Annotated in this window: 47 protein-coding genes and 3 tRNA genes; 30 read left to right on the top strand and 20 right to left on the bottom strand. The window is 41.1% G+C overall.

The genetic code is table 11. The annotated features are described in order from the left end of the window. Positions 1-112: 112 nt before the first annotated feature. The 12 genes from rlmM to hemA all read right to left on the bottom strand — a co-directional run bounded on the left by rlmM (position 113) and on the right by hemA (position 11,541). Positions 113-1,198, bottom strand: a complete 1,086-nt coding sequence (gene rlmM, locus QL984_RS13190) for a 23S rRNA (cytidine(2498)-2'-O)-methyltransferase RlmM (protein WP_128583208.1) — start codon at positions 1,196-1,198, stop codon at positions 113-115. A gap of 17 nt (positions 1,199-1,215) precedes the next feature. Then, the gene (locus tag QL984_RS13185; RefSeq protein WP_016900429.1) at positions 1,216-1,584 is read right to left on the bottom strand and encodes a DUF423 domain-containing protein; all 369 of its coding nucleotides are present in this window, start codon (positions 1,582-1,584) and stop codon (positions 1,216-1,218) included. Continuing rightward, positions 1,577-2,233 carry an alpha/beta family hydrolase gene (locus QL984_RS13180; protein WP_013465320.1) on the bottom strand — a complete coding sequence of 219 codons (657 nt, stop codon included), beginning with the start codon at positions 2,231-2,233 and terminating at the stop codon, positions 1,577-1,579. Before QL984_RS13180 ends, QL984_RS13185 begins: the two co-directional genes overlap by 8 nt. Continuing rightward, positions 2,233-3,129, bottom strand: coding sequence for a transcriptional regulator GcvA (locus QL984_RS13175; RefSeq protein WP_013465321.1), 897 nt, complete (start codon positions 3,127-3,129; stop codon positions 2,233-2,235). Before QL984_RS13175 ends, QL984_RS13180 begins: the two co-directional genes overlap by 1 nt. Positions 3,130-3,248: 119 nt before the next feature. Further along, the gene (kdsA, locus tag QL984_RS13170) at positions 3,249-4,103 is read right to left on the bottom strand and encodes a 3-deoxy-8-phosphooctulonate synthase (RefSeq protein ID WP_013465322.1); all 855 of its coding nucleotides are present in this window, start codon (positions 4,101-4,103) and stop codon (positions 3,249-3,251) included. Between the two features lie 9 nt (positions 4,104-4,112). Beyond that, positions 4,113-5,366 (bottom strand): DUF819 family protein, encoded by a 1,254-nt coding sequence (locus QL984_RS13165; protein WP_013465323.1) that lies wholly within the window; start codon positions 5,364-5,366, stop codon positions 4,113-4,115. A gap of 22 nt (positions 5,367-5,388) precedes the next feature. Further along, positions 5,389-6,216 carry a tetratricopeptide repeat protein gene (locus QL984_RS13160; protein ID WP_013465324.1) on the bottom strand — a complete coding sequence of 276 codons (828 nt, stop codon included), beginning with the start codon at positions 6,214-6,216 and terminating at the stop codon, positions 5,389-5,391. Between the two features lie 131 nt (positions 6,217-6,347). Then, positions 6,348-6,722 (bottom strand): SirB2 family protein, encoded by a 375-nt coding sequence (locus QL984_RS13155; protein ID WP_013465325.1) that lies wholly within the window; start codon positions 6,720-6,722, stop codon positions 6,348-6,350. Between the two features lie 18 nt (positions 6,723-6,740). Further along, positions 6,741-8,294: a DUF3369 domain-containing protein gene (locus QL984_RS13150; protein ID WP_013465326.1), complete on the bottom strand. Its 1,554-nt coding sequence runs from the start codon at positions 8,292-8,294 to the stop codon at positions 6,741-6,743. A gap of 55 nt (positions 8,295-8,349) precedes the next feature. Beyond that, positions 8,350-9,189 carry a peptide chain release factor N(5)-glutamine methyltransferase gene (gene prmC / locus QL984_RS13145; RefSeq protein WP_036953989.1) on the bottom strand — a complete coding sequence of 280 codons (840 nt, stop codon included), beginning with the start codon at positions 9,187-9,189 and terminating at the stop codon, positions 8,350-8,352. 2 nt (positions 9,190-9,191) lie between these two features. Then, a complete protein-coding gene (prfA, locus tag QL984_RS13140) occupies positions 9,192-10,277 on the bottom strand; it encodes a peptide chain release factor 1 (protein ID WP_008115176.1) in 1,086 nt (361 codons plus the stop codon). A gap of 7 nt (positions 10,278-10,284) precedes the next feature. After that, positions 10,285-11,541 (bottom strand): glutamyl-tRNA reductase, encoded by a 1,257-nt coding sequence (gene hemA / locus QL984_RS13135; RefSeq protein ID WP_024602657.1) that lies wholly within the window; start codon positions 11,539-11,541, stop codon positions 10,285-10,287. A gap of 83 nt (positions 11,542-11,624) precedes the next feature. On the opposite strand from hemA, the gene lolB reads away from it, so the two are divergent. From lolB to QL984_RS13090, 9 genes are all read left to right on the top strand, one after another. Continuing rightward, positions 11,625-12,212, top strand: coding sequence for a lipoprotein insertase outer membrane protein LolB (gene lolB / locus QL984_RS13130; protein WP_013465329.1), 588 nt, complete (start codon positions 11,625-11,627; stop codon positions 12,210-12,212). Positions 12,213-12,214: 2 nt separating this feature from the next. Then, positions 12,215-13,072: a 4-(cytidine 5'-diphospho)-2-C-methyl-D-erythritol kinase gene (gene ispE, locus QL984_RS13125; protein ID WP_013465330.1), complete on the top strand. Its 858-nt coding sequence runs from the start codon at positions 12,215-12,217 to the stop codon at positions 13,070-13,072. Between the two features lie 86 nt (positions 13,073-13,158). Further along, complete coding sequence (locus tag QL984_RS13120; protein WP_008115168.1) at positions 13,159-14,106, top strand: ribose-phosphate pyrophosphokinase; 948 nt, start codon at positions 13,159-13,161, stop codon at positions 14,104-14,106. A 149-nt stretch (positions 14,107-14,255) separates the two neighbouring features. After that, positions 14,256-14,870 (top strand): 50S ribosomal protein L25/general stress protein Ctc, encoded by a 615-nt coding sequence (locus tag QL984_RS13115; RefSeq protein WP_013465331.1) that lies wholly within the window; start codon positions 14,256-14,258, stop codon positions 14,868-14,870. A gap of 18 nt (positions 14,871-14,888) precedes the next feature. Next, positions 14,889-15,473, top strand: coding sequence for an aminoacyl-tRNA hydrolase (gene pth, locus QL984_RS13110; RefSeq protein WP_008467968.1), 585 nt, complete (start codon positions 14,889-14,891; stop codon positions 15,471-15,473). 53 nt (positions 15,474-15,526) lie between these two features. Continuing rightward, positions 15,527-16,618 carry a redox-regulated ATPase YchF gene (ychF, locus tag QL984_RS13105; RefSeq protein WP_008467970.1) on the top strand — a complete coding sequence of 364 codons (1,092 nt, stop codon included), beginning with the start codon at positions 15,527-15,529 and terminating at the stop codon, positions 16,616-16,618. Positions 16,619-16,940: 322 nt separating this feature from the next. Next, a tRNA-Met gene (locus QL984_RS13100) sits at positions 16,941-17,017 on the top strand. 69 nt (positions 17,018-17,086) lie between these two features. After that, positions 17,087-17,171, top strand: a tRNA-Leu gene (locus QL984_RS13095). A gap of 40 nt (positions 17,172-17,211) precedes the next feature. Further along, a tRNA-Gln gene (locus tag QL984_RS13090) sits at positions 17,212-17,286 on the top strand. Positions 17,287-17,410: 124 nt separating this feature from the next. Here QL984_RS13090 and QL984_RS13085 read toward each other — a convergent pair. Further along, entirely contained in the window at positions 17,411-18,592 is a 1,182-nt protein-coding gene (locus QL984_RS13085) for an FAD-dependent monooxygenase (protein ID WP_036953941.1), read from the bottom strand. Positions 18,593-18,848: 256 nt separating this feature from the next. Between QL984_RS13085 and miaB the strand changes: the two genes are divergently transcribed. The 5 genes from miaB to lnt are packed head-to-tail and all read left to right on the top strand — an operon-like array spanning position 18,849 to position 24,308. Next, positions 18,849-20,294, top strand: a complete 1,446-nt coding sequence (gene miaB, locus QL984_RS13080) for a tRNA (N6-isopentenyl adenosine(37)-C2)-methylthiotransferase MiaB (RefSeq protein ID WP_008467975.1) — start codon at positions 18,849-18,851, stop codon at positions 20,292-20,294. 54 nt (positions 20,295-20,348) lie between these two features. Next, positions 20,349-21,407, top strand: a complete 1,059-nt coding sequence (locus QL984_RS13075; protein WP_008115160.1) for a PhoH family protein — start codon at positions 20,349-20,351, stop codon at positions 21,405-21,407. Between the two features lie 4 nt (positions 21,408-21,411). Next, positions 21,412-21,870, top strand: a complete 459-nt coding sequence (gene ybeY / locus QL984_RS13070; protein ID WP_008115159.1) for an rRNA maturation RNase YbeY — start codon at positions 21,412-21,414, stop codon at positions 21,868-21,870. Positions 21,871-21,892: 22 nt separating this feature from the next. After that, the gene (gene corC / locus QL984_RS13065) at positions 21,893-22,777 is read left to right on the top strand and encodes a CNNM family magnesium/cobalt transport protein CorC (protein WP_013465334.1); all 885 of its coding nucleotides are present in this window, start codon (positions 21,893-21,895) and stop codon (positions 22,775-22,777) included. Continuing rightward, positions 22,758-24,308 carry an apolipoprotein N-acyltransferase gene (gene lnt, locus QL984_RS13060; RefSeq protein ID WP_171046544.1) on the top strand — a complete coding sequence of 517 codons (1,551 nt, stop codon included), beginning with the start codon at positions 22,758-22,760 and terminating at the stop codon, positions 24,306-24,308. The genes corC and lnt overlap by 20 nt, the downstream gene beginning before the upstream one ends. 67 nt (positions 24,309-24,375) lie before the next feature. Here the strand turns inward: lnt and QL984_RS13055 are convergent, their stop codons facing one another. Genes QL984_RS13055 through QL984_RS13045 form a run of 3 tightly spaced genes read right to left on the bottom strand, consistent with a single transcriptional unit; the run spans position 24,376 to position 26,807 of the window. Then, complete coding sequence (locus tag QL984_RS13055) at positions 24,376-24,867, bottom strand: hypothetical protein (protein WP_096038582.1); 492 nt, start codon at positions 24,865-24,867, stop codon at positions 24,376-24,378. Positions 24,868-24,919: 52 nt separating this feature from the next. Beyond that, entirely contained in the window at positions 24,920-25,771 is an 852-nt protein-coding gene (locus QL984_RS13050) for an alpha/beta hydrolase-fold protein (protein WP_128583210.1), read from the bottom strand. A gap of 25 nt (positions 25,772-25,796) precedes the next feature. Further along, positions 25,797-26,807: an RDD family protein gene (locus tag QL984_RS13045; RefSeq protein WP_138764488.1), complete on the bottom strand. Its 1,011-nt coding sequence runs from the start codon at positions 26,805-26,807 to the stop codon at positions 25,797-25,799. A 186-nt stretch (positions 26,808-26,993) separates the two neighbouring features. On the opposite strand from QL984_RS13045, the gene QL984_RS13040 reads away from it, so the two are divergent. Beyond that, positions 26,994-27,518, top strand: coding sequence for a CIA30 family protein (locus tag QL984_RS13040; RefSeq protein ID WP_036953930.1), 525 nt, complete (start codon positions 26,994-26,996; stop codon positions 27,516-27,518). 56 nt (positions 27,519-27,574) lie between these two features. Here QL984_RS13040 and QL984_RS13035 read toward each other — a convergent pair whose 3' ends face one another. From QL984_RS13035 to QL984_RS13020, 4 genes are all read right to left on the bottom strand, one after another. Then, the gene (locus QL984_RS13035) at positions 27,575-28,087 is read right to left on the bottom strand and encodes a hypothetical protein (protein ID WP_036953927.1); all 513 of its coding nucleotides are present in this window, start codon (positions 28,085-28,087) and stop codon (positions 27,575-27,577) included. A 140-nt stretch (positions 28,088-28,227) separates the two neighbouring features. Beyond that, entirely contained in the window at positions 28,228-28,704 is a 477-nt protein-coding gene (locus tag QL984_RS13030) for an FKBP-type peptidyl-prolyl cis-trans isomerase (RefSeq protein ID WP_128583211.1), read from the bottom strand. Continuing rightward, a complete protein-coding gene (locus QL984_RS13025) occupies positions 28,701-31,127 on the bottom strand; it encodes an AAA family ATPase (RefSeq protein ID WP_235190255.1) in 2,427 nt (808 codons plus the stop codon). The genes QL984_RS13030 and QL984_RS13025 overlap by 4 nt, the downstream gene beginning before the upstream one ends. Positions 31,128-31,206: 79 nt before the next feature. Next, a complete protein-coding gene (locus tag QL984_RS13020; protein ID WP_016898941.1) occupies positions 31,207-31,665 on the bottom strand; it encodes a hypothetical protein in 459 nt (152 codons plus the stop codon). A gap of 574 nt (positions 31,666-32,239) precedes the next feature. On the opposite strand from QL984_RS13020, the gene leuS reads away from it, so the two are divergent. The 15 genes from leuS to QL984_RS18485 all read left to right on the top strand — a co-directional run bounded on the left by leuS (position 32,240) and on the right by QL984_RS18485 (position 47,247). Further along, positions 32,240-34,828, top strand: coding sequence for a leucine--tRNA ligase (gene leuS, locus QL984_RS13010; RefSeq protein WP_064662912.1), 2,589 nt, complete (start codon positions 32,240-32,242; stop codon positions 34,826-34,828). A 1-nt stretch (position 34,829) separates the two neighbouring features. After that, positions 34,830-35,321, top strand: a complete 492-nt coding sequence (lptE, locus tag QL984_RS13005; protein ID WP_016898943.1) for an LPS assembly lipoprotein LptE — start codon at positions 34,830-34,832, stop codon at positions 35,319-35,321. Continuing rightward, complete coding sequence (holA, locus tag QL984_RS13000) at positions 35,321-36,361, top strand: DNA polymerase III subunit delta (RefSeq protein WP_058154959.1); 1,041 nt, start codon at positions 35,321-35,323, stop codon at positions 36,359-36,361. Before lptE ends, holA begins: the two co-directional genes overlap by 1 nt. Before the next feature lie 10 nt (positions 36,362-36,371). Further along, entirely contained in the window at positions 36,372-37,001 is a 630-nt protein-coding gene (gene nadD, locus QL984_RS12995) for a nicotinate-nucleotide adenylyltransferase (RefSeq protein WP_128583213.1), read from the top strand. Positions 37,002-37,063: 62 nt separating this feature from the next. Continuing rightward, a complete protein-coding gene (gene rsfS / locus QL984_RS12990) occupies positions 37,064-37,381 on the top strand; it encodes a ribosome silencing factor (protein WP_013465348.1) in 318 nt (105 codons plus the stop codon). Positions 37,382-37,418: 37 nt separating this feature from the next. After that, positions 37,419-37,889 carry a 23S rRNA (pseudouridine(1915)-N(3))-methyltransferase RlmH gene (gene rlmH, locus QL984_RS12985; RefSeq protein WP_002958522.1) on the top strand — a complete coding sequence of 157 codons (471 nt, stop codon included), beginning with the start codon at positions 37,419-37,421 and terminating at the stop codon, positions 37,887-37,889. A 9-nt stretch (positions 37,890-37,898) separates the two neighbouring features. Beyond that, on the top strand, positions 37,899-39,779 hold the full coding sequence (gene mrdA, locus QL984_RS12980; RefSeq protein WP_028834085.1) for a penicillin-binding protein 2: 1,881 nt from the start codon (positions 37,899-37,901) through the stop codon (positions 39,777-39,779). Continuing rightward, positions 39,776-40,882, top strand: a complete 1,107-nt coding sequence (gene rodA / locus QL984_RS12975; protein ID WP_016898947.1) for a rod shape-determining protein RodA — start codon at positions 39,776-39,778, stop codon at positions 40,880-40,882. Before mrdA ends, rodA begins: the two co-directional genes overlap by 4 nt. Continuing rightward, on the top strand, positions 40,882-41,643 hold the full coding sequence (locus QL984_RS12970; protein ID WP_128583214.1) for a septal ring lytic transglycosylase RlpA family protein: 762 nt from the start codon (positions 40,882-40,884) through the stop codon (positions 41,641-41,643). The genes rodA and QL984_RS12970 overlap by 1 nt, the downstream gene beginning before the upstream one ends. 53 nt (positions 41,644-41,696) lie before the next feature. Continuing rightward, entirely contained in the window at positions 41,697-42,857 is a 1,161-nt protein-coding gene (locus tag QL984_RS12965; RefSeq protein WP_029609897.1) for a serine hydrolase, read from the top strand. Positions 42,858-43,067: 210 nt separating this feature from the next. After that, positions 43,068-43,346, top strand: a complete 279-nt coding sequence (gene ybeD, locus QL984_RS12960) for a DUF493 family protein YbeD (RefSeq protein WP_016898950.1) — start codon at positions 43,068-43,070, stop codon at positions 43,344-43,346. Positions 43,347-43,365: 19 nt separating this feature from the next. After that, on the top strand, positions 43,366-44,019 hold the full coding sequence (lipB, locus tag QL984_RS12955; protein WP_128583215.1) for a lipoyl(octanoyl) transferase LipB: 654 nt from the start codon (positions 43,366-43,368) through the stop codon (positions 44,017-44,019). Beyond that, positions 44,016-45,005, top strand: coding sequence for a lipoyl synthase (gene lipA, locus QL984_RS12950; protein ID WP_290172853.1), 990 nt, complete (start codon positions 44,016-44,018; stop codon positions 45,003-45,005). The genes lipB and lipA overlap by 4 nt, the downstream gene beginning before the upstream one ends. A gap of 52 nt (positions 45,006-45,057) precedes the next feature. After that, positions 45,058-46,767, top strand: a complete 1,710-nt coding sequence (locus QL984_RS12945; RefSeq protein ID WP_290172852.1) for a hypothetical protein — start codon at positions 45,058-45,060, stop codon at positions 46,765-46,767. 318 nt (positions 46,768-47,085) lie between these two features. Next, positions 47,086-47,247: an NUDIX domain-containing protein gene (locus QL984_RS18485; protein ID WP_356947849.1), complete on the top strand. Its 162-nt coding sequence runs from the start codon at positions 47,086-47,088 to the stop codon at positions 47,245-47,247. The last annotated feature ends 73 nt before the right edge of the window (positions 47,248-47,320 follow it).

Raw genomic sequence — 47,320 nt, 5'->3', positions numbered from 1 at the left:
ATTTCTAATATCGGATTTTGAAGCCATGGAAAGATCAGTCAAGTGATCATAAAAATATTCTTAACTGATCTGCATTAGGCCACTTGGCCCATTTTTTATACTCGCTAATAGATTAACTATATAAGCTCTGTGGCACTTTAGTGACATTTAAGTGCACCGTTATTTCTTCACGATCATGGTATAAATGCTTAGCTTGAAGTTCATAGCTTATGCCGTACTTCGCCATTTCTTCTCTGATCATTTTTAAACATTCATACACACTATCAAAGCGTTTTTTCATCGGTAATTTCAGATTAAAAATAAGCTCTTTTGCATAAGCATTTACTGCCCAGTCAATCATCAAGTTAGTCACTTTAGTCGGCTTTTCTACCATATCGCAAACCAACCAAGTGATGTTTCTTTTTTCTGGACGGTATTTAAAACCATCTTCTCTAAAATGCTTTACCTGACCCGTTTCCATTAAACTTTCGTTCATTGGGCCGTTATCTATCGCGCTAACAAACATACCACGGCGAACTAACTGATAAGTCCAGCCACCTGGGCATGCACCTAAATCAACGCTGCGCATCCCAGCTTGTACGCGTGAATCACGCTGTTGCTCAGGAATAAACACATTAAACGCTTCATCTAACTTAAGCGTTGAACGACTTGGGCCATCGCTTGGCATACGTAAACGTAAGATCCCCATAAAAAAAGGAGAGTTGTTATAACTATATGAGTAACCCACATACGCAGTATTATTAGCTAAAAACAGCACATGCATTACTGGGCGATTTGCTTTTGGCTCACGCAATACAGTGTTTTGTTTCTCGAGGGCTTTTTTAAGCGGAGTTGATATTTTTTTACAAAAAGTCAGTAACTCTTTGCCCTCGTTGGTATCGGGTGTTTCGACACGAAGCTCAGAACACAAAGTAAAATCTTTTGCGGCATCTACAATAGCGCCTACTCTATCTTCTACGGGCATATTTTCAATTAGGTTACCGGCAAACCATTGGCGTGCAAACACCATATTTTTAAAATCAACTTTTTTGATTATTTCGTCGCTGTGCTGCGCTTCAAAACATTCATAAATAACATAACCGGTATTTGGTTTTGCTTTTACATACCCAGCAAATCCTTGTTCGGCAGCGTGAAACGTTATTTCAGCAGCGGCATCGTTTTCAAAACCACTACGACAGTAAATCACAACACTAGACATATTAACCCTTAAACTCTTTAAAACTTAAATCGTGCAACTTGCACTAAAATAACTATCCAACCAATAATAAAGCACAGCCCACCCAATGGGGTAATTGGGCCCAGCCACTTCAACCCTGTTAAAGCCAATAAGTATAAGCTGCCACTAAATAACAACGTACCGGCAATAAAAAAACCACCCGCCATACTGAGGTGCATACCCCACTTAATTAAAATAGCCACTGCAATTAACGCCAGCCCATGCACCATTTGATACTCAGCGGCGGTTTTAAAAATACCAATGGAGTACTCTGATAAACGACTTTTCAGACCATGAGCAGCAAATGCGCCCAGTATCACTGAAAGCATGCAAAAAAAGCTGCCTGCTAATAAAAATAGTTTAATCATGTTTATCCTCTTTTAAATTTTCAAGCGTATTCTTTATAAAGCTTGCTGCCTGTATTGCCGCAGCATTCAGGTTTTGTTGCTCAGTCACGCCACTTTTTTTACGCGGTTTTAGTGAGTGGTCACCATCCGTTAACCATACATACTTTGGCTGCTTTGGCATGGCCATTGTGGCAAGCTCTTCGCGGGTGCCAAAGGTATCCCTTTCCCCCTGTAATACTAAAAAAGGACACGGTATGTCTGCAAAATGATCTGTACGCAGTTTTTCTGGCTTGCCCGGAGGATGAAACGGATAACCAAACGCAAGCACACCTAAAACAGGATGAGAGGTCGAACAGGCAAGCATCGATGCCATGCGCCCGCCCATTGATTTACCCCCTATAAATAGCGGTAAATTTGCATCAGCTTGAGTCACTATATGTTCAAAATAAGTAAGTAGTTTAGGCGCTCGCTCTGGTGGGCGACGTTTGTTAGTTTGTTTAGCAATTTGCATATATTCAAAATCAAACAAGCCAACGTCAATACCGTACTCACTGAGTTGTTTAGCCATGATTTGCATAAACTCAGAATCACTGCCAGCCCCTGCGCCATGAGCAAATATAAACTGTGCGATTGCCGGTTGCTGACTACTTCTAACCCATTCGATGCTCATTAATATTCTTGCTCCTGCTCAACTAAACTTAACATCCAGTCTTTAAACGATACAATTTTGCCTAACTCATTTTGTGACTCACGGATCACTAAGTAATAGGCATTTTTACTCTCTAAACTGTGATTGAACGGGATCACTAAACGTCCTGCATCAATATCTGGTTTTGCTAGTACGCTGTTACCAATTGCAACACCTTGGCCATGTACCGCAGCTTGTAACACCATAGAAGAATGACTAAATATAGGTCCTTGGTTAACTTGTACATTACGTACGCCGGCGGTTTTCATCCAGGTTTTCCAGTTTTTACGGGTGGTGTCATGTAGCAAGGTATGGTTTGCTAAATCACTGGGTTGGTTAAGCGCTCTGGGGCCATTTAACAGTAACGGGCTACATAACGGCACTAAATACTCAGTGTGCAGTTTATAGGCTTGCACCCCACTCCAATGACCGCGACCATAATAAATTGAGATATCAACATCGTCTGTTAACGAGTTTTCATCCTGATCTTGGGCTTTAATTCGCACATCAATTTCTGGGTGTAATTCGTTAAATAAGCTCAATCGAGGAATGAGCCATTGAATCGCAAAACTGGGGGTTAAACTTACGGTTAACGAGCCTTTGGCACCACGAGCTAATAGCTTTTCAGTTGCATCTATTAGCTGAGTAAAAATCTCTTTAATATCTAAAAAGTAACCTTGGCCTTCTTCGGTTAATAATAACGAGCGATTTTTACGTAAAAACAGCTTTAAGCCTAAATGCTCTTCAAGCGTTTTTATTTGATGACTCACCGCAGCTTGCGTGACATACAACTCTTCTGCGGCTTTAGTAAAGCTTAAATGACGTGCTGCAGCTTCAAAAGCTTTCAGCGCGTTTAATGGAGGAACTCGTCTTGACATGGCAACCAAGCTTAGAATTAGTTTTTCTTATGCGGTGAATTATATACCTATGCTAGGAAAGAGTATATTCAAGCCATAAAAAAAGCGACCTAAGTCGCTTTTTAAAGTGCTAATCAACTTTATAAATCGCTAGCACTGGTATCAAGAGGGGCAAAGCTCTTGATTAAATCATCCACCGCTTTCATTTGCGATAAGTACCCTTCTAACTTGCTCAATGCTAATGCACAGGGGCCATCACATTTTGCTTCATTTGGATTGGGGTGCGCTTCAATAAATAAGCCTGCGATACCAAGAGCCATGCCGCTACGAGCAAGTTCGGCAGCTTGGGCACGACGACCATCGGCTGAGTCTGCTCGACCGCCAGGACGCTGCAGTGCATGAGTTGCATCAAATATAACGGGAGCCATGGTTTTCATATCATCCATACCTAGCATATCAACCACTAGGTTATTATAGCCAAAGCTTGAACCACGTTCACATAAGGCCACATTATTATTTCCGGCTTCATTAAATTTAGTAATGATATGACGCATTTCATGCGGAGCTAAAAACTGTGGCTTTTTCACATTAATAATCGCGCCTGTTTTAGCCATTGCAACCACCAAGTCTGTTTGACGAGCCAAAAACGCCGGTAGCTGAATAACATCAACAACCTCTGCAACCGGTGCTGCTTGATGAGGTTCATGCACATCGGTGATAAGCGGAATATTAAAGGTATTTTTAATCTCTTCAAATATCTTTAAGCCTTCTTCCATGCCTGGACCACGGTAAGAATTGATGGACGAGCGATTGGCTTTATCAAATGACGCCTTAAATACATAAGGAATATTTAATTTAGTGGTCACTTCAACATAATGCTCGGCAATACGCATCGCTAAGTCGCGTGATTCAAGCACATTCATGCCACCAAATAAAACAAAAGGTTTATTATTTGCCAGTTCTATTTCATTGATATTAATAACTTGGTTGTTCATTTTAATTCCTTATGGTGCAACTGCTTGCATCATTAATCCACAAATATACGCCATATATGTACCTACACCATAGCCAAGTACAGCTAATAATACGCCGACCGGTGCCAGTGACGGATGAAACGCAGCGGCCACAACAGGGGCAGACGCTGCGCCACCTACATTGGCCTGTGAGCCAACAGCCATATAAAATAATGGCGCTTTAATTAATTTAGCCACAATGAGCATTAAGCTTGCGTGAGTTAACATCCAAATTGCACCAATAACAAAATACATCGGTGAATCAAAAATCGCCATTACATTCATATGCAGGCCAATCGATGCCACTAAAATATACAAAAAGGCTGACGCCACTTTCGATGAACCAAACGCCTCAATATGGCGTACTTTGGTAAACGATAAGCAAATACCTATCGTCGTTGATATAACAATAAGCCAAAAGAACTTACTGTTTAAACTGTATTCTTTTGCCCACGCATAATTATTGGCAAAGAAGGGCCCTAAAATATCTGCACAAAAGTGCGCTAAACCGGTAATACCAAAGGCAATAGCAATAATCATCATGTAATCATTTAGCGTTGGCATACGCGCATGCTCTGCATGGTATTTTTCAACACGTTGCTTTAAGTCTTCAATCGCGGTGGTATCTGCACCGGCTTTAGCGTCAATCGCTTTATGATTAGCTGCCATTAATAATAATACTGCCATCCATAAATTAGCCACTATCACATCCACGGTGACCATGGCTGAGAAAATATCGCCACCCACTTCAAACATTTCTTTCATAGATGCTTGGTTTGCACCGCCACCAATCCAGCTACCTGCAATGGTTGTCATACCACGCCAAACAGCGTCAGGGCCATGTCCCCCTACCGCTTCTGGATAAACAGCACTCATTATTAAAATAGCTAATGGGCCACCAATCACAATACCTACGGTGCCGGTTAAAAACATAATTAATGCTTTAGGACCTAAATTAATAATCGCTTTTAAATCAATACTGATGGTAAGCAAAATTAAACACGCTGGCAGTAAATATCGCGAAGCGACGTAATACACGTTAGATTGAGAACCATCAACAATACCAAAGGTATTTAACAATGACGGCAAAAAATAACACAGCAATAATGCCGGTACATATTTATAAAATGCCACAAGACCTGGGCGTTGACTATTTGAGGTTTTGAAAATAAACCCTAAAATAATCGCCAATAAACCAAGTACAACGGCATCATTGGTAATTAATGCAGTTTGGGGATCAGCCATAACATTTCCTATTTTTTTATTCTTAGTGGTGAGTTTTATGATTGTCTTCAAGTTCTTCAATTTGATGTAGAATGATTTCAATAGCAGGATCATCAGGACATTCATCAACAAAAAACTGTAAATCATCTCGTGCCATTTTAGGGCAGCCAAGCTGATTTAGTAAATAACCTCTGTCGCGTCGCTCATAGGGATCATCACCTAACATTTCCATTAATAAATCGACGCAAGTTAAGGCATGACCAAATTTATTTTCACTAATGAAAGACCATTTTTGCTGCGCTAAAAATAATTTATACACTTCGTCTTCAAAAATAAGCTCTAAAGGCTCTTGTTCTTGAGGATTTTCTTCATCAATATTTTCAGGAATGATGTACCAACTTTGTTGGCCACTGCTAGGGTCAACAAGATAACCCTCTTCATCACTCATTGCGACGTGAATGCCCACTTCGCCTTGAGTTATGCTTACACTGGCATCGAGTTTAGCATGCTGTAAAAAGTGGCATAACAAAATAGCTAAGGTTGTCGGTGTGCCACTGCGCATAGACAAGGTGTAGCTGATGCTATTTAACTTATACTCAGGAACTTTCAAGCTTGATGCACTAAATAGCCACTCACTATAAAAGCTATCAAGTAGTTTATCTAGGCGATCGTGTTCGTCCGGCATCTGCTGACAAATAGACTCTATTTGCTGCTCAAACGCAGTGAGTATTTCAAGACTTGGTGTTAAGTCTATTTGAGGGTCCCATTTAGCTTCCGCTTTGATACAACGATATATAGCCGGCGGCAAAAAATCATCGTAAGCATCTTCTATATAAGATTCATCGTGTTCATCAAACCCGAGGGTGGTCATTCATACTACAACATTCTAGAAAACGAGGACGTAGTTTACCTAATTTTAAAGCTAGATACCAATAATCAGAAATGAATTGAAGAGGTAAGCTTTACACCTTTGGTGTGCAAAGCTTAAATAGGCATTGTTAATTATAACAACAGCGGGGCTTTAGCTGTTGCTAAGTAACCAATAGCTAAAATAACAGCGGTGTTAAGTACTAAAAATACGATTTTTGGAACGGTTGTCGTTTGTTTAGCGCTAATAATACCCACAACAATATAAACGATAACTAGAATAATTTTTTCTAATAACCAAAGCTGCTCTAATGGGTTTATTTTAGCCATTGCCATTAAACCGATGGCTGAGACAATTAATAAAGTGTCTATACTGTGGCTACCAATAAAAACCAATTTATTTTTGGCAAGGCTGCCACTGCCCATACGAGAAAAAGAACGTACGTAAAATAAAATAATACTCACTAGCGCAATGGCCATGTGTGAGTGTTTTAATGCTAAATAATCCATATGTATTGTTACTTCTGTTTAGTTATGTGTTTTGTCAGGAAAGCGTAAAAGTACCGCTTCGAGATCTTCAAGTTTATCATTAAATACATCAACAAGTTTAGGATCAAAATGCGTTCCTTTATTTGCGTTGATCTCCGCAACCGCTTCTTCAAGTGTCCACGCACCTTTATAACAACGTTTATGGCGCAGTGCATCATACACATCAGCCAATGCCACTATTCTGGCAAAAATATCAATACGCTCCCCCTTTAATCCACTAGGGTAACCAGAACCATCCCACTTTTCGTGGTGCTGCTGTGCGATTAATGCCCCTGCGCTGACTATTTTACGCGGTGAATCTTTCAAAATAGCATAGCCTTTTCCAGCATGAGTTTTCATAACTTCCCACTCTTCGCTATTTAACTTGCCAGGCTTATTTAAAATTGCATCCGGAATACCTATTTTACCCACATCATGTAAAGGCGATGCAAAGCGAATTAAATTCGCTTGCTCTTCAGATAACCCGTAGGCTAATGCTAATTCATAGCAAATATAAGCAACCCGTTTTACATGATTACCCGTTTCGCACGAGCGCTGTTCAACGGCTTCACTTAAACGATAAACAAGCTCTTGTTGTGTGGCTTCAACTTCAGTATGTAACTGCACATTTTCAAATGCCAACTGCACATTTTGAGAAAAGATTTCAATTAGGTTTCGTTGTGTATCCGTCAACTTTGACGGCACACCTGATACAAACAACATTGAATTATGGTTAAATTTACTGCTGCAATAAGCAAACAAATAATCATCTCTGTACACAATTGCTTTGTTAGCAAGGGCCTCTTGGCACGCTAACAGTTGGTCTTCTGCTAGTACGGTTTCTAGCTCTTCTCCCTCGCGCTTAGCAAAATCGCCGGTACCAGAGCAAACAATCAGTTTTTTATTCATCTCCTCTGACGGATTTTGTGCAACTAAGGTGGTGGCATACATGGCTTCATCAGCAACGTTTAGTAAAGAAGTAAGCTGCTGCATCACGCCTTCAATAAAGTTATCCATTGAATGGGTTGCAAAAATATTGCGCGAAGCGGTGATTATTTTTTCTAGCCCTTCACGCGATTGCTCAATCGAAATAATATCGCGATACGAGCGAAGACTTGCCATCATAACGGTGAATAATTTTTGTGCGGTAAGTTCTGTTTTAGATTTATAGTCATTAATATCGTAATTTACGATTACTTGGCGCTCGGGTGCTTGGCCTGGCTGCCCGGTTCGTAGAATAATGCGAATATAATTATTTTTAACGGTATCACGAATGTATTTTGCTACTTGCAAACCCGCATCGTCTGTTTCCATAACAACATCGAGTAGGATGATGGCCGCATCAGGATGATCATCAATCAACTTTTTCGCTTCTGCGCCGGAATAAGCACTAATAAACTCCAAGCGTCTATCTTGAAACTTAAAATCACTCAACGCTAAACGCGTAACAGCATGAACCTCGGGTTCATCATCAACAATTAGAACTTTCCATGTTCCTTGCTCTTCACTTACTACTTCAGGTGGTTGTTCATTTGAAAATAAAAAATCTTCCATCACAAAGAGTTCCTTAAAACATATGCAAACAAACAACGGGGCTATTTTTAATAAGTTAAGGCCATTGTCCGAAAGTTACGCGGTCGTTATTACCAAGATCTTTCACTGTGCTTACATTTATAAACGCCATTTGGTTGAATATATGGCGAACAGCTGCACTTTGCTCAAATCCGTGTTCAATTAAAAGATAGCCATTAGAATGTAAATAGTCACGTGATTGTGTAATTATTTGTTTAATATCAGCTAATCCAGCATCATCTGCAACCAATGCAGACAAAGGCTCAAAGCGCACATCACCTTGGTGCAAGTGTTTATCGTTATATTCTATATAGGGAGGGTTGGTTACAATTAGATCAAATTTTTTATTATTTAACGCGCTAAACCAATTGCTTTGTTCAACACACACATTATTTATCGCTAATCGTTTTTGATTACGTTTGGCCAGTGCCACCGCATCATCAATACGATCAACGGCAATAATATCCCATGTAGGCATTTCACTACCAAGCGCAAGTGCAATTGCTCCAGTGCCTGTGCCTAAATCGAGCACTTTGGCGTCATTTGGTACATTACATGCAAGCGCAAGCTCAACTAAGGTTTCTGTATCAGGGCGAGGAATGAGTGTTGTTGGATTTACTTCAAGCTGTAAACTCCAAAACTCACGATACCCTGTAATGTGCGAAACAGGTTCGCCGTTTAAACGACGCTCACATGCACGCTCAAACGCTTGTGATTGTTCATCCGTTAATTGTTTTTCTGGCCAAGTAAATAAATAACTACGTGGCTTTTGTAAAATATTAAGCAGTAGTACTTGAGCATCTAACTTTGCGCTATCACTACTTGATGCTAATAAATTAGCACCGGTAGTAATAGCGTTTTCAACAGTGAGGTTCACGATTAATCGTCGCCCATCGCTGCTAATAAGTCGGCCTGATGCTCTTGCATTAGCGGCTCAACCACAGCGCCTAAATCACCGGCTACCACTTCGTTTAAACGATAAAGCGTTAAGTTAATACGGTGATCGGTAATACGCCCCTGCGGGTAGTTGTATGTGCGAATACGCTCAGAACGATCGCCACTGCCCACTAAATTACGACGTTCAGACGCTTCAGCAGCATGACGTTTTTCATCTTCAGCCTGTTGCAAACGCGCCGCCAATACCGACATCGCTTTTGCACGGTTTTTATGTTGAGAACGCTCATCTTGACACTCAACCACAACACCGGTTGGTAAATGAGTAATACGAATGGCAGAGTCGGTTTTATTAACGTGCTGACCACCCGCGCCCGATGCTCTAAAGGTATCAACTTTAATATCGGCGGTATTAATTTCTATGGCCTCTGCTTCTGGCACTTCAGCCATTACAGCAACAGTACAGGCTGAGGTATGTACGCGCCCTTGGGATTCAGTTTCTGGGACGCGCTGTACACGGTGCACGCCTGATTCAAATTTTAATTGCCCATACACACCTTCACCGCTGATGTTAGCAATTACTTCTTTGTAGCCGCCATGTTCACCTTCGTTGGTCGTCACAACTTCTACTTTCCATTTTTTTGTTTCTGCGTAGCGGCTGTACATTCTAAACAAGTCGCCAGCAAAAATAGCGGCCTCGTCGCCCCCTGTTCCGGCGCGAACTTCTAAAAACACGTTGTTATTGTCTTTCGGATCTTTAGGCAACATAAGCACTTGAATGTCGTCTTCTAAAGTCGAAATTTGTGCTTTTGCTTCTTTATATTCTTCTTGTGCCATTTCGCGCATTTCAGGATCTGAATCTTTTAGCATTTCTTCAGCGCTACTCAAGTCTTCTTGTGCTTGCTGGTATGCTAAAAACGTTTTCACCACTTCTTCAAGCTCAGAGTATTCTTTTGAAAGAGTACGAAAGCGGTTTTGATCACTAATGACCGATGGGTCACTTAGTAGCGCTTGAACTTCTTCATAGCGCTCAACTAAGGTTTCTAATTTACGATAAACGGACTCTTTCATTTAACTGTTATTCCTGATCTATACCTAACATTTTTTTCAATTGGTTTAACTGAGCCACTTCACCTTTTTTCGCTGCATCTTGGATGGCACGGGTAGGCGCGTGCATTAAGCGATTGGTTAATTTATTGGCCAGCTCTAAAATTACTTTTTCTGCGTCTTTACCTGTATTTAGCTGACTAAGCGCCCTATCTACAAGTTCTGCTTTTGTTGTTTGTACATCATTACGGTAGTGGCGAATTAAATCCACTGAATCAAGCGAGCGCAACCACATAAAAAACTCTTTGGTGCGCTCACTAATAATAATTTGTGCTTGCTCTGCCGCTTGCTCACGAGCAGCCATGTTTTCACTAACAATGGCTTGTAAGTCATCGACCGAGTACAAGTAGGCGTCGTCGAGTTCACCGACTTGGCTTTCAATATCGCGTGGTACAGCTATATCAATAAACAGCATCGGCTTATAGCGGCGTTGTTTCAGTGCTTGCTCAACTACACCTTTACCAATAATGGGCAAAGTGCTGGCGGTGGAGCTAATCACAATATCAGCTTGATGCAAACGTTCAGGCAATTGTGCCAACGCAATAACATCGGCTGATACTTCATCGGCTAAACTGCGCGCTCTTTCTATTGTTCTGTTGGCAACTGTAATTTTTTGCGGCTCATTTTGGTATAAATGTTTTGCTACCAGCTCTATGGTTTCACCGGCACCAATGAGTAACACCTTGGTTTTATCCAGCTTTCCATAAATATGCTTTGCTAAATTAACTGCCGCAAAGGCGACAGATACTGCACTGGCACCAATGTTGGTTTCGGTACGGACTTCTTTTGCCACCGAAAACGTTTTTTGAAACAAACGGTCAAACGTAACGCCCACCGCATCATGGGTTTTGGCACTATTATAGGCTTGTTTTATTTGCCCTAAAATTTGTGGTTCGCCTAACACCAGCGAGTCAAGCCCACAGGCTACACGCATCAAATGATTTATTGCAGCGCTGTCTTCATGACAGTAGATATTTTTACTCAGTTCATGTTCATCTAAACCATGGAAACTGGCCAACCATTGCAACAATGTTTGGGAATTTTGCTGTGCAAGGCTACAATACACCTCAGTGCGATTACAGGTAGAGACAATAACCGCTTCATTAAAGTCGGCATGGCCACTTAATTGTTGTAGCGCCTCTGAAATTTGCTCAGGCGAAAAGGCCACTTTTTCTCGTAATTCTACGGATGCGGTTTTGTGATTAATACCAAGTGCTATTATGGTCATATCTGCCAAATATTGCTGAGCCCTACTACATAGGCGGCAATTTTATCAAAAATCTCAGGAATATGGAAAGTAAGGAACAACATTTGACTCGACAATATTTGATTTTAACACTGCTATTTGTATTTTTAACCGGCTGCGTGAGTAAAAACAATTACAAAACAGAGCTTTACGAAGACTGGAAGTTACGCCTTGGCGAGCAAAAAACTTGGCAAGTAGACGGTAAACTTGCGTTTATTAGCCCAGATGAGCGCCAATCTGCCAACTTAAATTGGCAACAAACACAAAATAGTAATCATTTAGTGTTAACCACGTTTATTGGCACACGGATTTTATCGCTTAAACAAACCGCAGTCGGCGCCGAATTAATCTTTGATAACCAACCGTATTTTGATAGTAACGCCAGTGCACTTTTACAACGTTTAACAGGGTTTACTTTACCGGTTAATAACGCAGGCCCATGGTTAAAAGCTACCATTGACGATCACACCCTAGAAATTGATCAGTTAGGGCGTGCTAAAAGCGTGTTATGGTTTGATGATAATGGCAAAAAGTGGCAAATAAGTTACACAAGTTACGTCCAAAAATACGGTTTTTGGTTACCGAATGCTTTAACCTTAACCCATGAAAAGATTAAAATTAAAATCAAACTCTATGACTGGCAGTTTAACTAACTATGTATACTCACTCTGAATTTTCGCTGATTGCCCCAGCCAAGCTTAATTTATTTTTACACATTAATGGCCGCCGTGATGATGGCTACCATGAATTAGAAACTTTATTTACGTTTTTAAATTATGGTGACGAGCTCCATTTTAAACTAAGCACGGATACTCTTATAAGTATTAGCGGCGACACCAATGGCATTGCGCTAACCGACAATTTGATTTACAAAGCGGCGTTATTATTACAAACCCACTGTAAAGTGGATATGGGTGCAAAAATAAATTTAACTAAACGCTTACCCATGGGGGGAGGTGTTGGAGGCGGTTCATCCGATGCTGCATCAACGCTTTTAGCTCTTAATACGCTTTGGAATACAGCCCTATCTTTAGATGAACTGGCTGATTTAGGCCTGAAACTCGGTGCTGATGTGCCTGTGTTCATTAAAGGTAAAAGTGCCATAGCACATGGCATTGGCGAGCAATTAGAGTACCTAGAACTGCCGCCGAAGTGGTATTGTGTTGTCTTCCCAAATCAACATGTCAGCACAGCACAAATATTTACTCACCCAGATTTAAAACGTGATACACCAAAACTTTCTGGCGACTGGCAACAGCAAATTTTAACCAACGATTGTGAGCCTTTAGTGAAAAAGCTGTGCCCCGAGGTTGAAAAAACCCTGCAGTGGTTGCTAAAATACGCTCCATCAAAGATGACCGGAACAGGTTCATGTTGTTTTGTTGAATTTGCTAGCCAAGTTCAAGCACAAGATGTACTTGCTAACCTCCCCCATACTTGGCAGGGTTTTATCGCATCCAGCGTTAGTACCTCTCCTGCTCATACGGAGTTAGCCGCCATCATTGATAAATGAAGTAACGTACAAGTAATCATAAGTTAACCTACTTTGTTCACTCAATGTAAGTTAGTCCAAAAATTCAGTGCCTGAGGAACCCTACCGTGCCTGACATGAAGCTCTTCGCTGGTAACGCAACACCTGACCTAGCTCAAAAAGTTGCAAAACGTTTATATATTGAATTAGGCGATGCTGTTGTTGGCCGTTTTAGTGACGGTGAGATCAGTGTTCAAATTAATGAAAATGTTCGTGGCTCGGATGTTTTTATCTTGCAATCAACCTGTGCCCCTACTAACGATAACCTGATGGAACTTATCGTTATGGTTGATGCGTTACGCCGTGCATCTGCCGGTCGTATCACTGCTGTTATCCCTTATTTTGGTTATGCTCGTCAAGATCGTCGCGTACGTTCTGCCCGTGTACCAATTACAGCTAAAGTGGTTGCGGATTTCTTATCAAGTGTAGGTGTTGACCGCGTTCTTACGGTTGATTTACACGCTGAGCAAATCCAAGGCTTCTTTGATGTACCAGTGGATAACGTATTTGGTAGCCCTGTACTATTAGAAGATATGAAGAACCGCGACTTTGATGACGTGGTTGTTGTATCACCTGATATTGGTGGCGTGGTGCGTGCCCGTGCAATTGCAAAACTATTAAACGATACCGACTTAGCAATTATCGATAAACGTCGCCCTCAAGCTAACGTTTCTCAAGTAATGCACATTATTGGTGACGTTGAAGGCCGCGATTGTATTATTGTTGATGACATGATTGATACCGGTGGTACATTGTGTAAAGCCGCTGAAGCTCTTAAAGAGCATGGTGCTAAACGTGTATTTGCTTACGCTACTCACCCTATTCTTTCTGGTACAGCTGCAGAAAACTTACGTAACTCTGTGATTGACGAAGTGATTGTAACTGACTCAATTCCACTGTCTGACGAACTAAAAGCGCTTGATATTGTAAAAGTATTAACGCTTGCAGATATGTTAGCAGAGACTATTCGTCGCATTAGCAACGAAGAATCTATCTCGGCAATGTTTGAACACTAAAGTTAAACATTAATGAGTATAAAAGCGCCTTTTGGCGCTTTTTTTGTAAGCGATGTTTATTTTATAAACCCGCAGTGGTATGATAGCGCGCCTTTTGGCTAGGGACCTTGGTCGCAAAGGCCCTAACACTTTTAATTATTGGAGACATCATGTCTAACACAACTTATACTTATGACGCTGAACTTCGCGTAGAAACTGGTACTGGTGCGAGCCGCCGCCTACGTCGCGAAGACAAAGTGCCGGCAATCCTTTATGGAGCTGATAAAGAAGCGGTATCGCTTACTTTTGCTCATAAAGATATGATCAAAGCACAAGAAGACGAAGGCTTTTACACTCACATCCTTACATTAAATGTAGGTGGCGAGAAAGTTGAAGCAATCTTAAAAGATATCCAACGTCACCCTTTCAAGCCTAAGCTTACTCACCTTGATTTCCAACGTGTAGACGCAACTCATAAACTAGTAACTAAGGTTCCTTTACACTTCATCGGTGAAGAGAAAGTAACTAAGTTAGGTGCAACTGTTGTTCACCAGTTAACTGAAGTTGAGATTTCTTGTCTTCCTAAGTCACTTCCAGAATTCATCGAAGTAGACGTATCTGATCTTGTTGCTGGTGATTCAATCCACCTTACAGATCTTGCGTTCCCTAAAGGTGTTCAATCTGTTGAGCTTGGTAAAGGCGAAGGCCACGATCAGTCTATCGTTACTATCAAAGCTAACAAAGCAGCTCCAACTGAAGACGACGCTTCAGACGCTGCAGAATAATATTTAAGGTCTCGCACCTTGAATTCTATTCAAATGCTTGTGGGCCTGGCTAATCCAGGCCCCGAATACGCAAATACACGCCACAACGCAGGTGCTTGGTTCATTCAAGAACTCGCTGCACGCTACAACTGCACGCTAAAACACGACCCTAAATATCACGGCCTTACTGGCAAAGTGATTATTCAAGGCAAAGAATTCAAATTACTGATCCCCACCACTTACATGAACTTAAGTGGCAAAGCGGTGAGTAGTTTAGCCAATTTTTTTAAAATCCCCGTGGAAGACATACTTGTTGCCCATGATGAATTGGATTTAGACCCGGGCGTTGCTAAATTAAAAAAAGGCGGCGGACATGGCGGTCATAATGGCTTAAAAGACATTATTGCAAAAATGGCAAATCAAAAAGACTTTATGCGCTTGCGCATAGGTGTAGGTCATCCAGGACATCGCGAAATGGTCACCGGTTGGGTGCTTGGTAAAGCAGCCAAGGACGATCAAGAAAAAATGGATGCCGCAGTTGATGAAGCAGTTCGTTGTATGGAAATACTTGCTAAAGACGGTGTGTTAAAAGCACAAAACAGACTACATTCGTTTAAACCCTAATTTTTGGGTATACGGTCGCACGTATTAAACGAATCTAAACAAGGTATCTTACTATGGGTTTTAAATGTGGCATCGTTGGCTTGCCTAATGTTGGTAAATCAACACTTTTCAATGCATTGACTAAAGCGGGTATTGAAGCCGCTAACTTTCCTTTTTGTACCATTGAACCTAATACAGGTGTGGTACCGGTGCCAGATCCTCGCCTAGACGAACTTGCTAAAATTGTTAACCCACAACGTATTCTTACAACCAGTATGGAATTTGTGGATATTGCAGGTTTAGTTAAAGGTGCATCGAAAGGTGAAGGCCTAGGCAATCAGTTTTTAGCAAATATCCGTGAAACAGATGCGATTGGTCATGTAGTTCGTTGTTTTGAAGATGAAAACGTTATTCACGTTGCTGGTACTATCGACCCTGCTGACGATATTGACGTGATCAACACCGAGCTAGTACTTGCTGATATGGACAGTGCCGATAAAGCAATGTTCCGTAATGCAAAAAAAGCAAAAGGTGGCGATAAAGACGCTAAAGAGCAAAATGCGGTACTTGAAAAAGTAAAAGTACATCTTGATGAAGGCTTAACTTTACGTTCTTTAGCGCTAACAAAAGAAGAAAAAGCAGCCATTGCGCCTATTAACTTCTTAACTATTAAGCCAACTATGTATATTGCTAACGTGGCTGAAGACGGATTTGAAAATAACCCATTGCTAGATCGTGTCCGTGAAATAGCGGCTGCTGAAGATGCGGTTGTTGTGCCTGTGTGTGCAGCTATCGAATCTGAGCTATCTGAGCTTGACGAAGAAGACAAATTAGAGTTTATGGCTGACCTTGGTCTTGAAGAGCCAGGACTTAACCTTGTTATTCGTGGTGGCTATGAGCTACTACATTTGCAAACTTACTTTACTGCGGGTGTAAAAGAAGTACGTGCATGGACTATCCCAGTGGGTGCAACAGCGCCACAAGCAGCGGGTAAAATTCATACCGACTTTGAACGTGGCTTTATCCGCGCACAAACAATTGCTTTTGATGACTTTATTGCATTTAAAGGTGAAAGCGGTGCAAAAGAAGCAGGTAAAATGCGCCAAGAAGGGAAAGAGTACATTGTTAAAGATGGCGATGTAATGAACTTCTTGTTCAACGTATAATTAAACATTGCACCACGTTAAGTGGCTCATTGTTTTTTAAAGGCTCGTTTTTACGAGCCTTTTTATTTTTCAGCCGAATAAAAGTAATAATTAGTCTACCCTTACTATAGGCTTAGAATTGTAAGGCAAAGCCAAAATTACAATACAAAGCCCACAAAGAGTGTTAAAAAAGCAACGTTTTAATTAAAAAGTAGCCGGTTAGCCTATTTTTCCTGCAAACAAACCAACTTAAGTGTTTTTTTGCAAAAAAGGTGTTGACGAATTTGGGGCATATCAGCATAATACGCCCCGCACTCAGCGATGAAGTGCTAACAAAAAAGATGGCTAAGTAGCTCAGCTGGTTAGAGCACATCACTCATAATGATGGGGTCACAGGTTCAAATCCCGTCTTAGCCACCATTTATTTTTTGTTGCTCAATGAAGAGTTTAAAATAACTACCATTTCTTTGATTAATTCAAAGTGATAATGCGGGAGTGGCGGAATTGGTAGACGCGCTGGATTTAGGTTCCAGTATCTTAGGATGTGAGAGTTCAAGTCTCTCCTTCCGCACCATATTCTTGATAAGAATTAAAATTATCAGCAATTTCTTAGTTGGGATATCGCCAAGCGGTAAGGCACCAGGTTTTGATCCTGGCATTCCCAGGTTCAAATCCTGGTATCCCAGCCAATTTGCACACTTTTTTGATTGCCCCCCACACTAGCTTCAAAATCACTAATATTTTTACTTTTATAATCCAATACCACATTTTTTCAGATATAAAAAAAGACCCAAATTTGAGCCTTTTCATCAACTAACTAAGCTCACCACTTATTGCGTATTTTAATACCCAGTTTTTTACCGGCCCTGTATTATTAGCTAACTTTAAAAATGTGCTGCGCGCCCATTTTAATGGGGCTATTTGGTTTGAGAAACCAAAGTAGCAAGCATCCATCATACTCATCATTAATAAATTAGCGTTACGACGACTACGTTCGTACTCTTTAAGCATTAGCGGGCAACCTACATCATCAGCTGTACGCAACACTTCAGCTAATGCAGCCACATCTTGAAAGCCTAAATTAACGCCCTGTCCTGCCAGAGGATTAATGGTGTGCGCCGCATCACCCACTAAAACGAGTCGCCCTTGTGAATAATTATTAGCATGCTGCCTTGCTAGAGGAAATATAGCATGGCTTTGTACTTCAAAATCACCAGCGAGCTTGGGAAACTTTTCAATAATATGAGCTTTTAATGCGCTAGGTTGTAGGGCTTTAAATGCTTTGAGGGTATTTGCATCGTCATACCAAATTAAATTTGCATAAGGTGCTTGCATAGGTAAAAACGCAACAGGCCCTGTAGGTGTAAACTGCTGCCATGTTTTAACTTGTTGTGGTGCATCGAGCTTTATTAGCACGCCCATACAATGCTGCTGATATTGCCACCCAGTTATACCAATATTGGCTTTGCTACGTAATTGTGATTGCCCACCATCGGCTGCAATGACTAAATCAGCAGTATAGCTTTGTTCGTTATAGTGCAAGGTAATGCTATCAGGGTTTTGCTCTATTGCAGTTAAAGCCGATGAAGGATTAATCATTTCAATATTATGCTGCTCAAATTGCTGCCATAAGCTTGCTTGAATTAACTTATTCTCGATTAAATGACCTAAATGCGTGGTATTGATGGCATGGCAATCAAACAATAAATGATCGTTACCACGCTCAAAAGCTTCTAATTGCTCATAGGGAGCGAGTCTATTTTCGCGCAGCAATGGCATAGCACCAAGCTGATCAAGCAGTTTTTCCGAAAAGCGGTTAATAGCTGATACACGTATATCAACTGCATCACTACTAAGCACTAGTGATGCATCTATTGGGTGTTTTTCAATAACACGTACGGCTTTACCTTGTTGCGCTAATTTAATAGCCATAGCGGCACCAACCATGCCGCCGCCTACTACAATTACATTATTTTTAGCCATGTTTTTCATCATTTTACTTCTGACTTAACTCTACTTTGATTGTATCGTAATTAGTTTGCTCTGTGTGAGCGCTTCGCTTAATTCTCTTATTAAACCCATACTATATTGATTTCAGATCACAAACATGAAATCTATACTTGGTTTTGAGCGTGTATCCAGCTAAAATACGCGTCCTTTAAGTCGAGCAAAATTTAATAATTGCGCCACTTATACCTGTTTCTAGCACATGTTTGTGCCACTATCGAATTGAACACGAGGCTATATTTCAATGAGCAAAAAGCTGCATATTAAAACCTGGGGTTGTCAGATGAACGAATACGACTCTCAGAAAATGGCTGATCTTCTAGATGCGACCAACGGCTATCAGCTAACTGAAGAAGCTGCTGATGCTGATGTTATATTACTTAACACCTGTTCAATTCGTGAAAAAGCGCAAGAAAAAGTATTCCACCAATTAGGTCGTTGGAAGTTATTAAAAGATGACAAACCAGACCTAATTATTGGTGTTGGCGGCTGTGTAGCATCGCAAGAAGGCGATTCAATTCGTCAACGCGCGCCGTTTGTCGATGTTATTTTTGGCCCACAAACATTGCACCGTTTACCTGAAATGATCAAACAAGTGCAAGGTAACAAAGGGTCATCAGTGGTTGATATTTCATTCCCAGAGATTGAAAAATTTGACCGTCTTCCTGAGCCAAAAGCAGAAGGTCCTTCTGCGTTTGTATCAATTATGGAAGGGTGTTCTAAATACTGTACTTTTTGTGTTGTACCTTACACGCGTGGTGAAGAAGTAAGTCGCCCTGTTGATGACGTGTTATTAGAGGTTGCACAGTTAGCCGAGCAAGGCGTACGTGAAGTTAACTTACTAGGTCAAAACGTAAATGCGTACCGTGGTGATACACACGATGGTGAAATTTGCTATTTCTCAGACCTTATCCGTTTAGTAGCCGCAATTGACGGGATTGACCGTATTCGTTACACCACTTCACACCCCGTTGAGTTTACGCCTGACATAATTGATGCGTATGCCGATGTGCCTGAGCTGGTTGATCACTTACACCTTCCAGTACAAAGTGGCTCAGATCGTGTTTTAAACTTAATGAAACGCGGCCATACTGCACTTGAGTACAAATCAACTATTCGTAAGCTACGTAAAATTCGCCCTAACTTAAGTATGTCGTCAGATTTCATCATAGGTTTCCCAGGTGAAAGCAAGGCCGATTTTGAAGCGACCATGAACCTTATCAACGATATTGGTTTTGATATGAGCTTTAGCTTTATTTACAGTGCACGCCCAGGTACGCCAGCGGCCGATTTGCCAGATGACGTAACCGAGCAAGAGAAAAAAGAGCGCCTGTACTTATTACAAAACCGTATTACACAAATGGCACAGCAAATTAGCCGCCAAATGTTTGATACCGAACAACGTATTTTAGTTGAAGGTCCTTCTAAGAAGAACCCAATGGAATTACGTGGCCGAACTGAAAACAACCGTGTAGTTAACTTTGTTGGCCCACACACAGTGATCGGTCAGTTTGTCGATGTACGTATTACCGAGGCACTACCAAACTCTTTACGTGGCGATTTAATTCGTACAGAATCAGAAATGAACTTACGCCGCGAAATTGCCCCTTCTGCTATTTTAACCAAAGCAGCGAGTGAGCAGAAAACCGAGACAGCTAACGAAATTGGCGTTGCTACTTTCGTACCTTAGTTGCAAAAATTCATTGCGCCAGTTAACGCTGGCGCACTGTAATAGGAAGTAATTTTGAGTAATCAGTTAAAAACATTAGAGATTTATTTAGAACCTGCCGACAACAAACGCCTTTCTTCATTATGTGGCCCGTTTGACGAAAACATCAAACAAATTGAACGCCGTCTAGGTGTTGAAATTATTCATCGTGATAACTTTTTTAAAGTAACCGGTAAACTACACAGTAGCGCCGGCGCGGTAGAGATCTTAAAAAACCTTTATATTGATACTCAGCCTGTACGTGGGGAAATTGGCGAAATTGAGCCTGACAATGTCCATTTAGCCATCACTGAGTCTAAAGCGCTTGAGCAAGATACCTCAAGTAGCGCCTACGGCAAAGAAATGATGATTAAAACCCGTCGTGGCGTTATTAAACCGCGTAACGATAACCAAGGCTTGTATGTTGCTAATATTTTGCACCACGACATTACCTTTGGTATTGGCCCTGCGGGTACAGGTAAAACCTATCTTGCCGTTGCGGCGGCAGTTGATGCACTAGAGCGCCAAGAAATACGTCGTATATTGCTCACTCGCCCTGCGGTTGAAGCGGGTGAAAAACTTGGCTTTTTACCCGGTGATTTAAGCCAAAAAATAGACCCTTACTTACGCCCACTTTACGATGCCTTATTTGAAATGCTTGGCTTTGAGCGTGTTGAAAAGCTGATTGAAAAAAATATCATCGAAATTGCTCCACTGGCTTATATGCGCGGACGCACACTTAATGATGCGTTTATTATTTTAGATGAAAGTCAAAATACCACTACAGAGCAAATGAAAATGTTCTTAACCCGTATTGGCTTTAATTCTAAAGCGGTGATCACCGGCGACATAACCCAAGTTGATTTACCTCGTGGCGCGCGCTCTGGTCTTCGTCATGCTATTGAAGTGTTAGATGGCGTTGATGAAATTAGCTTTAACTTTTTCAAATCGCATGATGTAGTACGCCACCCTGTGGTAGCGCGTATTGTTGAAGCCTATGAGCGCAACGACGAACGTGAGCGCCTTAAGCGATTAGAAAAACAACAAGCCAAAGAAGCGCTTGCCGCTCATGAGCAACCTGCGACTAAAGAGTAATACCGTGAAAACAGAACTTGATTTACAAATAGCGTGTGAGTTTGACAACTTACCCAGCCTTGAGCAGTTTGCAATGTGGGCCGATAAAGTACTTAGCCAATACCGCGATGAGTCTGAGCTGACCATTGTCATTAGCGATGAAGCACAGTCGCAACAGCTCAATAATGACTACCGTGGTAAAAATAAGCCTACCAACGTATTATCGTTTGAATTTGAAGCGCCACCGGGTATTGATATCCCACTTGTGGGTGACTTAATTATTTGTCCAGCCATCGTTTTGGCTGAGGCGCAAGAGCAAGAAAAGTCATTTCATGACCACTTTGCCCATATGGTTATTCATGGATGCTTGCATTTACTTGGATTTGACCATATAAAGAGTGAAGATGCGTTAGAGATGGAAAGTATAGAAAAGCAATTACTTGCTGAACTAAACATAGCAGACCCATACCGGGACGATATTTAAATAAACGGAGCAATTAGACGTAATGAGCGACGATAACTCGCAATCTAGCCAGGGTTCTTCTGGCAGGACTTGGCTGGGCCGTATAACCCACATGTTGCAAGGGGAACCCCAGAATAGAGAAGAGCTGGTTGAGGTGATTGCCGATGCCCAAGAGCGGGATGTAATCGATCCTGAAACCAAAGAAATGATTGAAGGTGTGCTTGGTGTGTCTGAGCTTAAAGTGCGAGATATTATGATACCGCGCTCACAAATGGTCACTTTGGAAATTGATAGCCCGCTTGAAGAGCATATACCTATGATGGTTGACTCTACCCACTCTCGTTTTCCGGTTGTGTGTGAAGATAAAGACCATGTAGAAGGGATTTTACTCGCAAAAGACTTATTACCTCTCATTTTAAACAAAGATGAGCATTTACCATCGCTACGTGACTATTTACGTCCAGCTATGGTGGTGCCTGAAAGTAAACGGGTTGATACCCTGCTTAACGAATTTCGTCAGCAACGCTACCATATGGCGATTGTGATTGATGAATACGGCGGCGTATCTGGTTTGGTCACCATTGAAGATATTCTTGAGATCATTGTTGGCGAAATCGAAGATGAGCACGATGAAGAAGAAGAACAACAAGATATTCGTCAACTAGCTAAACATGTTTACGTTGTGCAAGCACTAACCCCTGTAGATGACTTTAACGAGCATTTTAAATCAGGCTATAGTTCGCAAGACGCCGATACTATTGGTGGTACCGTATTACATGCCTTTGGCCATATGCCGAGTCGTGGCGAAACCATTGATATAGACGGATTTCAGTTTAAAGTAACTAATTCTGATAACCGTCGTATATTACAACTGCAAGTCACCATTCCTAAGGCTGATGATAACGACAGTGAAGAAACTGCTAACTAGCCTCACCCTACTAGCAAAAGATAAAAAAGCATGGCTCGCACTGGTTGCGGGCCTTGTTTTGACTTTTAGCTACGCGCCTTTTGGTATTTGGCCAATTGTATTTTTTAGCTTGGCCGCATTATTTTATTGTATCCCTGCAAACCTCACCGGAAAAAACCACGCTAAAACGGCGGCTAAATATGGCTTTATATTTGGTCTGGGCTGGTTTGGTGCAGGCATTAGCTGGGTGCATGTATCTATTGCCACCTTTGGTGGTATGCCACTTATCGCTTCCATTTCGTTAATGGTATTACTGTGCAGCTACCTTGCATTATTTCCTGCGTTGGCGCTGTGGGCAACCACTCGTTTTTCAAACGGCTCTATAAGTTTTGCAGCGCTACTACTCCCTTGTTTTGCGATTAGTGAGTATTTGCGAGCCAAGCTGTTAACCGGTTTTCCTTGGTTAAGCTTTGGTTATACACAAACCGACAGTCCACTGAATGCCCTTGCTCCTTTTATTGGTGAATTTGGACTCACGCTATTATGTATTGCCATTGGTTTTGCATTGTACAGCTTAACCCAAAAACAATATAAAGTGCCTGCTATTACCGCTGCTGTGGTTGTTTTAGCTTTTGCAGGTGCACATTTTACAAAGGCACCCCATTACTCCAATAAAGACCTTTCTGTGCTGCTTGTACAAGGTAATATAAAACAACACTTGCGCTTTGACCCCAGTGAGTTTTGGACCACCATGAGTAAGTATCAGGATATGACGCGCCGTCACTGGGATGCTGATTTAATTGTGTGGCCTGAAGCCGCAGTCCCTGAAATAGAAGCCCTCGCTGATTCATATTTAGCAGGCTTAGACAGTGCCGCCTCATTTAATAAAACCGCGCTAGTAACGGGTATTGTCGATTACCAACGCGATACAAGAACCATTTTTAATACACTTATTGTGGTCGGTAACAAAGAGCAAAATGATGAACACGGCCACTATCGTTACTTAGATAGTAACCGCTATCAAAAGCATCAGTTATTGCCTATTGGAGAATTTGTTCCTTTTGAAGACATACTCCGCCCCATAGCGCCGTTATTTGATTTGCCTATGTCGTCGTTCTCTCGCGGTGATAGAGTGCAAAATAACTTACGCGCGAATGGCTTTAATCTACTGCCCGCTATTTGCTATGAAATAGTCTTTGCCGATTTAGTGCGGGGTAACTACAAAAGCGACTCTGATTTACTATTTACCGTAAGCAACGATGCCTGGTTTGGTGATTCAATCGGCCCCCACCAGCATATGCAAATTGCCCGCATGCGCGCCCTTGAACTACAGCGCCCATTGGTACGTGTTACCAACAACGGCATAAGCGGTGCATATGACCCCATAAGCCAAACACGCCAAACTATGCCACAGTTTGAAGCTACTACTCTCAAAGCCAATATAAAGCTCATACAAGGGGATAGCGTGTATAGCCAATACGGCAATATGGTTGTGTGGGGAGTAATGGTGTTGTTGGGTATGATTGGATTTGGGGTTAGGTTTAGCAAGTGAATGGAGTTGATAGCTGTCGGTTGTCAGCTATCAGTATATAAATACAACCCCAATAATTTAGTAAGATTTAAACATCAGGGTAATTTTTTATCCATTGATCAGTACACCCTCTTTCAAGATAAATTGAGATTGTTTTCTTTAAAAGACGACTTGTCATGTCCATTAATGCAGTTGTTCCCCCAGTAATTGCATTTTTCTCATAAATATAGCGACTTTCAATAAAGGTATGTCGATATCTTTCAATCAGTATCAATGAAAGGTCGCTTGAAAATTTATGCTTAATTGAAGTTGGTAACGCATTAAATAGATACACCAAATCATGTGCATTTTCTTTTTTATTAAGAACCTTAGCGTTAAATTGATATTTTTCGTTTATTAATCCATCACTGCTTACTACTTTGCAGTTAAAGCTTTTAAGTAATATCTCCAAAGCTAATGCTGCATTAGCTATCGAAATACTAATTGAATGACTCCACATAAGCTCTGATGCCTTCAAATATAGATATGATGTTTCAATCATATGAGGAGCTAAAACCCAATCATAGCTGTCATCGTTCATAGCCTTTCCTTAAAAATAATCTAAATATTTTTATTCTTATAAAACTAGGTTTCTAGTTACTTAATAATTCTTTAATCCCATAATACCAACTAAGTGCGGCGACTGTGCCATGGGTTTCATCTTCAAAATAACGTTGATTTATAACTAAATTATCGCTCGGGTGCGCTTTTAACTTTTTAGCAAACGCTAAACCCCATTGGTAATTTGTTTTACCAATTTCGCCAAACGCTTCGACATTATTTGCAAAGGTAAAATACACATTGCCGTTAAGCTGCTTATTTATAAATTGGTTATCATTAAAATAACGATTGAGGTAGTTATTATCCCACAGATAGGTTGCATCAATAATTAAGTAATCTGTAAATAGCGCATGGTTGGTAAGCAATACATAGCTGGCAAATAAGCCACCGAAAGACTCGCCAATTAATACGCGTTTAGTTGATGTCTGGTAATTTTTATTAATGAGTGGAATAAGTTCTTTTTCAAAAAAGGCGCTGTAGTTTAAGGCGTTGCCGATATTTTCAAATCTTTCTAGGAGTTTACCGTTAAATGTCCGATCAACATTGGTTGGGGTAAAGTCACGCTCTCTTATCGCATTTTTACTATTAGGAATGGCTACTATAATTGCTTGCTGTATTTGCTGCTCTAGCCGGTCCGTACTAAGTGTCTCTACTAGCCCAGCTACGGCTTTTAGATGTGTTTGGTCACCATCGAGCAAGTAAATAACTGGATATACTTTATTAGGGTTTTCATTATAGCTTGGCGGTAAATAAACGCTAAAGCTGCGTTGCTCACCTAAAATAACAGACGTAAGCTGATGCGTTTTTGCGAACACAATATTTTCTGACGCATACGAAACCGTAATAAAATACAGATTAATAAATACAATTAATAAAGCTTTCATAACCATCCTTGTAATAAGAGCAAAGTTAACTTTTAACAGTCTCTTCTACCGTTTGCACATTTACAACTTGGTTAATACTCCCTTTAATAACCACCGTGGCTGATATTTTATCTTGAATAGCTTGTCTGTTTGGGTCCCAGTACACTTGTAAAAAGCCTAACAAGCCGGTGGCAAAACCTGCGCCGTAACCACCGTAGCGGCCAAAACAATCAAGTAAACCCAGCGGTTCACCACTTAATGCAACCACTCGGGTGTTACAGAGCTTTTTACCAGGGGTTTGACCGCGCCATAATAAAGAAAACAGTGTGAAGTACACAGTCGCCCAGCCAAAACCCAAACATAAATCTTGAATAATACCTTTACCCCACTGCAAAATACTGTGCGTGGTTGTTTGTGCGGGCTTATCTTCTATTAACTGCGCAAGCTTTAATTCATTATTTTCACCAAACACTAATAATTGTAAAAATGCTTTTGCAAGTTGTGGGTTTTGTAAGTCGTCCATTTCGGCTAATTTGGGTACTTGCCCTATCAAATTATCAAGCGCATTTTGTTGGCAAAGTTGCTCACAGCTTTCGTCGGCTGTTTGCACTAAGTAGGCATTTACCTGCTTTTTTTCTGTGGAGGTAAGCTGAATGTCATCCTGTATTTTTAAGCCTTTAACAGTTAAGCCTTGAACAGGGTCATCGCCTTCTAAGTAATCTATGCCAATTGAAAGCACAGCAAGAGCGCTTACAAATAAAATACTTGCTGCTACTATTTTTAATATTCTTCGCCACACACTCGACATTTTAGGAAGGTATTGCTGCGCCGTTCCTTTGTAAAAAGCCATCGCAGCAACGAATGCAATAATAGTTGCACTGAGCTTTGCAGCTATGAATATTAATGCAACATCAATAATCATAGCTAATGCGCGCCGAGTCGGCGAAGCCAAAGGCAAGCCAAGTAAAGCATTATCAACCTCAAAGGCATATGGCGTGATCACTTCTCGAGTTTCGGCTTTAGATAACGCTAATTGTTCTAATTCTTGTGCTTTCATTATTATACTTGTTATTAAAATAGGTAACGCGATTAAATTACGCGCTTTTTAATTTTTGCTCAAGCGAATAAAATGGATAACGAGAGTTCACATTGAAAATAGCCGCTAGTAATAGATTAATTCTTAAAAGAGTGAACAATTAATCTATCGTATCGTATTAAATATAAAAGCTACGAGGAAGAGCTTATGACAACCAAACAACTCTCATCACTTTTCGTTTTTCACTTACTGTTTGCCACAACCGAGGCAAACGCCAATGCTCGCTGGTATGTAGTGAATGATTCGGTGATGGGTGGCATTTCTAATAGTCAGGTTTTGTATGAAAACGACAATTTAGTGTTTACAGGCAATGTATCGCTTGCAAACAATGGCGGGTTTGCTTCTATTCGAACGCTATTGGATGTACAAAGCCAAGACATCACTAAAATTATGCTACGTGTTAAGGGCGATGGTCAAACCTATCAATTACGTTTAAGAACCAATGAGTACATGGATGGTGCGGCTTATACCCGCTCGTTTAGTACCACAAAGAGCGAGTGGCTTAATATTGAGTTTTTACCTGAGGATTTTCAGCTTACTTATCGCGGCCGCTTACTTGAACAACAACCTACAATTAACTTTAAAGATGTAAGGCAGCTTGGGTTTATGATTGCAGGTAAACAGGCGGGAGAATTTAGGCTTGAGGTTGAAAAAATTGAGTTTAAAAACTAACTTTTCTGCGTACATTACAAGGTTAAATAACCTGAACTAATACAGTTAGACTTTGGTTAAATAGTAAAGTCGTCGCCTCGCCTTTTCATTTCGTTGATTACTAGCTCAATAATTTGTTGTTTTATTGCTGCCTGCTGTGACTTTACCTCACTAAGTTGCAGCTCCAATCTATTTATCTCTTCTTGTTGTTGCTCGGTTTTATACTTTTTAGCTCCCATATGCTCAGCATCCATAGTTAAGCGACTATCGTCTTCAGCTGGCCCATATTGGCTATTATCTATGGTTAAACTCCGTTGTACCGTACCCTGCTTAAGCTTATTTACTTGTTCTTGCAATGCAACTACTTGCTGGGTGAAATATTTATATGCCTTTTCTAAATTTTGATATTGCTCAGCAAATGTTGCGTTATCTTCGCTGTATTTTTGAACCTTAGCATCTAAAAACTCTGATAAAACATAGTCAGGTTCTTCCTCTGATTTATCATCAATGCGTTGCTGTTCTGATTCTATTAAAGGCTGGTTGTTGTAATTAGATGCTTGATATTGGATTGAGGCGGTTGAAATCTTCATTATTTTATCCCTAAAATGAATTTGTCACTATTTTAGGTATCGACTGACGATTTAAATTCTTGAGTAGGATTGGCTAATAAGAGCAAATAAAAAAGCCCGACTTGATTAAAGTAGGGCTTAAAGTGTTTTTTACTTTAAAATTACGACTCTATAGCCAGTAATTCCACCTCAAAAATAAGCAATGATGCAGGCGGGATGCTGCCTACTCGCTTTTCACCATAGGCGAGCTGATGCGGTATATAAAACTGAAATTTATCGCCCGGACTCATCAGTTGTAGGCCTTCGGTCCAACCTTTAATAACTTGGTTTAAGCCAAAGCTAATCGGCGTTTTACGCTCTACTGAGCTGTCAAATACAGTGCTGTCGATTAAAGTGCCGTGATAATGCACTTTCACCATACTCGTTGAGCTAGGTGTATTTTCGCTATCCCCTTTATGGATTATTTTATATTGCAAGCCAGACGCGGTTTCTTGAACGCCTTCTACCTTTGCATTGGCAATTAAGTAATCACTTTCAATTTGCGCATTAGCGATTGCTTGCTGCTTGGCTTTTTTACTGTTTTTAAAAATCAAAACGCAAAAAATAGCGATAGCAATCAGTAAAATAATATTGATCATAACTCCCCTTTTTCATCTTCTGAGTCGTCTTTATCGTCGCTGTTATCGCCGTTAACAATATCAGCAATATCTTTTAATCGTGCTAATGCAATGCCATTCACTGAATCTACTGGGTACTGCTCATCAATCATGTCACCCGCGTCAATATCCATTAGTAAGTTTAGCGCTTGGTCAACTGTTTCAACGGCGAAAATATTAAATTTACCCAGTTCAACCGCATTCAGTATTTCATCATCAAGTACTAAGTTAACTTGGTTTGATTTTGGAATAATAACGCCTTGCTCGCCCGTTAAACCACGCATTTTACATAGCTTAAAGAAGCCTTCTATTTTTTCATTTACGCCACCGATTGCTTGCACATCACCATGCTGATTAATAGAGCCGGTTAGTGCAATAGATTGGCTTATTGGTAAACTGGTGATCGCCGATATTAGCGCACAAAGTTCAGCTAATGAGGCGCTATCACCATCTATGTAGCCATAGCTTTGTTCAATGGCTATATTCGCACTGAGTGTTAAGCTAAAGTGTTGCGCATATTTGTTACCTAAATAACCGGTAAGCAACATTACCCCTTTTGAGTGAATTGCTTTACCCAGCTCAGCTTCGCGTTCCACATCAATAACGCCATCAGCACCCGCATAAACAGTGGCGGTAATGCGTGCAGGTGTACCAAACGAAGTATCACCAATGTGCAGTACCGTTAAACCGTTTACTTTACCTACGGCTTGCCCGTCGGTCGCAATTAAGGTGTGGCCTTCTTTTATATCGCTGAGCATATTTTCACTAATTTGCCCTGTACGGTATTGTTTGCCTTCAATCGCTTCGTCAATATGGCGAGCATCAATCACCGTCAGCTTATCTTGCTTAGCGTAAAAACTAGCCTCAGCCACAAGCTCTAGTACATCAGCAAAACGGGCTGAGAGTTTATTATGGTGCTCAGCTTGGCGATAACTAAACTTAAGCAATCGCACCATTGCTGATTCGTTTAACGTGCACTTTAATGTTTGCTCGCAGTAATCACTGACTTTAGTAATAAACTGATACTGCAGCTTATCGCTGCTTGGTAAGTAATAATCAAAATCGGCAAGTACTCTAAATAACTCGGCAAATTCTTCGTCGTATTCACCGATGGTGTAATAAAGTTCACGTGAGCCGAGTAAAATAATTTTCACATCAAGCGGTATTAACTGCGGGCGAAGCGTAAAGCTACTGCCAACTACACTGTCTTGATAAGGCAAGTCATTTTTTATTTGATGCGTTTTTAGCGACAGCTTTAGCCCATCCCACACTTGGGGTTGAGCCATTACTTTTTCAGCATCCATAATTAAATAGCCGCCATTCGCGCGGTGCAATGCACCTGGTTGAATTGATCGATAGCTGGTAATTAACGACCCTTGCGATGTGGCATATTCAATTTTGCCAAAAATATTACCAAAAGTGGGGTTCGGCTCGTAAACAACCGGTGCCGCATCGCCTTCTTTATATTCGACCAAAATATTAGGCGCAAAAAAGTCGGTAAGCATGCCTTTACGATCAAAGTCTTCTTTGTTTTCTTCGCTTTCACCTTCATCATCAAGCCATTCAAGGACGGCATCAATAATTTCTACACGTATATCTTTTAAATAACGCAGTACACCAATATGGCTGGCATATTTATGTTCTAAATCTTTTAATAACGGTTTAGTGGCTTGCTCAGCAGTAGACTTTTTAAGGTTGCGGAGCTTTTCTTTCGACTCGCGTTTCCAGCGCGGTAACTCAATAAGCGCCTCAATGAGGGCATCTTCTAATTTTTCTATACGCTCAAAAAACATCTCGCGTAAGTCATCTTCAAGATCAGAAAACTCATTATCGGTAAGTTGTTTACCATCAATCAGCGGTGCAAAGCCGACTACACCTTTTTCTTCAATTAGTGCCACACTTTGTTCAAGTGCTGCTATTTCTACTGCGGTAATTGCGCCGTCGTAAGCATCGTTAAATTCACGATCTATCGATTTTTTCTTGCGCTGATAGGCTGGGTTATCAAATGCAGCAGGAAAAGTGTCGAGTACTTCATCAATAAATGAGTCAATATCATCGGCTAGTTGTTTGCTTTGCCCTGCATGCATAAATAACGCAATAGGCTCACGGTGATCGTCGTAGTTATTAACATATAACCATTCATGCGGTGTTGTGCGCTCTTTAGCGTGTTGTTTTAATTTGTCTTTTACTAAAGTAAAACGCCCGTGTGCCGCCTCTCCCATCACGTAAACATTGTAACCCGGTAGGTCCATTCCTAAAGAAAAGTCCAATGCACTTTGCGCACGTTGTTGGCCTATAAAGGTAAGTTGCTCAGGGTATGGATTACTCATGCAAGTGTTTACATGGCTCGATGAAATACTCGGTGCAAGATTTGATACGGGTAGTGGCAGCAATTTTTTCGTCATTCTAACTTCTTTTTTTACCAGCATATTCGCTAGGTTTTGGACGTATTGAGTGGCTATATAAGCCACTCAATATTCATATTTAAGGTTGTAAAGCCTGGCGGCTAAAATAGATGCCATCACACTGTGTACACGGAATAATTTGCGTTGCATGATAAACATCGTAACTATGGTTGCAATTCTTACATACTAATGTGCCCATGGCTATCCATTCACCTGCGTGATAAACACCATTATGCTTAAAATCTTCACTTAATGACTGCCATTCAAGCTGTGTTTTGTCTTCAATATGAGAAAGCTCAAACCACAATGACTCTTTAAGCTCCTGCCATGCAAGCGAATTATAGTAGTTGTTATTTTCTTGTAGATGAGAAATGTCACGCATTAGGTAATTACGATAAAGATAATATTTTTCTTCACCTAAATCTTTAAGTGCCTGCTCGGATTCAATAAATCGCTTTACTGCTGCTTTAACTTCATGCTCTTTTACATCTTTTAACCAATCGGTTAAATCGCTTAGCCATGCTCTGTAATCTGCCATTTTTTACTCCTTCAAAATTGTGAGGGGACTGATATTTATACGGCGCTATTAGCTGTTGATAAAAACAACACCATACAGGCTTTGTTTAGGGTCTGTTGACCTTTCAAGGTTAAATTTGCAGCAGTCTGTTTGGTATTTAGGCAAGGCAGAGCCTATGTGGTGTGGTTATTCCCCATAAATAGGCGATAACGCAGCATCAATGCCAAACAGGCGCTGCCCGAAGGGTTCTGCCTAGGGGTGATTTACTCTTTGTTGCTCGGTTTTTACTTAGCCCACTAGGTTACAAACCTCGCGTCGCGATTAAATCGCCCCTAGTTTGAACAAATTGAAATCCACAAAGATCAACAGACCCTAGCTTAAACCTCAAATACTTGCGTGTAAACTTAACTAAAAAGATTAACAAACGCTAAGTTAAAACTGACTCCTAACATAGATAAGTATAGGTTAACCTGCACTGAAAACTAATTTAGCGGCAAATTTATAAAAAGCGCCGCTTTGGCGCTGTGAATAACGCTTTATTTGGGGTATCCTATCGACAATTTTTTATTAGTATGCAAGAAGTTTGGAAACGTAAATGCAAGAGCAATATAACCCACAAGACATAGAGTCAAAAGTCCAACGCTACTGGGAAGAAAACCAAGTATTTAAAGTCACAGAAGACGAGAGCAAAGAAAAGTACTACTGCCTCTCAATGTTTCCTTACCCAAGTGGTCGACTGCATATGGGTCATGTGCGTAACTACACCATTGGTGACGTGGTTTCTCGCTTTCAGCGCTTGCAAGGCAAAAACGTAATGCAACCTATGGGTTGGGATGCGTTTGGTTTACCTGCAGAAAACGCGGCTATTAAAAATAAAACAGCCCCTGCAAAGTGGACTTACGAAAATATTGATTACATGCGTAACCAGCTTAAGCAATTAGGGTTTGGCTACGACTGGGATCGCGAAATTGCGACGTGTCACCCAGAATATTATAAATGGGAACAATGGTTCTTCACTAAGCTTTACGAAAAAGGCCTAGTGTACAAAAAAATGTCAACGGTTAACTGGGATCCTGTGGATCAAACAGTATTAGCTAACGAACAAGTAATTGATGGTCGTGGTTGGCGTTCAGGCGCAGTAGTAGAACAAAAAGAAATTCCACAGTGGTTTATTAAAATTACCGACTATGCTCAAGAGCTATTAGACGACTTAGACAAACTAGAAGATTGGCCTGAGCAAGTTAAAACTATGCAGCGCAACTGGATTGGTCGCTCTGAAGGATTAGATATCGAGTTTACGCGTACCGACAATAACGAAAAATTTAGTGTATACACCACTCGTCCAGATACATTTATGGGCGTGACATACCTAGCCGTTGCCGGTGGCCACCCAATCGCGCAAGAAGCGGCTAAAAACAACGACGCGATTGCGATGTTTGTTGAAGAGTGTAAAAACACTAAAGTTGCTGAGGCGGATATGGCAACCATGGAGAAAAAAGGCATTGCAACGGGCTTTTACGCCACGCATCCATTAACGGGCGAGCAAGTGCCTATTTGGGTTGCAAACTTTGTATTGATGCATTACGGCTCAGGCGCGGTAATGGCAGTACCAGCGCACGACCAACGTGACTTTGAATTTGCCACCGCTTACGGCCTCGATATTAAACAAGTTATTGCCCCTGCTGAAGGTTCTGAGCTTGAAGTAAACCTAAGCAAAGAAGCATTCACCGAAAAAGGCGTACTGGTTAACTCCGGTGAATTTGATGGCCTTGATTTTGAACACGCCTTTAACGCTGTTGCCGACAAACTAGAAGCATTAGGTGTAGGTGAGCGTAAAGTAAACTTCCGTCTTCGCGATTGGGGCGTAAGTCGCCAACGTTACTGGGGCTCTCCAATCCCAATGTTGAGCGATGAAAACGGTAACGAGCTTGCTGCCACTGAAGATATGCTCCCTGTGCGTTTACCAGAAGATGTGGTAATGAATGGTGTTACATCGCCAATTAAAGCCGATCCGAATTGGGCTAAAACAACTGTAAACGGTGTACCCGCTACTCACGAAACAGATACTTTTGACACCTTTATGGAATCATCGTGGTATTACGCTCGCTACTGTAGCCCACGTCATGACGAAGGCATGTTAGACCCTGCAGCCGCTAACTACTGGTTACCAGTAAACCAATACATCGGTGGTATTGAGCACGCTATATTGCACTTATTATATTCGCGCTTTTTCCACAAATTATTACGTGACTTTGGTTTAGTTAATTCAGATGAACCATTCGACCGCTTACTTTGTCAAGGTATGGTACTTGCTGAAACATTTTATCGTAAAGATGAAAAAGGTGGCGACATTTGGATTTCGCCAAGTGATGTAAACACCGAAACCGACGACAAAGGTCGCGTAACTAAAGCATGGCATAAAGATGATGGTGAACCGGTATTCTCATCAGGCATGAGCAAAATGTCTAAGTCGAAAAACAACGGTATAGACCCACAAGAAGTTATTGCCCAATACGGTGCAGATACAGTACGTTTATTTATGATGTTTACTGCACCACCAGAGCAAACACTTGAATGGTCAGATTCAGGCGTTGAAGGCGCACACCGTTTCTTAAAGCGTGTGTGGAAATACGCAGTAGATGTTAAAACAGTAGGTTACCAAGCACTTGATAAATCGGCGCTTACTAACCCACAAAAAGTACTACGTCGTGAGCTACACAAAGCAATCGCAAAAGTGAGCGATGATGTAGAACGTCGTCAAACCTTTAACACCGCTATTGCCGCAATTATGGAGCTTTCTAACAAGCTATTAAAAGCGCCATTAAGTGACACACAAGATGTTGCCATTGCTAACGAGGCACTGGAAGCATTAATAATTATGCTGGCACCTATTACACCGCATTTATCGCATCAATTATGGCAAGACCTAGGTAAAGAAGGTGATATTTTAGATGCGGCATGGCCAAAAGTTGACGAATCTGCTCTTGTTGAAGATGAAAAACTAATCATCGTACAAGTAAATGGTAAGCTGCGTGCAAAACTAACAGTGGCAGCTGATGCTACGCAAGAGCAAGTAGAAGCTTTGGCATTTGCCGAGTCTAACGTGACTAAATTTACTGATGGTGCAACGATACGAAAAGTTATTTATGTACCAGGTAAATTACTTAACGTGGTAGCTAACTAATATGGCTGCTTTAAACGCCATTAAAAACGGACTAGCCTTAGTGCTAGTCTGTTTTTTGTTATCGAGCTGTGGCTTTCATCTTAAAAAAGCCTCTAGCCTACCCGATGATTTAAAACAGCTAACGCTTGTGGGGGATGATCAAAAATCTGCTTTATTTAGCTATTTGCAAAGCGAACTGGCTATGAGCGATGTCACTTTAGTGCCTGCAAGTAAACAATCAGCGCAGCTTTATTTATTTAAAGAACAACTAGAGCGTCAAACCTTATCGTTGTTCCAAAATGGACAAGTAGCTGAGTACGAACTGGCATACAGCGTAAGTTATGTAGTAAAACGCCCGAAACAAAAAGCCATCGAAAAACGCTTTGAGTTATACCGTAACTACCAAGACGATCCAGATAATGCACTAGCAAAAGCAAAAGAGCTTGAGCTGCTAATTAGCGAAATTCGCCAACAAGCGAGTCGTCGTATTGTTAGAGAGTTGTCGCAACTATAATGCGTTGTTATGCAAATCAGCTATCGAGTGAATTAAAAAAAGGCTTAAAACCTTTTTATTTGGTTTTTGGCGAAGAGCCTTTTCAAGAAGCGCAATGTGTACAGCTCATTCGCGACACGGCAAAGGCACAAGGATTTGATGAAGTAATTAAATTCACTTTAGCTCAGGGCTTTGATTGGCAAGAAATAATCGCGCAATACCAAAGTATGTCGTTGTTTAGCGCGCGCACTATTATTGAGCTTGATTTAAACCAGCAAAAACCGGGGACACCCGGCGCAAACACCTTTAAAAAAATAGTAGAGCTTGAAAACCCTGATACGATCTTAATCGTAAAAGGCGCTAAGGCCAGTCAAGATGTTCAGCGCGGCGCGTGGTTTAAAGCACTTGATAAGCATGGGTTATTTGTACCCTGTTACCCACTTAGCGGAAATCACTTAAAGCGTTGGTTTGATGAGCAGTGCCAACGTTTGTCACTAAATATTCAAAACGAGGCCAAACTCAGTTTAATTAATGCCACTGAAGGCAACTTACTTGCGTGTTACCAAGAGCTTGAAAAACTAGCATTAATACACGGTGACGCTCTGATCACGCAACAACTGGTGATGCAAGGACTACTAAACCAAGCTAAGTTTGATATTTTTGATTTAAGTGATGCGCTTTTAAACGGCCACACCGCTCAGGCTATAAAAGTACTTAACAAACTTGCCAGTGATAACACTGAGGTTGTGAGTATCTTATGGGCCATCAATAAAGACCTTAATACATTATTGAGTGTGCAGCAGGGATTATTGCAAGGTGAGTCATTAGCAACCTTATTTAAACAAAAAGCGATTTGGAAAAATCAACAAGCACCAGTACAAACAGCCATTAACAGGCTAAACATTCATACCCTAGAGAATATTAGCAGTGAACTGGCATTGTTTGATGCAAGTTACAAGCAAGGCGCATTGATTGCCCCTTACCAAGCATTGGCGCATATTTGCATTAAGTTCTGCCAACCGCTCGATATTCCACTTCCCTGCCATAGTAACCGTCAGTAAAGGGAAATACATGATTGCAATTTTTGGTGGTACTTTTGATCCCGTTCATTTGGGACACCTTAATATGGCGCAGCAATGCGTTGCGACCTTTAAATTACACTCACTCTATTTTATGCCCTGTGCAATACCCGCGCACAAAGCGGCACCGGGGATCAGCACCGAGCATCGTATAGCAATGCTTAAAGCCGCAATTACACCTTATGCGCAGTTCAAGCTTGATTTACGAGAACTGCAACGCAGCGGCCCGTCGTATTCTTTATTAAGTTTGCAAGAGCTAAGAGCAGAAAACCCCGATACCCCTATTTTATTTTTAATTGGCATGGACTCATTCAACAATTTCGATAAATGGTATCAATGGCAAACAATAACTCGCCTTTGCCATATAGTGGTATATCAACGCCCAGGTCAAAGCTGCCATGTACTGGGGGAACTTAAAGACTATAAACAGCAAGCTGTGACCAACGATTTTTCTCTGCTCAACAAAACAAATGCCGGACACCTTTACTTTTTAGAGGGAGAACAGCTGGACGCCGCATCCAGCGAGATCCGTCAAGCCCTTAAAAAAAGTACTAAAAAGAGTGAACTATTACCCGACGCCGTGAGTCACTATATTAAGCAGCACCAGCTTTATCAAGAGTGATTGGTATAAACCCCTCAGCGTGTTAAAATAACCGCTATTAAATTTTAAATTGAGACAAAACCTTGGATTCGAAACAACTACTCGCTTTTGCACTAGACAAAATTGACGATATGAAAGCACGTGATGTGATTCAACTTGACGTAACTGGCAGCTCAGACGTAACCGATTACATGATTGTATGTTCAGGCACATCAAGACGTCATGTATTGTCAATTGCTGATAACTTAGCAAAAGAAGCTCGCCACGCTGGTGAAGAGCCATTAGGGTATGAAGGCCAAAGCGATGGTGAATGGGCACTCGTTGATTTAGGTGATGTGATTGTTCACGTTATGCAAGATCAAGCACGTAGCTATTACGATCTAGAAAAGCTTTGGGGCTAATTGCTCCCTATTTTAGACAACGCTTGGAAGTAACGTCGTGAAAATACAAATGATTGCTGTTGGTACAAAAATGCCAGCATGGGTAGAGACAGGTTTTGCAGAGTATCAACGCCGCTTTCCCAAAGATATGGCATTGGAACTCATTGAGATCCCTGCTGGTAAACGTGGAAAAAATGCCGATATAAAGCGTATTTTGCACATTGAAGGTGAAAAAACCTTAGCCGCCATACCTAAAGGCAATCGTATTGTCACACTAGAAGTAACCGGTAAAGCACTGGATACTCATCAACTAGCAAAAAACATGGAAAAGTGGCAACTAGATGGTCGCGATGTCAGTTTATTAATTGGCGGACCTGAAGGCTTAGCCCCAGAGTGTATTGCTGCCTCTGAGCAAAAATGGTCGTTATCAAATTTAACGCTCCCACACCCTTTAGTACGCATTATTGTTGCTGAAAGCCTCTACAGAGGCTGGAGCTTAAATAACAACCATCCTTATCATCGCGAGTAGTTTCTTGCTATGCTAAAACGAAGACCCACAATTCGCGACCACTCAGCAGAAGCTAATTTATTTGCTCGGCGTGCATTCGTGGGTTTTATTTTTATATTAGTCCTTGTAGCAATATTGCTGTCTAACTTGTATAAAATCCAGGTAGATGATCATCAAGATTATCAAACTCGTTCTAATGATAACCGTATAAAAGTTATACCTATAGCCCCCAATCGCGGTTTAATTTACGACCGAAACGGTGTTTTACTGGCCGAAAATAAGCCCGTTTATAACCTTGAGGTGATCCCCGAAGAAGTTGATGATTTAACCGCCTCTTTGAAGTCTATCAGCAAAATCATTGAAATAACCGAGCAACAACAAGCTGATTTTCTTGATGATATAAAACATACTCGACGTTTTAAAAGTCAAGTCCTCAAAGCCCGTTTAAATGAAAACGAAGTAGCGATGTTTTCAGTAAACCAACATAAGTTCCCAGGCTTTAGTATTGAGGCGCGTCTAGCGAGATATTACCCCTTTGGCGATACTTTAACCCATGCATTAGGCTATGTCGCAAAGCTCAATAGAAAAGAGTTAAACAAGCTTGAACAACAAGATGAAGCCACAAACTACCGAGCCACGCATGATATTGGTAAGCTGGGTATCGAAAAGTACTACGAGCCGTTATTACATGGTCAAGTTGGCTCACAACGAGTTGAAGTTAATAACCGCGGCCGAATTATCCGCACTTTAAGTATGGATCCACCGCAAGCGGGTGACGACTTAGTACTTACTCTCGATATTGGTTTACAACAAATAGCCCAACATGCACTTAAAGATATGCGCGGCGCTATTGTGGTAATGGATGCAAAAGATGGCGGCGTTTTAGCGCTGTATTCAAACCCAAGTTATGATCCCAATTTATTTGTGCACGGTATTAGCAGTAAAGACTACAAAGCCTTACTCAACCCTGATCGTCCACTGATCAATCGCACGACTCAAGGTCGCTACGCACCAGCATCTACTGTTAAACCACACATGGCTATTTTGGCATTAGAAGAAAATATAGTGCAAGAAACCACCAGTATGTGGGATCCCGGCTTTTTTCAAATTCCCAACGTAGAGCATAGATGGCGTGATTGGCGACGTTGGGGCCATGGCCATGTGGATGTTTATAAAGCAATAGAAGAGTCATGCGATACCTACTTTTATGACGCAGCCTATCGAATGGGGATCACAAAAATAAGTAACTTTATGGCTCGCTTTGGCTTTGGTGAATTATCCGGTATTGATATTCATGAAGAAACAACCGCTATTTTACCCTCAAAAGAGTGGAAAGAAGCCCGTTTTAAAGAGTCTTGGTGGCCTGGAGATACTATTTCTGTAGGAATTGGCCAAGGTTATTGGACTGCCACCCCCATTCAAATAGCGAATGCCACTAATATTTTAGTTAACAGAGGGATAAATCACCCTCCTCATTTAGTGCAAGTTGCTAAAAAAGAAGATCAAATTACTCAGCTCAATAATGAAGAAAAACCACCGGTTGTACTTAATAACGAAGATAACTGGCGCATCGCGATTGATGCCATGCATAACACCGTTAAAAAAACTACCGGAACTGCCCATCGTGCATTTAAAGGGGCTACTTATGACCCTGCAGGTAAAACCGGTACTGCCCAAGTGGTGAGTATTGCTCAGGGCGAGCGTTACGACGCCGATGCACTCAAAGAGCGCCAACGCGACAACGCCATTTATATAGGTTTTGCCCCGTTTAATAACCCACAAATTGTTGTCTCTATTGTGGTAGAAAATACCGGTGGGGGAAGCTCAGTAGGTGCGCCCATTGCACGCCAATTAATGGATTACTATTTTGCAGCTAACCCAATCCAATCTTCAGGGGACAAAGCACCATGACAGCTTTACATGATAAGCGCTCTATTTGGCTGCGACTGCATATTGATTTGCCACTTTTTATTGCGTTATTGCTGATGATGGCCGGTAGTATCACCATTGTATACAGCGCCTCAGGGCAAGACGCTGCCATGATGGTTCGCCATATTACGCGAATGGCTGGCGCCATTATAGGTATGTTTGTACTTGCTCAAATTCCACCAGCGACTTTAAAACGTTTAGTTATTCCCATGTATTGCCTAGGATTACTCATGCTGGTTGGGGTACTGCTATTTGGTGTAAGTTCTAAGGGAGCTCAACGCTGGTTAGATTTAGGCATTACTCGCTTTCAACCCTCAGAGCTAATGAAACTAGCGGTTCCGATGATGGTTGCTTGGTATATTGGCCGCCACCATTTGCCACCGCGTCCGTTACATTTAGTCATTGGCTTTGCCATTGTTATGCTGCCTACCCTACTAATTAAAGAGCAACCTGATTTGGGCACCTCAATTTTGATTGCCAGTTCCGGTGTATTTGTGTTGTTTTTATCAGGCTTGAGCTGGCGTTTAATCGGCTTTTTAAGCTCGGTTGTTGCTTTGGCAGCATGGCCATTTTGGCACTACGGTATGCACGATTATCAAAAGCAAAGAGTACTGACCTTTTTAGATCCTGAGAGCGATCCGCTGGGTTCTGGCTATCATATTATTCAATCAAAAATTGCCATTGGTTCAGGCGGTATCGAAGGAAAAGGCTGGCTGCAAGGCACGCAATCACAGCTAGAATTTTTACCTGAACGACATACTGACTTTATTTTTTCAGTACTGAGTGAAGAGTTTGGCTTATTTGGTGTGTGTGTTTTACTTAGTTTATATTTATTTATTATTGGCCGTGGACTGTATATTGCGGTTAACGCACAAGATGCGTTTGGTAAACTATTAGCCGGCTCACTCACGCTCACATTTTTTGTTTATATTTTTGTAAATATTGGCATGGTATCGGGTTTGTTGCCTGTTGTAGGTGTACCGTTGCCATTAATTAGTTATGGCGGTACCTCGATGGTGACCCTGATGGCTGCATTTGGCATTATTATGTCGATTGCCACAGATAAAAGGATGCTCTTAAAATAATGCGCCTTTACACACAACTTATAATTATTATTCTCGTTAGCCTCTTTTTAAGTGCATGCAGCAGTTCAAATAGTCGTTACAGCATGCGCCATGATGCGGCGCCGCTTCGTGCACCGACCGAATTAGAAATGCAAGATGCCATTGTTACTCAAGTTATTAAAAGTGCGAGTACCACGCGCCCCTACGAAGTGCTTGGCGAACGTTATACCCCAATGCTCGATGAAACCGGCTATTCAGAAACGGGCATTGCTTCGTGGTATGGCCGTAAATTTCATGGGTATCACACCTCTAATGGCGAAATTTACGACATGTTCGCGATGACCGCAGCCCATAAAACGTTGCCTTTACCTAGTTTTGTGCGGGTAACAAATACGGCTAATGGCAAATCAATTATTGTTCGTGTTAATGACCGTGGCCCCTTTCATGATAATAGAATTATTGACCTTTCTTATGCCGCTGCATACAAACTTGGATACCATAAGTATGGTACAGCAGAGGTTAAGCTAGAAGCCATTACTCTAGCCGATACCCATGCACGAAAAACCTACGTTCAAGTTGCCGCGGGCAGTACCTTAGCCAACATAGAAGCGTTAGCAAGTACACTGCGAGAACAGTATAAGTTACCGACAAATATCGTTGAAAAAGACGCTATTTATAGATTGCACTTAGGGCCAATAAAAGATGCCCAACATGCGCAACAAGTACTAGAAACATTAAAACAAAATCAATTTCAAAACGCGTTCTTGCTTTACACTCAGTAAGCCCTTTAGAATGGGAATACGCATATTTTTAACTTTAACCATTAATGAGTATGATGAAATCTATTAAACATAAAATTCTTACTGGTGTTTGCGGCTTAGTCTGTTCTGCCGCCGTATTTTCAGCCACCGCCCAAATTATTCCAGCGCCTCCTCAAGTTAATGCAAAAGGTTACTTTTTAGTGGACTTCACCACAGGTAAAGTCATTGCACAAGGCGAGGCTGATACCAAACTCGCACCGGCCAGCTTAACTAAAATGATGACCAGTTATGTAATTGGTACGGAAATTAATGCTGGTAATATTGCGCCCACCGATATGGTTACTGTTAGTGAAAAAGCGTGGGCAAAAAACTTCCCTGAATCATCAAAAATGTTTATTGAAGTCGGTAAACAAGTTAGTGTCGATGATCTTAACCATGGCATTATTATTCAATCAGGAAATGATGCATGTGTTGCTATGGCAGAGCATATTGCTGGTAGCGAAAGCGCGTTTGCAGATTTAATGAATGCTCATGCCGAAAAAATAGGCATGACTAATACGCATTTTGTTAATAGCCATGGCCTTGATACTGATGCGCATTATACAACGCCACGCGACATGGCAACATTAGGGGCTGCACTTATCAGAGATGTGCCTGATGAATACGCTCTATATAAACAAAAGTCTTTTACCTTCAATGGCATAAAGCAATATAACCGCAACTCTTTGTTGTGGGATGAAAGCCTAGATGTAGATGGTATTAAAACGGGTCACACATCTGATGCCGGTTACAGCTTAGTCACCTCTGCAACAAAAAACGACATGCGTTTAATTGCCGTTGTAATGGGCACCTCAAGTGAGCGCGCGCGTAAAGTAGAAAGTAAAAAACTACTAAACTACGGTTTTCGCTTTTTTGAAACAATTACCCCGTATAAAGCCGGCGACAGCTTTGCTGAGCAACGTGTTTGGATGGGCAATAAAGAGAATGTTTCTTTAGGAATTTTAGAAGATACACCTATTACTATTCCTCGTGGTCAGCATAAAAACCTTAAAGCAAACTTTGAGCTAGACGATACCCTTGAGGCACCTTTAGCTAAAGGCACAAAAGTAGGTACTTTATTTTTACAGCTTGAAGGCGAAGATATTGCACAATATCCGCTAGTTACACTTGAAGAAATACAAGAAGGTAGCTTCTTTAGTAAAATATATGACTACTTACGCTTACAGATTATGTAATTGCGAGTAAAGTAATATGAACGCCTCCACTGTGAGGCGTTTTTTTTTGCTTGAAAAGTGCTAGAATGCGCCCCATATATACCAATCGTATTGAATGACTATCATTGGCTTGGGTCAACAATAGCATCATTTCAAGATTGCCATTAGCCTGTCAGTTTTAAGCTTCGCGTTTTAGCAAAGCCAACACTTTTTGTTTGAGGAGTTCCCGTCGTGGTTGAACCTGTTAAAGACACTAAATTTGATGAGTACTTAGAGTACCCTTGCCCATTTACATTTAAAATTATGGGTCTAGCTAATGTAAACTTAACTGATCAAATTTTAGCTAAATTACAACCTATTGCTCCAGGTGATTATGCGCCAAAAGTAAAACCAAGCAGTAAAGGTAATTACGAGTCTGTAACGCTAGTAGCTACTGTAACAAGCGGCAAACACATTGAAGAAATTTACAACGTGATCAGCAACATCGATGACGTACGCCATATGCTTTAATCCATAGTTGAGATTTGTTGTGAGCGAAAACACCCTAATCGTACGCCAACTGGGTCGTCAGCGTTACATGCCGATTTGGCAAAAAATGCAAGACTTTACCGACACCCGTGATGAAAATACCCCAGATGAAATTTGGCTGGTAGAGCACGAAAGTGTATTTACCCAAGGCCAAGCCGGTAAAGATGAGCACTTGCTCGCCCCAGGTGACATTGAAGTGATCAAAGTGGACCGTGGCGGACAAGTAACTTACCACGGCCCAGGTCAGCAAATGATGTATGTATTATTTAACTTACGTCGTTTAAAGATTGGCGTACGAGAGCTAGTAACATGGCTTGAGGAATGTATTATTGAATCCCTTGCTGAGTACGGTATTGATGCATACGCAAAAGCCGATGCACCCGGTGTTTATGTGAACGACAGCAAAATTGCCTCTTTAGGCCTAAGAGTTCGTCGTGGCTGCTCATTTCATGGTTTAGCATTAAATGTTAACATGGACCTAAGTCCATTTTTACGCATTAACCCTTGTGGTTATGCGGGCATGAATATGGTGCAAACTAAAGAATTAAATGGCCCTCAAAACCTTGAATCTGCAGGTCAAGGGCTGGTAAAACACATGATCAAAAAGCTTAATGCAACACAGGTTAAGCATACTGAAGGGTTTGAAAACGAATGAATAAACCAGTCAAAATGGAACCAGGTGTAAAACTACGCGACGCAGAAAAAATGGCGTTGATCCCCGTTAAAGTTTTACCAACAGAAAAAACCGAAATGCTCCGTAAGCCAGAGTGGCTTAAAATCCGCTTACCTAAGTCAACCGAGCGGATTGACGGCATAAAACAAGCAATGCGTAAGCATGGCCTTCACTCTGTATGTGAAGAAGCCTCGTGCCCTAACTTATCAGAATGTTTTAACCACGGTACGGCGACCTTTATGATTTTAGGGGCTATTTGTACACGTCGTTGCCCATTCTGTGATGTTGCACATGGCCGTCCATTAAAGCCCGATGCAGCAGAGCCTGAAAAGCTTGCACTGACCATTAAAGACATGAAGCTAAGCTACGTAGTGATCACTTCGGTAGACCGTGATGATTTACGTGACGGTGGCGCTCAGCACTTTGCCGATTGTATCCGTGAAATTCGCAAACATAATCCAGAAATCACCATTGAGATATTAGTCCCTGATTTTCGTGGTCGTATGGACAGAGCGTTGGAAATATTAATTGAAACGCCGCCAGATGTATTTAACCACAACCTAGAAACAGCACCACGTTTGTACAAATTGGCGCGTCCAGGTGCTGATTACAAGTGGTCACTTGAATTATTACGCCGCTTTAAAGAAGCACACCCTGAGGTTAAAACTAAATCGGGGTTAATGGTTGGTTTAGGTGAAGAAATTAGCGAAATTGAAGAAGTACTGCGTGATTTACGTGAGCATAACGTTGATATGCTAACCGTAGGCCAATACCTACAACCCTCTAAGCATCACTTACCAGTAAAACGCTACGTGCCGCCTGCTGAGTTTGATGCACTAAAAGAGTATGCTGATGAAATTGGCTTTACACACGCGGCTTCTGGCCCGTTTGTACGCTCAAGCTATCACGCCGATCAACAAGCAGCGGGTAAAGAAGTAAATGTGAATTTCAATCCTTCTAGCAACTAAACAATGATACTTTGTACTACAACGATATTTTGTACTGCAAGGAAGAGTAAAGATGTCACACGGAATACCTAAAATTAGTGAATTTCCTTGTGACGATCGTTATTGGAGGGTCGATTGGTTTGGCGCTATTGAACGCAACCCAAACGTGCCCTCTGAGCCTTTCTTACAAATCGTAATAAGCCCTCTCATTCAAAATGAAAGCATACACTCCACAGCCAAACACCTAGCCTCCACTCATGTTACAAATTATGATGAGCAGACAGTTATAAGAATTGGTGTTGGACAGCTTCCATTTATATCTATAGGTTCAATTTGGTTAAATGGTCAATGCCAAGCTGCAAAGGCAGGTCAAACGAAGCTTTTACATATTCATATCAACGAACATACAACTAAGTACATCTCTGGTAATCACAAAATCAAAGAGAAAAACCTCGTACCCTACGAAGCCTATCGTATGGGAAAAGGTTTTATGGCTAACCTTATGGCCATCGAACATGATAAAGACCCCTATGGAATACTCATTCCTGTGATGGAATTAATCCGCTTCTATTACGCTGTTTCAACAGATACGTCACATATCGTTTTTTCTGGCGATTTAAAACATCAACCTCAAAATGTAATTAATACTAAAAAATGTGGCTTTGATGAAGGCGAAAAACGCTGCATACTGCATCTAAGACAATACCTTTCGGACGAAGATGGTTGGATAATAGGTAGAGCACTCATATGTAAAGAGGCTTGGTTAGGCTTTACGCTGCCACACGACACCATAATGAAACACTCTTTGAATACTAAGTTTCTTCACCCCCAGAGTGCGTTTCCTTTCTCAGGTTCAAGCAACTTAAAAGTCAGAGGTAAGTTCATTCCTGCTAAAGATGAATTATCAAAAAGTGGCTGGCGATATTTAGTATTAGGTATAACGCACTGTACAGCGCTATTTCCATTTGAGCATCTTACGGCTGATAGAGACAATAACAACAATCAAGCTGAGGGAGAAAATAAAATCAATGATGGTGACAAAAAACCAGCGTACCCTCAGCATAAAACGTCAAATGCCGATAAGCCTTTTCAAAGTCAAAATGAGCCAAATAAAAATAAAACTAATGAGCATGTGCTCTTACCGACCGACAGGTTTGGCGCAATCATGGGCAAAAAGGTCGATAGATCTAAAAAAGATCAATGTCGTTACATAAGTGCACTACGATATGTACCAAAAGAAGATGAACCAAAATACCTTGGCACTGGACAAAGTAATTCTGGTGATCCAAAGATCGGGCGAGGCCACGCAAACCAAACTCGCACACGTCGTCAAGCACTGCCAGCAAGCTTTGAAGCATTTGAAGAAGCAATCCAGCTACTCACTCGAGTTGAGGGCGTAAAAGCCCGTCTGCGACCAATAGAAGAAGCTATTGAGTATATCCCACTTACAAAGTCTGCAAACAAAAGGCAGTGGTCGTACTTGGACTCAAATACCCGATGCAGACGACAAGTAACTATTGCAGATATTCACTACCAAAACCGGTGGTATACGCTGATTGAATTTGAGATGCGTAACAAGGAAAACTTTAGTGTTGCATTAGTTAATGATGAAAACTATGAGTACTGTTCTAATCAGAGACTAAACAATTTATTGCATCAGCTTTCAATGCAAAAAGGCATCTGGTTGAATATTCGGCCCGTACCTAAAACGTCCATTACTACTATGAAGCATACATGGTCAAGACCATTAGATTTTAAAAGCTCAATTTTTGATAGGCTATAATTATGTATAGTTACTGGCATAATAACTAATATTTCTTCATTAGTTCTCATGACCCTTTCAAAAATGAGTTCTTTCCTAGAAAACAAACATGGTATAGATTAATTAAAGGTAATTTCATTAACAAATGTTCAATTATTTTTTCTTAAAAAAACGAAATAATTGATTAGTTAATAAATGAAAAACCTAAATATCGAATCTTCAGGGTGAATATCACAAAACTAACGGATTAAGGGGTTAAGAACACTACAACTTATAGCAAACTATACAGATGAAATTAAGATTTACATTGAATCAAATATAAATAAAAAGGGAGTTATCATGGCCTTTACATATGACTATCCACATATGGCGGTAACCGTAGATGTTGTCTTATTCGATACATCCTCACAGAGTTATAGTATTTTACTCATAAAAAGAAAAAATGAACCCTTCAAAGATTGTTGGGCGCTGCCGGGGGGATATGTCGACATGGAAGAATGAATCGCCCCGAGTTCATCGGAGACCAGTTTGTTTAAGTCAGGCCACTTTACCTGACTCGTTTAAATTATCATAG

Origin of the sequence: Pseudoalteromonas sp. APC 3495 (genome assembly GCF_030407645.1) — a bacterium.
GTDB classification, from domain to species: Bacteria; Pseudomonadota; Gammaproteobacteria; order Enterobacterales; family Alteromonadaceae; genus Pseudoalteromonas; species Pseudoalteromonas tetraodonis.
The sequence above is the reverse complement of the archived record's forward strand: the minus strand, read 5'-3'. Positions and strand labels throughout refer to the sequence as shown.

What these genes read in the sequence shown, in the direction of transcription:
- QL984_RS13030 (WP_128583211.1), bottom strand. Translation starts at nt 28,704, where the DNA reads ATGATCAATATTATTTTACTGATTGCTATCGCTATTTTTTGCGTTTTG.
- nadD (WP_128583213.1), top strand. Translation starts at nt 36,372, where the DNA reads ATGATTGCAATTTTTGGTGGTACTTTTGATCCCGTTCATTTGGGACAC.
- QL984_RS13175 (WP_013465321.1), bottom strand. Translation starts at nt 3,129, where the DNA reads ATGTCAAGACGAGTTCCTCCATTAAACGCGCTGAAAGCTTTTGAAGCT.
- mrdA (WP_028834085.1), top strand. Translation starts at nt 37,899, where the DNA reads ATGCTAAAACGAAGACCCACAATTCGCGACCACTCAGCAGAAGCTAAT.
- QL984_RS13045 (WP_138764488.1), bottom strand. Translation starts at nt 26,807, where the DNA reads ATGAAAGCACAAGAATTAGAACAATTAGCGTTATCTAAAGCCGAAACT.
- lptE (WP_016898943.1), top strand. Translation starts at nt 34,830, where the DNA reads ATGGCTGCTTTAAACGCCATTAAAAACGGACTAGCCTTAGTGCTAGTC.
- QL984_RS12970 (WP_128583214.1), top strand. Translation starts at nt 40,882, where the DNA reads ATGCGCCTTTACACACAACTTATAATTATTATTCTCGTTAGCCTCTTT.
- corC (WP_013465334.1), top strand. Translation starts at nt 21,893, where the DNA reads ATGAGCGACGATAACTCGCAATCTAGCCAGGGTTCTTCTGGCAGGACT.
- holA (WP_058154959.1), top strand. Translation starts at nt 35,321, where the DNA reads ATGCGTTGTTATGCAAATCAGCTATCGAGTGAATTAAAAAAAGGCTTA.
- QL984_RS13050 (WP_128583210.1), bottom strand. Translation starts at nt 25,771, where the DNA reads ATGAAAGCTTTATTAATTGTATTTATTAATCTGTATTTTATTACGGTT.
- QL984_RS12965 (WP_029609897.1), top strand. Translation starts at nt 41,697, where the DNA reads ATGAAATCTATTAAACATAAAATTCTTACTGGTGTTTGCGGCTTAGTC.
- QL984_RS13165 (WP_013465323.1), bottom strand. Translation starts at nt 5,366, where the DNA reads ATGGCTGATCCCCAAACTGCATTAATTACCAATGATGCCGTTGTACTT.
- QL984_RS13035 (WP_036953927.1), bottom strand. Translation starts at nt 28,087, where the DNA reads ATGAAGATTTCAACCGCCTCAATCCAATATCAAGCATCTAATTACAAC.
- QL984_RS13025 (WP_235190255.1), bottom strand. Translation starts at nt 31,127, where the DNA reads ATGACGAAAAAATTGCTGCCACTACCCGTATCAAATCTTGCACCGAGT.
- QL984_RS13020 (WP_016898941.1), bottom strand. Translation starts at nt 31,665, where the DNA reads ATGGCAGATTACAGAGCATGGCTAAGCGATTTAACCGATTGGTTAAAA.
- prfA (WP_008115176.1), bottom strand. Translation starts at nt 10,277, where the DNA reads ATGAAAGAGTCCGTTTATCGTAAATTAGAAACCTTAGTTGAGCGCTAT.
- ychF (WP_008467970.1), top strand. Translation starts at nt 15,527, where the DNA reads ATGGGTTTTAAATGTGGCATCGTTGGCTTGCCTAATGTTGGTAAATCA.
- QL984_RS13115 (WP_013465331.1), top strand. Translation starts at nt 14,256, where the DNA reads ATGTCTAACACAACTTATACTTATGACGCTGAACTTCGCGTAGAAACT.
- leuS (WP_064662912.1), top strand. Translation starts at nt 32,240, where the DNA reads ATGCAAGAGCAATATAACCCACAAGACATAGAGTCAAAAGTCCAACGC.
- rlmM (WP_128583208.1), bottom strand. Translation starts at nt 1,198, where the DNA reads ATGTCTAGTGTTGTGATTTACTGTCGTAGTGGTTTTGAAAACGATGCC.
- lipA (WP_290172853.1), top strand. Translation starts at nt 44,016, where the DNA reads ATGAATAAACCAGTCAAAATGGAACCAGGTGTAAAACTACGCGACGCA.
- QL984_RS13150 (WP_013465326.1), bottom strand. Translation starts at nt 8,294, where the DNA reads ATGGAAGATTTTTTATTTTCAAATGAACAACCACCTGAAGTAGTAAGT.
- ispE (WP_013465330.1), top strand. Translation starts at nt 12,215, where the DNA reads ATGTATACTCACTCTGAATTTTCGCTGATTGCCCCAGCCAAGCTTAAT.
- QL984_RS13180 (WP_013465320.1), bottom strand. Translation starts at nt 2,233, where the DNA reads ATGAGCATCGAATGGGTTAGAAGTAGTCAGCAACCGGCAATCGCACAG.
- hemA (WP_024602657.1), bottom strand. Translation starts at nt 11,541, where the DNA reads ATGACCATAATAGCACTTGGTATTAATCACAAAACCGCATCCGTAGAA.
- QL984_RS13055 (WP_096038582.1), bottom strand. Translation starts at nt 24,867, where the DNA reads ATGAACGATGACAGCTATGATTGGGTTTTAGCTCCTCATATGATTGAA.
- QL984_RS13040 (WP_036953930.1), top strand. Translation starts at nt 26,994, where the DNA reads ATGACAACCAAACAACTCTCATCACTTTTCGTTTTTCACTTACTGTTT.
- QL984_RS13185 (WP_016900429.1), bottom strand. Translation starts at nt 1,584, where the DNA reads ATGATTAAACTATTTTTATTAGCAGGCAGCTTTTTTTGCATGCTTTCA.
- QL984_RS18485 (WP_356947849.1), top strand. Translation starts at nt 47,086, where the DNA reads ATGGCCTTTACATATGACTATCCACATATGGCGGTAACCGTAGATGTT.
- miaB (WP_008467975.1), top strand. Translation starts at nt 18,849, where the DNA reads ATGAGCAAAAAGCTGCATATTAAAACCTGGGGTTGTCAGATGAACGAA.
- QL984_RS13085 (WP_036953941.1), bottom strand. Translation starts at nt 18,592, where the DNA reads ATGATGAAAAACATGGCTAAAAATAATGTAATTGTAGTAGGCGGCGGC.
- QL984_RS12945 (WP_290172852.1), top strand. Translation starts at nt 45,058, where the DNA reads ATGTCACACGGAATACCTAAAATTAGTGAATTTCCTTGTGACGATCGT.
- QL984_RS13155 (WP_013465325.1), bottom strand. Translation starts at nt 6,722, where the DNA reads ATGGATTATTTAGCATTAAAACACTCACACATGGCCATTGCGCTAGTG.
- kdsA (WP_013465322.1), bottom strand. Translation starts at nt 4,103, where the DNA reads ATGAACAACCAAGTTATTAATATCAATGAAATAGAACTGGCAAATAAT.
- rodA (WP_016898947.1), top strand. Translation starts at nt 39,776, where the DNA reads ATGACAGCTTTACATGATAAGCGCTCTATTTGGCTGCGACTGCATATT.
- QL984_RS13160 (WP_013465324.1), bottom strand. Translation starts at nt 6,216, where the DNA reads ATGACCACCCTCGGGTTTGATGAACACGATGAATCTTATATAGAAGAT.